This window comes from Mesobacillus sp. (genome assembly GCF_057785455.1).
Window position 1 is genome coordinate 1 of sequence record NZ_JBYNSB010000034.1, and the last position, 57,671, is coordinate 57,671.

Below are 57,671 nucleotides of genomic sequence, written 5' to 3' on the forward strand. Positions count from 1 at the left end.
AGAATCTAGCCAGATGATGGCTGAATATCTAACCAGGCAAAGAAGCTTAAATAGCTTCTCTTCTTAAAGGTGCCTAAAAACAAAACCAAACGGGTACTGTAGTGAGGAACTTGACCGTTTCGTTCATATCAGGAGGCTCACCGCACGCCCCGAGGAAAGCAAAGCGCCTGGAACGGAAATCAACTGCGTTTTATTGCAATGCCTTCTTTAAAAAAACATTTAGAAGGAGATTTCAAAAGCATAAAGAATAGCAACAAAGCATTAGAAAAGAGCCTAAATAAAAGAAGAATAAGTTAGTCATTATGGATGATGGAAAAAGAAAATATTCCTGTTATTTTAAAATAAAGTAAAAAAATTCAGAAAATACTGTTTCCTTTTTCGCGCTCGTTCGTCTAACTGTTTGCAAAAAGGGGGGAGAAATTTGAGCGATCAGTACAGTCTGCTTTTTCAACAGGTCTATGAGGAGTACAGTGACAAAGTGTATGGCTATCTCTTATTGCTGACAGGAAAAAAGGAAGTTGCCGAGGATCTGACCCAGGAAACCTTTTTAAAGGTGTACAAGCACTTTGACGAATTCAATGGGGATTCACAAATGTTTACATGGCTCGTAAAAATCGCAAGAAATGGAGCGATTGACTACCTGAGAAGAGTGAACAGGCTCCGCTTCTTTTCACTGGACAAGTATCCGATTCAGTCGAGTCAGCCATCACCTATTGAAATCATCGTAAAAGGAGAAAAAACTTCTCTTCTGTACAAGGCTATTAAATCATTGAAACTAAGCTATCAGGAAGTACTGATTCTAAGGAAAATCAAAGAGTTTTCAATAAGAGAAACAGCTGTCATCCTGGGCTGGAGTGAAAGCAAAGTAAAAATCACCACTTCAAGGGCAATGGCGGCGTTAAAAAAAGAGTTAAAGAGAAGAGGCGAATTAATTGAAGAGATCATTTGAGCTTGAAGACAGCTTCAGGAGTCTTAACCATATACCAAGGTCTCAGACACAGAAAAAGAAAACTTTTAATCTTATAATCCAGCAAAGCAAACCAAATCCTAGCTATCGAAACATCATCAGCAACTGGGCAGGACTAATATTGACGCTTGGAATGCTGATTGTCTGTTCAGGATTCCTATATATCCAAATTGCTTCGCCGCTTAAGAGCCATCACTCTTCGATTAAGCCTGCGGATCATTTTTCGGCGGGAGAAGTGGAAAGGACCTATCTAGGCAGGGCGAGTTCGAATTACTATTACAGCTTGAAAACTTCTAACCTGACAATGCCTGGTATTCTGAGCATGGATGATAAACGCTGGCTGAAAACGATTAATAAAGCATTGGTTAACATGGAACAGACTGATATTAAGCCGGCAGGCAATGCAGCGTATGATTTGTTGGTAATTTCAGATGGAAGAGAACCTGCTCAACTAAAACTTTGGGTTACTGAAGATAATATTTTTATTAAGCAGTTCAATAGCAAAGAAGTTTACAGACTGCCAGCATTGCAGGCTAAGGAAATAAAAGAGACATTAATAGGTATTCAACAGCAGGTTCAATTCTAGAACCTGTATTTTTTTTTGCCTGCGTTTGCTAAAGAATGATACCGAAGCGCCTGGAACGCAAATCAACAGCCTAGGTCTATAAAACTATTTTTTTAAGAAATGTTTAACGCTGAATTTTACAGGGTATTAGTTAGCTTGTATTAATTATTTCAACTTGAATATACAGGGGGAGAATCATGAAAAGGGGTCTGGCATTAATTCTTGTATCATTTTTACTAATCGGTCTTTTGGCTGGCTGTTCGGGTGAGAAAAAAGCAGAAGCCGAAAAGACGAAGGATGGAAAGGTAGTCGTCAATTTCTGGAGTTTCTGGGGTTCAGAAACTCGCAGGCCGATCATCGAAAAAATCATCGATGACTATAATAATTCCCAGGATAAGGTTTTCGTTAAGCATACATTCCTTCCTTGGGGAGACATTTGGACGAAGAACCTTGCTTCAGTAGCAGCAGGAAATCCTGCGGACGTCATCATCAATGATATCAATACTGTGGCACAGCGTGCAGAAAACAAGCAGGTAGAGGATTTAAGCAAGTATGTGGATGATTCTTACAAAGAGCAATTCTATCCGCATCTTTGGGAAACAGTCGAGTATAAAGGGAAGCCATATGCGGTTCCGTTCAATACGGATACACGCCTCCTTTTCTATAACAAAAAGGCCTTCAAGGAAGCAGGTCTTGATCCAAACAAGCCTCCGAAAACATGGGCAGAACTTGAAGAGTACGCAAAAAAATTGGATGTAAAAAAAGGCGATCGATATGAAAGAATCGGTTTTTATCCTTTATGGGGAAGTACAGGAGCATCCAGCTGGATGACAAATGCTGATAACGGCAAAGGTTTCATCGATGATGGAAAGCTGGCGATCAATACACCTAAAAAAGCAGAAGCGTTAGAGTGGATTCTTGGCTGGAAGGAACGCTTAGGTGAAAATACAGTACAGGCCTTCCAGGCTGAGTTTGGCAGTGAACAGGCAAACCCATTCATCGCAGAAAAGGTGGCAATGTGGGTAGATGTTGGTACGTTCTATACACAATTAAGAGATTATGGCCAGGATGTCGATTTTGGTGTCGCACCGATTCCTGCATATGAGGAAGGGGCAGGCAACTGGTCAGAAGGCGGCGGTTTCGTAGCTGAAATCCCTAAAGGTGCCAAGCATCCTAAGGAAGCAATGGACTTCATCAAATATCTGACAGGTGTCGATGCACAGAAGTACTGGGCAATTAAGAACTATGACAATGTCGCCAATAAAGAAGCGGCCGAAGCTACAGTTGATGAGCTTAAGGGCGAGGAAAAAACTGTTTATGAGGCTACTGTTAAAAACCTTGAACAAACAAAAATGTTCCCTGTACCAGTTGAATATCCAGATTATCACAGTCGGATCAATCCGCAGATCGACAATGCATTATTAGGGAAGATCTCACCTGAAAAAGCGTTGAAGAAGGCGGAAGCTGACGTAGAAAAAATGAAGAAATAGTGGCTTTTCAGGGTTGATATGAAAAAGAGAAGGGGCGCCCTTCTCTTTTTCATAGGGATTTTAGTTTTCGAAATACTCTGTTTTTAAATATACATTAAGGGGGTTTAGGAAGGTATGAAGTCTTCTGATACTACATTGTCACATCGAGAAGCTGGGACTAAAGTACTTTACGATACGAAGGGCAAAGCTGCTGCTTCCAAAAGGAAGGGGCTCAGCAGGAAGGCCAAGGATAATCTGGCAGGATATTTGTTTATCTCTCCATGGATCATCGGTTTTATCGGTTTGACATTAGGGCCTTTATTATTCAGCCTTGCTGCCAGCTTTACAGATTATAATATTACGTCAAAAATGAACTTTATCGGATTTGAAAACTTTAAACGCATGTTTACGATGGACGATTTATTCCGCACTTCTCTCTATAATACCCTTTACTATGTAATCTTTTCTGTTCCATTGACGACTGCGGGAGCCATTTTATTGGGTGTCCTTTTAAATCAAAAGGTAAAAGGGATGAAGATATTCCGCACAATCTATTATCTTCCTGCGATTTTATCGGGGGTGGCTGTCTATTTCCTTTGGATGCAGCTGTTAAGTCCGTCAACAGGACTTGTCAATACGATGCTCGGCTGGGTTGGCATCGAGGGACCTGCGTGGCTTTTCGATCCTGAATGGACGAAGCCGGCGCTGCTTTTAATGAAAATGTGGAGTGTAGGCGGAGGAATGCTCTTATACCTTGCAAGCCTGCAGGGAGTCTCCCCGCAAATGTATGAAGCGGCTGATATCGAGGGAGCAACATCATGGCAGAAATTTTTCCACATCACCCTGCCGATGATTTCACCGATTATCTTTTTTGATGTAATCACCAGTACGATTGGATCATTCCAGATTTTCCAGGAAGCCTATGTCATGACAGAGAATGGCAGCGGAGGACCTGGGAACTCTCTCTTATTCTATAACCTTCATATGTGGAACAATGCATTCGAAGTCTTTAATATGGGTTATGCATCTGCAATGGCATGGCTGTTATTCATTATCGTGATGATTTTGACTGTAGTAAATATGAAACTCGGCAAGCGCTGGGTACATTATGAAGGAGGCGATGGGAAATGAGTGCGGCAACAGCACCTAAGTTTTACGAAACAAAGAAATTCAAAGAAAAAGTAAAGCTTACATTCGTTACGCTTTTGCTTGTAGCAGGGAGCACGCTGATCCTGATGCCTTTATGGTGGATGATATCAACATCCCTGAAATCACCTGCAGAAATTGCTCAGTATCCGCCGACCTTCATACCGAAGGAATTCAATTTCAGCAATTATATTGAAGCATGGCAGACTGCACCATTTACAAGATGGGCATTAAACACCTTGTTCATTGCGGTCATTGGTACTGTTGGAAGTGTATTAGTAAACTCGCTTGTAGCTTATGCTTTTGCCAAGATCAGATTTAAAGGAAGGAATACGCTTTTCGTCATTGTCCTTTCAACAATGCTTATACCTGGATTTGTGACGATGGTACCACAGTACATTCTTTTTTCCAAGCTGGGATGGGTGAATACGTATTTGCCATTGATCGTTCCGGCGTTCCTGGGAAGTGCTTTCTTTATCTTCCTGCTGCGCCAGTTTATGATGGGGATCCCGAATGAATTGATTGAGGCTGCCGTACTTGATGGTGCGGGTCATTTACAGATTTGGTGGCATGTCATGCTTCCTTTGACCAAGCCTGCACTTATTACAGTAGCCATTTTTTCATTCAATGGTGCGTGGAATGACTTGCTTGGACCATTACTTTATATTAATGATGAAAGCATGTATACATTGCAAATCGGATTGCAGACCTTCAAAGGCACTGTTCAGACTCAGTGGCATTATTTGATGGCCATGTCGGTGACTGTTCTGCTGCCAGTTGTGCTTCTGTTTTTCTTTTTCCAGAGATATTTTATCGAAGGTTCGAACCTCGCATCTGGCACAAAAGGATAATGAAAAAAGGATGCGGACATATGGGATATCCATATTGTTCTGCATCCTTTTTTAGTTATTTGCTCTTTTAAACAGGGCTGTTGATTTTCGTTCCAGGCGCTTCGCTTTCCGCTGAAGAATTATGAAAAAGCCCAACTGCCGGCTATTTTCATGAGCGAATTCTTCTTGGGGCTGGCGCTGAGCCTCCTTGTCGCTTTGCTCCTGAGGGGTAAAATGAACCTTCTTTCGGTTCATTTCTACCTAGGTCTCACCTGTCCAGCTGCGCCCGCAGGACTTTGAATGGCCTTCCTCGAGTCTGCCCACGCACGATGGAAATGCGATAGCATTTTCGGAGGAGTCTACGCGCCTTCCACTACAATCAACAGGGTTCTAAAAATCAACTCTCAGCTATATCAGAGTCAATTAATTATAAACAGGGCAATTTGAAGACCAATAGCCTGAGACACAGACTCGGTAACCATCATAGTAAGCATAGCTCGTGCATCTCCAGCAAGTGTTTCCATCCGGATTGACAGTACCGCTTAATTGTGCGGCTTCAGTTTTGTCCGGTTTTGAGCTGACAGCTTGATGAGAAGCGGCTATTACTGATCCAGAAAACATTAGCAGCAGGATAAAGGTTATTGCCATTAGTCTTTTCATTTTCCTTCCCCCTTATTGTTTTCTTTCTGTGAAACTGCCTTCTTCCTTTCTAGCCATGTCAATGTTAATTGGTTATGTTATGCGATCAGCAGGAGAACACAGCCTCTGAAAAACCTTGTAAAAAATTTACTATTACTTTAACGTACTGAATAATACCAGGTTTTAGAATAGGACAAATTCTTCATTCCGTGCTTGATAGTTTTAGGACTTCAGAGTCGTCTAGTATTTTCCCAATGCTTTAAAAGTAAAAACCATTAAAAAAAACGCCCTTATTCCCCGGGCGCTTCTACTCTATCAGCTGTTCAGCTGCAGCATCATCATTCATTATGGCTTTTTCGGTGTCATTTGCTTCCTTCCATAGCTTGAATTTTTCCAAATCGGCAGTAACCTGCTTCAGAACGAAACCGATAACTGCGGCATCATCGATAATTCCAAGGCCAATAAGAAAATCAGGCATCAGATCGATTGGAGAAACAAAATAAATGATTGCGGCAATGATGGTTATGATTGAACCTGTCGGAATTTTCTTGTATTCACCTTTTCTCCAGGAGCCGACTAAATCAAACAGCAGGTGAAGATTATCCCAAACCTCCGAAAGGGATCCTTTCCGCTCATCCGCTTTTTTGGTTGCGTCCTTCAGAAGAGCATCCGTTTTTTCTGGGCGTTTTACATATTCTTTTGCTTTGCCTTCAAACTTTTTATAACCTTCTTCAATTTTCTTGGTTATTTGCATAGTAACACCCTTCCGTACTGTATGAAGCAGTTAGTTTATTCTATTATTTTTACCCTTAACTTGACTTTCTCAAAACATATCCTACAGGCTCAATAATTTCCATAACTGATTGGACGGTCGTGTCCTGGATTCCCATCGGAAAATAAGGGGAGATAAACTGTTTTAAAAAGCCAATTAAGGGAATTTTATATGATGATTTAAATATATTGACGAATCTTGTATATACAAGTAAAATGAAAACGTAAACAACATGTATATACAAGTGTTTGGTTTTTTTTATGATAGTATTTGAAAACGGTATCAGGAGGAGAAAGCTATGGATCGTAAAGCAGTTGAACAGATCGTAGAAGCTGTCGGCGGCAAGGAAAATATCGCAGCAGCTACACATTGCGTTACTAGGCTGCGCTTTGCTTTGAAGGATGAAGGTAAGGTGGATAAGGAGAAGCTGGAGAATAATGATTTAGTGAAAGGTTCATTCTCGGCAAATGGCCAATACCAGGTTGTAATCGGCCAGGGGCTTGTTGACAAAGTCTATAATGAGATGGTTGATATCACCGGGATTGGTACAGCAAGCAAACAAGAAATTAAAGATGCTGCAGCCCAGAACTTGAATCCGCTGCAACGCGCGATCAAAACACTTGCGGATATCTTCATTCCAATTTTGCCGGCAATCGTGACAGCTGGTTTGCTGATGGGAATCAATAACATCCTCACAGGGAAGGATATCTTTTTTGAGGGGAAAGCACTCATTGATGTCTATACGAACTGGGCTGACTTCGCAAGCATCATTAACTTGATTGCAAATACTGCGTTTGTATTCCTGCCTGGATTGATTGGCTGGAGTGCTGTTAATAAGTTTGGCGGTAATCCACTATTGGGTATTGTCCTTGGCTTAATGCTTGTACACCCTGATTTGCTGAATGCCTGGGGCTATGGTGCAGCACAGCAGGAAGGGAATATTCCTGCGTGGAATCTATTTGGTTTGACGATTGAAAAGGTTGGCTACCAGGGCCAGGTGCTGCCGGTATTGCTTGCGTCTTATGTATTGGCGAAAATAGAAGTTTTCCTGAAAAAACGTATTCCGGATTCTATTCAACTGCTTACAGTTGCTCCAATCGCATTATTAGTTACAGGATTCCTGGCTTTCATCGTAATCGGGCCAGTAACATTCATGATTGGTAATGCCATAACTGACGGCGTTGTTGGAATCTTCGATGCAGTCCCTGTGATTGGCGGTTTGCTATACGGAGGCTTATACGCTCCATTAGTTATTACAGGTATGCATCATACATTCCTGGCTGTTGATCTGCAGTTGATCGGAACAATCGGCGGCACATTCCTTTGGCCGATGCTTGCGCTATCGAATATTGCTCAAGGCTCTGCTGCATTTGCGATGATGTTTGCACATAAGGACAATGAAAAACTGAAGGGTCTATCATTAACATCGGCAATTTCAGCTTGGCTCGGTATCACTGAACCAGCAATGTTCGGGGTTAACCTTCGCTATAAATATCCGTTCATCGCTGCGATCATCGGTTCAGCGATCGGCGGTGTGATTCTTACTCTAAAAGGAGTCATGGCTACATCTATCGGAGTTGGCGGGCTGCCAGGGTTCTTATCGATTTATACTAAGTATTGGGGAACATTCTTCATTGGTATGGGGATTGCACTTGTCGTACCATTTGTTCTGACATTTATCTTCGCTAAAACTAGAAAGAATAAAGAAGCTTAATAACAGCATGAAAGAATCCTGATGGAGGTGATGGTCAGCATGACTGAGCCATGGTGGAAAAAATCCGTTGTATACCAAATCTACCCGAAGAGCTTTTATGACACGACTGGAAATGGAACGGGAGACCTTCCGGGAATAATTTCAAAACTTGATTATCTTAAGGAGCTCGGGGTAGATGTGATTTGGCTGACGCCTATCTATGATTCACCGCAGCGCGATAATGGATATGATATAAAAGACTATTACAAGATATATGAAGAATACGGAACGATGGAGGATTTTGAACGCCTTCTTAAAGAAGCGCATGATCGTGGAATCAAGCTGATTATGGATATCGTTGTGAACCACTCATCGACAGAGCATGAATGGTTCCAGGATGCGATGAAATCAAAAGACAGCCGTTATCGAGACTTTTACATCTGGAAGGATCCTAAAGACGATGGAAGCGAGCCAACCAACTGGGAATCCAAGTTCGGCGGCAATGCGTGGGAATATAATGAAGCTACTGCCCAGTATTACCTTCATTTATTTGATGTCACCCAGGCTGACTTGAACTGGGAGAACGAAGAAATGCGCAGCGAAGTGTATGAGATGATGCACTATTGGTTCAAAAAAGGAGTCGACGGATTCAGGCTAGATGTAATCAATTTAATCTCAAAGGATCAGGATTACCCGGATGATGACGGTTCGGTCCCTCCTGGTGATGGGCGCAAATTTTATACGGACGGTCCTAAAATCCATCAGTATCTGCAGGAGATGAATCGGGAGGTATTCTCGAAGTACGACAGTATGACAGTCGGTGAGATGTCCTCGACAACGATTGAAAACTGTATTAAATATTCAAATCCAGACAGCAATGAGTTGAGCATGACGTTCAACTTCCATCATTTAAAAGTAGACTACGAGAATGGTGATAAATGGAGTCTTGCTGATTTTGATTTCCTAGCCTTAAAACGAATATTGTCTCTTTGGCAGGTGGAAATGCATAAAGGAGGCGGCTGGAATGCGCTGTTCTGGTGCAACCATGACCAGCCTCGAATTGTTTCGAGGTATGGAAATGATGAGAAGTACCATCAAGAATCGGCGAAAATGCTGGCAACTGCCATCCATATGATGCAAGGGACACCATATATTTACCAGGGTGAGGAAATCGGTATGACGAATCCTTACTTTGAAAAGATCGAGGATTACCGTGATGTAGAGTCACTGAATATGTATAACATCAAATTAGCTGATGGGATGCCAAAAAGCGAAATCCTGAAAATCCTCCAAAGCAAATCACGTGATAACTCGCGGACACCTGTCCAGTGGAATGCTGATGAGCATGCAGGTTTCACAAAAGGAACTCCATGGATCGGAACGGCAGGGAACTATAAAACCATCAATGTCGAAAACGCACTTGCTGAGAAGAAATCGGTTTTTTACCACTATAAAAAATTGATTCAGCTTAGAAAGCAATATGACATTATAACTTATGGTGACTACCAGCTGATCCTAGAAGAACACCCGGAACTTTTTGCATATATCAGAAACGGCAAGAATGAAAAACTGCTTGTCGTTAATAACTTCTATGCTAAAGAATCTGTATTCGAGCTTCCAGCTGAAGTGAAGCTTGACGGTTATAAGGCGGAAATCCTGCTATCCAATTATGAGGATTCCAGCAGTGAAGTCTCAAGCATTCACTTGCGGCCATACGAGTCAATTGTTTACCATTTAATTAAATAGAAGTACAAAAGGACAGAGGGGATACCTTCTGTCCTTCTTGTTTTTAAAATTATTTGTGTGAGGTCAAAACTGGATTGGAGAAATGACGTGAAAACCAGTTTGTTTTCCGGAAAAAGCGCTGCAAACGGACAGGTTTGGGGAGGATGGAAGGGAAGCAGTCCATTAGAGAGGCCTAAACGGGCAGGCTGGGGGAAGTCGTATGTCAAGCAGTCTAAACGCCTCTGAAAAGGACTTCAGCAAGCTCAAAGGTCAGAAGAATGAGTATATCTGAATTAATTACTTATTACCAGTATGCTCATTTATGTTTGATGCCCTTTTGGGAGTGGAAAAAACAAATATACCATTCCAAAAAGAAAAGAGGTCTTACGATGCTCAAAATAAACTCTAATATAGAAGGCAAAGAAGTAACGGTAGGAGAGCTAAAGGAAAAGCTGGAGCCGATTGGCTTTACGGTCAATGGCAACTGGGAGTATGACCATGCTTATTTTGATTACAAGATGAATGATGACCATGGAGATCAGCAATATGTCAGGATTCCATTCGAGACTACCGGTGGCCCGCTGGATGATAACAGTACCCTTGTTCAGATTGGGACACCCTTTTTACTAGATCACCAGTTCCAGACTGATGTTGATGAGGAAGGGAATATTGGGGCGCTGTCAGGCTCTTTTAACCAGTTTAAAGAGCCTGCCGACAAGGATGCCCCTTTCCCGGAGGAATATGTGGAACGAGGTAAATCCCTGGTCAGCAGGGCAGAGCAGGCATTAAACGAATTATAAAAAGATATAAGGCTTGGGACAGCTTTCGTTAACAAAGGAGGCTGTCTTTTCTTTTGACTGTTAAAAAAATGCTATACTTAAGCAATAGAATCTAATCGGAGCGTGAACTTGCAAAATGGAACAGAAATTGTATTATCAGGATGCATACCAAAAAAACTTTACCGCAGCAGTTCTAAAAGAAGGACGAGACGAAGAAGGCCGCTTGTACGCTGTCTTAAACCAGACGGCGTTTTACCCGACAGGAGGTGGGCAGCCGTTTGATACAGGTACATTAAATGGCATAGAGGTCACTGCCGTTGAGGAAGCAGATGGAGAAATCCGCCATTATATCTCAGCCTCAATTGGTGAGCAGGAGCAAGTGTCAGGTGCAGTCGACTGGGAGCGGCGTTTTGATTATATGCAGCAGCACGCTGGCCAGCATATTTTATCAGCATCGTTTGAAGAGTTATTTCAGTACAAAACAGTCAGCTTCCATCTAGGGAAAGAAACATTGACAATCGATATTGAAACAGAAGATCTTACGGAAGAAGAAGCAAACGCAGCTGAGGAACTCGCCAACAGAATCATCCTTGAAAATCGGCCGGTTATCACCAAATGGGTGGATTCAGAGGAAGCAGGGCAGTACACCCTTAGGAAGGCGCTTTCGGTTACTGATGATATCCGCCTTGTCATTATTCCGGACTTCGATTATAACGGCTGCGGCGGAACGCACCCTGACAGCACTGGCCAGGTAACAGCCTTGAAAATTTTGGGCTGGGAGCGGCAAAAGAAAAAAATTCGCGTAGAATTTGTTTGCGGCAAACGGGTATTGAAGCAGCTTGGACAGAAGAACTCTGTCATTCAGCAGCTCACCTCTTTATTGAACGCGCCAGAAGAAGGAATGGAAGCTGCAGTTCAGCGCCTTTTAGACGGAAGAAAGGACCTTGAAAAGGCATTGGAAGACTTTAAACAGCAGCTGATTGAGTTTGAAGCAGCAGAGCTAATTTCTGGGAGCCGTCCTATTGTGAGCAAAATATATCAAAATAGAAGCATTCAGGATCTGCAGAAGCTGGCAAGAGTGCTGGTAACAAATAAAGATGACGGGATCTTTCTTCTTTTAGGGGAAAACGAGGACAAGCTGCAATTTGTTTTTGCACGTGGCAAGAGTGCGCCTGGAGATATGAAAGAGCTATCAAAAAAGGCATTGTCATTAATCAACGGTAAAGGCGGCGGCAACGATTCACTATCCCAGGGTGGCGGAGAACAGCTTATGCCGGCAGCAGATTTCATGGAAAAAATCATCGATTATATCATTAATGAACAAAATGTGAACATGAAAAAGTAGATTTGGTCTAGTTCATTGGAAGTGATTTTAAGGATAAAAGACAAAAAGACATCTATAAATGACTGAAAATGAAATAAAAAAGGACTTTCATCCTAATTTTTACAGTTTAGATGGCACTTAATGAAACTTTTACCATTTAAAAAAAGGTTTAACTCCCTCATAATGGAATTCAACCAGAGAAATAGGGGGAATCAGAATGTTTGAATTGGAAAAAGGATCTGTAGAAGAAGCCATTATGGTCCTGCAAAATCTCGGTTTGAAAATCAACGAATATGAGAAAACAAATGCCATGATTCCAGTAGATAAATATAAAGAGTTATTGGAGTTCACGATTGCTGTCGCAAGGAAGACTGCCGAAATTACGGATACCATTGATGAGATGATGGATGATATAGAGTCAAAAATGTAAATAGCAAGAGCAGCCCAGGCCCGGGCTGCTCTATTTTGTTCTGTGAATGATTGATGTTCCTGCGATAGTATTCCAGCTATTTTTGTGTCTTGTCAATGTATTCAAATAAAAAGGATTGTCCGTTCCGGTAAAACCTTGGGTCATAGATGCCAAGCTTTTCATTATCATCGACAATGACAACAAAGGGAGACCATTCATAAAGGGTGCGTGCCTCCGGCCTGTCATTGAACAGACTGTTCAGATTGGCGTCCTCAGCGGATGTCAGTTCATATTCAAGCTTTTTTTCTGTTAACAGGCTATCCTGGAAAATAGTAACATCACTTTCATTTTTTGTGATGACTGTAAATGTCCAAGGAATAAAGCCTGCTGACAGGGCAATCTGGTCATAATCTTTTTCATATTGATTATAGAGAAGCCAACCCTGCGTACTTTGGACAATCAGGTGCAGGGCAATGAAAGCCCATGCGAATTTATAAAAAACTGGAGCTTTATCTTTATTCTTTCTGGAGGCAATAAATGCAGTTCCAATGATGACCCAAAAAACAAAATCGATGATTGGGATGGTTCCGAATGAAATCCTGATGCTTGAAAAAGGTTCGAGATAGCCTGTTCCCCAAGCATTGAACAAATCACTTGTATTGTGGATCACTACCGCCAGCCATCCCAGGAAAAACAGTTTGACATCCTTGACTTTAAATAGAAGGAAGGATAATAAAATAAATAACCCAGCCCATATGGGCGTAAGGAAAACGGAATGTGTTATCCCGCGATGCCACATCTGATAAAGGCCTTCGTTGTCCCAAAACCTCGAAATGACGTCTATGTCCGGAATTTGGCTGGCGCCGACCGCTGTCAGCAAATAAGCGCGCTTCCGGGATTTTTCCATGTTTTTTTTATCCACTGAGCCATATAGGGCTAACCCGAATAATGTATGTGTAATGGAATCCATGCTTTCCCCCTTGTTATCCATTCTTCATCTAATATTTTGCTGGTCCCGTGCATGAATCTTTAATCAGTACAGGACCATAACGTTATTATAATAGTTAAAGGAAAATTTTAAAAAGAATCAATATGCAATTGCAGGATTGCAAACTTTCCCCCATAAAGATAAGATTAAATTTATGAGGAATTTTCCCTTTAAATAGAAAGGAAATATATTGTCATGAAAAAATTAAAAGATGAAGTATTATCGCGCAGAACCTTTGCGATTATTTCCCACCCGGATGCGGGTAAAACAACACTGACTGAAAAATTGCTGCTATTCGGCGGTGCGATTCGCGATGCCGGTACGGTCAAAGCGAAGAAAACAGGTAAATTTGCAACGAGCGACTGGATGGAAATCGAGAAGCAGCGCGGAATCTCAGTTACCTCCAGTGTCATGCAATTCGAATATGATGGTTTCAAGGTGAACATCCTGGATACACCAGGTCACCAGGACTTTTCTGAAGACACATACAGGACATTGACTGCAGTGGACAGCGCCGTTATGATCATCGACTCTGCAAAGGGTATCGAGGACCAGACCCTGAAGCTTTTCAAGGTTTGCCGCATGAGGGGGATTCCAATCTTCACCTTCATTAACAAGCTTGACCGCCAGGGGAAAATGCCGCTTGAGCTTCTTGCAGAATTGGAAGAAGTTCTGGGGATTGAATCATATCCGATGAACTGGCCGATCGGAATGGGCAAAGAGTTCCTGGGTATCTATGACCGTTTCAATAATAGAATAGAGCAATTCCGTGTGGATGAAGACAAGCGTTTTATCTCATTGAATGACGAAGGTGAAATTGAAGGAGACCATTCACTGAAGGATTCTTCTTTATACGATCAGACTCTTGAAGAAATCATGCTGCTTAATGAAGCAGGCAATGAATTTTCAAAAGAGCGCATCGCCGATGGTGAATTGACACCTGTATTCTTCGGCAGTGCCCTGACGAACTTTGGTGTGCAGACGTTCTTGGATTCTTATCTTCAATTCGCGCCGCAGCCGCAGCCAAGAAATTCTACTTCAGGTGAAATCGATCCTCTTTCTGAGGAGTTTTCCGGATTTATTTTCAAAATCCAGGCTAACATGAATCCTGCTCACAGGGACAGAATTGCCTTTCTGCGCATCTGCTCAGGAAAATTCGAGCGCGGCATGACCGTTCAGCTCAGCAGGACTGGAAAGCCGATGAAGCTGGCGCAATCAACGCAGTTCATGGCTGACGACAGAAGCACAGTTGAAGAAGCAGTAGCTGGTGACATTATCGGTTTGTACGATCCGGGCACATATCAGATTGGTGATACGATCGTCTCTGGCAAGGATGCATTCCAATACGAAAGGCTTCCTCAATTCACACCTGAACTTTTCGTGCGAGTGACAGCTAAGAATGTCATGAAGCAGAAGCATTTCCATAAAGGTATCCAGCAGCTGGTGCAAGAAGGAGCGATTCAGCTCTTTAAGACTGTCAAGACTGATGAGTATTTGCTTGGCGCAGTTGGCCAGCTTCAGTTTGAAGTATTTGAAGCAAGGATGCGCAACGAATACAACGTAGAAGTATTGATGGAAAGACAGGGGTCGAAAATTGCACGCTGGATCGATGGCGAGGTTAATGAAAATCTTTCCAGCTCACGCAGTCTGCTTGTAACAGACCGTTTTGACAAAAAAGCATTCCTGTTTGAAAATGACTTTGCATTACGATGGTTCCAGGAAAAGAATCCTGAAGTAAAGTTATATAATCCGATGGATTCCTAAAATCTTTGGCCGGCTTGAATAAAGCCGGCCTTTTTGTTTGTCCTCCACCCAACCTGCTAACCACAATGGGGATATTTTTTTATGTGTGGCGAACAGGTTAAATTTTCCTATATCGGCAGGGCAGTTGTATAATGAATTATTACTACTTTTAACTGCTGGAGGAACCTATGAAAAAAGAATGCGTTCAATGCGGTTTGCCATTTAAACTTTACCCTAATGGATATTTGTTTGTTCAAAGCGGCAGGAATCCCGATAAATTTATGAAATTCACTGAAAGCTGGTTAATGATAGAATATCACTCCTTAAATGAACTGGAATTGATTCTTAAGGAAGCAGAGAAGTATTTTCCGCTGAGAACATCGAAGCGGGCATATCGGTTTCTGCAGAAATTCCATTTATGACCGTCAGCATCCACATACTGGCTGCACGCGTCAAAGAACGAAAAACAGTAGAAATGATTACTAATGGATCACTTATAAGCTATTTACAGCCAATTGTAAGCTTAAAGGAAGCCGGCCAAATCTATGGCTATGAATCTTTGCTGCGGACGGAGAGTTCAAACCAGGTTACGCCAGGAAAGCTTTTTGGCACCGCACATGAAACTGGACTGCTCTCTTTATTGGATAAACGGGCGAGGGAGGCAGCTATCAAGGCAAAAAAGGAAAAAGTCCCTGAGGGGATAAAAAGTTTTATCAATTTCCTCCCGTCGACCATCTATAATCCGGCCTATTGCCTTCAGCATACGTTCAGTCTTGTAGAAAAATATGAAATCAATCCTGACGATCTTGTTTTTGAAGTAGTGGAATCTGAGAGGATTGAGGATATCCAGCATTTGAAAAATGTATTGAACACTTATAAGCAGCGTGGGATGAAAGTAGCTCTTGATGATGTGGGAACTGGCTTTTCTACACTTCAGGTCCTTGAGATGCTGAATCCCGATTATGTGAAAATTGATCGTCAGTATGTCCAGTATTGTGATCAAAACAGTTCGAGCCAGGAATTCCTCTTAAGAGTAATCGAAATAGCCAAAAGGCTGGAAATAACCGTCCTCGCAGAAGGTATTGAAAGAAGGGAAGAAGCAGAGTTTTGCCGTGAGATCGGCATCGATTTAGCCCAGGGTTATTATTTTGGCAAGCCTGGGCTGAATGCGGATTATCTAGTGCCAGCATTCGCAGCCAGCTTTGATGGCAAATAGTATTAATGGATCTCCCTATATTGGGGAGATTTTTTCTTGACATATAAAAGTAAAAATAATATATTAATATCACACATCAACGCTTTTATGCATAAAAGCGTTTAAGTGGAAAAGTGGATAAAGAGTGTGAACAGACAAAAGTAAAATGTCCATGGGCAGCAAAGAGAGACTGGGTGGTTGCTGGAAATCCAGGCAGTGGGCAATTGAAATACAGCTGTTACTTAATCACACTCATCTTAATGAAGAGGGCAGACATGTCTGTTTGCCAATTAGGGTGGTACCGCGGAGCTCCTTCGTCCCTAAGCGACAGGGGCTATTTGTATTTCATCTAATTGGGGGTTTTCAGCATGTTCAATCAACAGCCTGTTATCAAATTAAAAACATCAGAAGCTGCAGCAATCATCCTGCTTCTATTAACTGGAATCAGCTATGGAATGATTAAATTGGAACTGGTTCCGCATATTCCGGTCATACTTGCCATTGGAACACTGGTAGTATATGGCCTATTGAAAAAAATAAAAATCGCAGAACTTGAAGCAAGCATGATTGAAGGAGCAAAGGCGGGATTGGGGGCTGTCATGATTTTCTTTTTCATAGGCATGCTCGTAAGCAGCTGGATGGCTGCTGGCACAATCCCGACACTGATTTACCTGGCATTTGAGCTTGTCTCAGGAGATTGGTATTATGCGATTGTCTTCCTTGTCACGTCCATCGTAGGACTGAGTATCGGCAGTTCATTAACAACCTCAGCAGTAATTGGGGTCGCATTTATTGCTGTAAGTGAAACGCTCGGACTTTCGCTTGCTGTAACAGCAGGAGCAGTTGTTTCCGGTGCTTTCCTTGGTGATAAAATGTCTCCGCTTTCTGATACAACAGTGCTTGCTTCATCTACAGTGAAGGTAGATATTTTTGACCACATAAAAAACATGGCATGGACAACCATTCCTGCCTTCATCATCTCTCTGGCACTGTTTGCGGGTTTGTCACCTGAACTGGGTGCAGCAGACTTTTCGAAGCTGAATAAGCTTCAGGGTGCATTAACTGATCTTAATCTTGTACATTGGTATTCATTGATTCCATTGCTCATTATCGCAATTATGGCTTTGAAAAAAGTATCTTCATTATTGACGCTGGGAGCAGGCACTTTTTCAGCATTGGCAATAAGCCTGCTGATTGTGGAGAAATCCGAATGGAGCAAGCTTCCTGGCCTTTTATACTCTGGATATCTATCTAAAAGCGGCAATGAGCAATTGGATTCTCTGCTATCGCGCGGCGGGATAGAAAGCATGCTGTTCTCCATGTCCCTTGTCCTGCTTGCGTTAAGTATGGGGGGATTATTGTTCAGGATTGGAGTCCTGCCCGCCTTGCTACAGGGACTTGCTGACAGCCTGAGGAAAATACACGTTTTAATAGGTTCAGCAGCTATGTCCGCTATTGCCATCAACCTATTAATAGGAGAGCAATATCTATCTATCCTTTTGACTGGCAACACTTTTGCCGGTCACTTTGAAAAAGCAGGACTGCATCCTAAGAATCTATCACGGGTTCTTGAAGATGCAGGAACTGTAATCAATCCGCTTGTTCCATGGAGCGTTTGCGGAGTGTTCCTCAGCAGCGTCCTGGGAGTCAATACAATAGAATACCTCCCATTTGCCTTCTTTTGCCTGCTATCTCCGCTGTTGACATTGGCGGCGGGCTTTACCGGTATAACAGTAACAAGAATGGAAAGGAAAGCGGCAGCTTAGACTGCCGCTTTTTTGCTGTTAAAAAATTGAATTGTTCAAGTAAAGATGCATTAAAACAAAAATAGATAAATGTACAACATGTGAAAACAATGCAGTGCGCTTATCCCTAGTGCCTTGATCCTAGTAAAAAAGAGTCTAAGTCTCAAAGTTTCATTCAAGCTCTATTTGATTTAAAATGAAGTGTACGGCTTACCAGACTTGCACATTTATTGATAAGGTCTTTCCATGTAAGATTACATAATGGGCATTTGCATTCTCCCATAGGCTTCACTATATTTTAGGGAGGATAATCCGATACATAGCCAGACAGCCCCAGCCGCGGTGTTATTAACAACATGTATCATTAAATGTAATTTGGAAGTGTCTGTTTTAAAGATAAGTGCCTAACCGAAAGGAGTATATAAATGAAAGTTAGTGATTTTTCAATTAGAAGACCTGTTTTCACTCTGGTGACCATGTTCCTGGTGCTCATACTTGGAGTGGTTTCCCTGATGAGGATTCCGTTGAAGCTCATTCCTGACATCAATCCGCCGGTTGGTGTAGTCGTGACAAATTACCAGGGAGCGAGTCCGGACGAGGTAGCTGAGAAGGTAACAAAGCCGCTCGAAGCAAACCTGGCTACTTTACCCGGAATTAAAACGATGACTTCGACCTCCCAGGAAGGCGCTAATCTGATACTAATGCAATTTTCCTGGACAACGAATATAGATGATATTCAGGATGAGATCATTCAAAGGCTGGATATGGCCCAGCTCCCGGATGATGCTGAAAAACCGCGGTTCCTGAAGTTCGATCCGTCCCAATTCCCAATCATCCAGCTATCGCTTAGTTCCGAACAGGATGATGGACAGTCGCTAAGAGACCTTGCTGAGGAGCTCGAACTCGAACTTACGAAGGTAGATGGTGTAGCCAGCGTTAATCTTTCCGGGACATCTATTCAGGAAGTAAGGGTAGAATTGGACCAGGAGAAATTAAGAACCTATAAACTTAGCCAATCAGATATCGTTGACCTTATCAGGGCAAATGATGTTTCGCTGCCTGGAGATACGATATTGACAGACGGGAAGGAATTGACTACGAGGGTCATCAGTACAATCGATTCTGTCGATACATTGAAAAACCTGACTGTCTTCACCAATCCGTTAACGAAGCAAAAAATAAAGCTTCAAGATGTAGGGGTTGTTGAGCTTAAGGCTCAGGATGACCGTACGATCACGAGGACAAACCAGTCACCTTCTGTATTGCTAAGTGTGCTTCAGCAGTCTGATGCTAATACAGCTGAGGTTTCCAGGGCCTTCCTCGATGAACTGGATTCTTTGCTCGAAAGGGATAAATATGAGGGCATAAAATCCGAGGTTCTATTTGACCAGGGGGATTACATCCAACTGGCGATCGGCAATATATCCAATTCCCTGATTGTCGGGGGAATACTGGCAATGGCAGTACTGTTCTTTTTCCTGAGAAATATCAAGAGCCCGCTGATCATAGGAATTGCGATACCTTATTCAGTCATTTTTACGTTTGTACTGATGTTCTTTGCAGATTTCACTTTAAATATCATGACTCTTGGCGGACTTGCTCTTGGAATCGGGATGCTGGTCGATAACGCGATTGTAGTGATTGAGAATATCTATCGCCATTTGTCGATGGGGAAAGACCCGAAAACAGCGGCCAGAGATGGCGCGAAGGAAGTGGGAGCAGCGATTACTGCATCAACTCTTACGACAGTGGCGGTATTCTTGCCAGTTGTGTTTATTTCCGGGATTATCGGGGAGCTGTTTACTGAATTTGCTTTAACCATTTCCTTCAGTCTGCTAGCTTCTCTGATTGTGGCTTTGACTGTGGTTCCGATGTTAGCCAGCCGGATGCTGAAGGCACCGAAAAAGAACCTGGAAGCAAGAAGACAGCGCTCCGGCACAATGAGGAGGCTGGAGAAGTCGGTCAGATGGGCTCTCCGGCACCGTTATCTTGTGATATTGATTACCTTGCTGATGCTTGGTGGCGGAGCCTATGGAGTGACAACGGTCGGTACCCAGTTCATCCCGCCCACCGATGAAGGGTTCTTCAGCATCAGGGTTAAGCTTGAGAATGGTGCAGCGCTGACAGAAACGGAAAAGGTCATGACTTCACTTGAGGAGGTTCTGAAGGAAAAAGAAGATGTTGATGTATATGTGAGCCTGGCAGGTACAACTCAGGAAGCATCGTTCAGGGGCACGACAAACGCCAATGTTGGTGAAGTTTATGTGAAAATGGATGAACTGGAGCAGCGTGACATCAGTACCTTCAAGTTTGTCGATGACACAAAAAAAGAATTGGAGCAGGCTGCGAAGAAAGCGAACAGCACAGCTGAATTAGCCTTCAACATGCAATCTACTTCAGGATCGGCTCCGAATACGTTAACATTCAGCGTGCGTGATACAAGTGAAAAGCGGCTTAATGAGTCCGTGTCAAAAATCTATGAATCACTGAAGGATTTAGATGACGTCAATGAATTATCGACAAGTCAAAACGAGACGGTTGAAGAGGTCCAGGTTACGGTAGACAGGGAAAAAGCCCTTGCCCAGGGGCTGGCGCCAGCTCAGATTGCAATGGTCGTTAATGATGTGACAAGAGGAAACATGGCAACACAGATGACTGGGGAGGATGGCGGAATTCTCGGTGTTTTTGTGGAATATGACCGTGCTGTCACCCAAAACCTTGATAAGCTCAAGCAGCTGCTGATTAAAAAGCCTGATGGCGGCTATGTCACGCTTGGACAGGTCACCAGGATTGATACCGGCAGCGGGCCTGTCAAAATCCAAAGAATCAACCAGCAGGACGCAGTTGAATTCACGATGAAATATAAAGCTTCAACTAATCTTGGTGATATTTCCAAGGAAGTGGATAAGAAAATTGAAGCACTTGACCTGCCTGATGAAACAGAGGTCGTTTTCAGTGGAGACAGGGAACTTCTCGAATCTTCAATTGATGATTTAATCCTCGCTTTCGTTTTGGCAATCATCCTGATCTATCTGGTGATGGCAGCACAATTCGAATCGCTGAAATATCCTTTCGTCATCATGTTCACTGTACCGCTGATGGTGATAGGAGTAGCGATTGCCTTGACTGCAACCGGCACGCCTGTCAGCTTGACGGTCGTAATTGGGATAATTGTCCTTGCTGGTATTGTTGTTAACAATGCCATTGTAATTGTGGATTATATCAACCAGAAAAAGGACCGCGGCATGAATCCTCATGAAGCGATTGTGCTGTCTGTTAAGGATCGGGCACGTCCAATCCTGATGACAGCCCTGACAACTATTCTTGGGCTTGTACCGCTGGCTCTGGGGATTGGAGAGGGAGCAGAAATCAATCAGCCAATGGGGATTACCGTAATTGGCGGCCTGATAAGCAGCACCTTCCTGACTCTTTTTGTCATTCCTGTTGTATATAGCTTTTTTGACAGGGATTTCAGACGGATGAATAAAATGTATGCAACCCCGGATGGCCATTTGGTACCTGCATACCTTTTGAAGGAGCATCTGGAATGGGAAATTGAAAGAAGCTATGGTGAAAAGTCGACTGCCGTCCAAACAGGGAAATACTCTAAAGAGGAGATGGCAGGGATGCTTGAAGAGCTCCTGAAATTAGTGAAGGAGCAAGAAGATCCACTGGATCGTGAGATTAAAAGAAGAAGATAAAGAACCCAATGAGGGTGCCTGACCACTGTAAAAATTACTCAGATGGCCAGGCACCCTATATTTATCGGTATTTTTCAGAATAGTCAATAAAAACTTTGCCAAACAGAAATCGTTGCCGTTAAAATAAAGCTAAATACCAAGAAGGGGGACAATTATGGAATTCGGATATTTTTTTACTGGCTTTCCGGGTTTTATTAGTAATCAGCTGATACGTGAGGTGCTTCGTAAAAATAATCATCAGGGAAAAATCTATGTGCTGGTTTTGCCTTCAATGAAAGAAAAAGCGGCAGCTGAACGGCAGAATATCATGAAGGATTTTTCACTGAGACATGAACAGTTTGAGATCATTGAGGGAGATATTACTAAGCCGGGCCTGGCTATTGAAAAAGCAAAAAGCGCAGAACTTCAAGATGCTGTGACACATGTTTTCCATCTGGCAGCAATCTATGATTTAGCTGTACCTAAGGACATAGCTTTCCAGGTCAACGTTGAAGGCACCCGGAATGTAAATGAATGGGTACGGACATTAAGAAATATTAATCGCTATACGTATTTCAGTACAGCATATGTAGCAGGAAGAAGAGAAGGCATCCTTTACGAAAATGAGCTTATCAAACCCCATGCTTTCAAGAACTTCTATGAGGAAACAAAATATGAGGCAGAGGTTCTTGTTGACGCCCTCAAAAAAGATATACCAGTAACCATCATTCGTCCAGGCATTGTCAAGGGCCATTCCCGGACAGGAGAAACGATCAAGTTTGATGGACCGTATTTCATCATGAATTTCATCGACAGGCTGAGCTTCATGCCAATATTGCCCCAGCTTGGAAAGGGTGATACTGTTGTAAATCTTGTTCCGGTGGATTATATTATTGAAGCGACAACCCATCTTTCATTTGCAGACCAGGGGGCCGGGAAGACATATCATTTAACGGACCCGAAACCTTACAAGGTTTCCGAGCTTTATGAAATGATGATGCAGGAATTATTGCAAAGAAGGCCAAAAGGCTCTGTTCCGCTTGGCCTGGCAAAGGCTGGATTGAACTTAAGCATCCTAAGAAGATACCTTGGTGTAGAGAAGGAAGCAATCGATTATTTTACCTGGAAAGGGTATTTTGATTGTTCACAGGCCCAGGAGGATCTAAAAGATTCAGGTATCATTTGTCCCGATTTTAAAGATGGCATTACAGCAATGGCATCATTTTATCGGCAAAACAAGCACGAACCTAGTTATCAAATCAATATTGTATAGGCAGGTGAATGAACGTGCATTCAGTAGAACCGACACAAAAGTTGACTGTTTTTGCACCTGCGACCGGAAAGGCAATTGCAGAAATTGAGGAAACACCCATCCACGAAGCACCTTTGTTTTATGAGCGTGGAAAAGCGGCGTTCTCAAGCTGGAGCAATTTGACCGTCGCTGAGAGGATGGAGTATTTTAAAAAGCTGAAGCAGCTAATGGTTGATGATATGGACAAGGTGGCGAGGATCATATCGGACGATACTGGAAAGGTCCTGACAGAAGCAATTGTCGCGGATATTATGCCAACGCTTGATGCAATCGACCATATCATCAAACATGCTGATAAGATACTAAGCAGGCAAAAAGCTAGAACACCTTTTCTTTTGATTGGCAAAAAATCCTACATTGAATATATGCCAAGGGGAGTGGTGCTGGTGATTTCACCATGGAATTATCCTCTCCAGCTGGCGATGGTCCCAATGGTCAGTGCTCTGGCTGGCGGGAATTCGGTGATACTGAAGCCTTCCGAGGTAACCCCGCTTGTCGGTAAATGTATCGAGGATCTTTTTAAGCGTTCAGGCTTTCCGGAAGGGACGGTACAGGTTGCCCATGGAGGAAAAGATGTGGGAGCAGCTTTTACGGCTGGCAAACCAGATTACATCTTCTTCACTGGTTCAGTAAGGACAGGGAAAATCATTCAGCAGCAGGCTGCCAAAAATTTAATCCCCACTACCCTGGAGCTGGGCGGGAAAGATCCAATGATTGTGTTCAATGATGCCAATCTTGAAAGGGCTGCCAAAGCGGCGGTCTGGGGTGCTTTTACCAACAGCGGCCAGGTGTGCATGAGCGCAGAGAGACTGTATGTAGAAAGATCCGTTTACGAACCCTTCCTTGAAATGCTTAAAGAGGAAGTTGCTGCTCTTTCACAAGGGGCCGATGAGAATGCTGATGTCGGTTCAATGACCTTCCCTGCCCAGAAGGAAATTGTAAGGGAACAGCTTGATGAGGCTTTGGGACGTGGGGCCAGACTTGAAACTGGCCTTAAGCCTGAGCTCTGGCAGGAAGGAATGTTCATTCCGCCAACTGTTGTGACGAATGTCGAGCAGAATATGAAAATCATCCAGGAAGAAACCTTTGGACCTCTTTTGCCTGTTGTGCCTTTTGATTCGGAGGAGGAAGCCATCAGTTTTGCGAATGGCACTGTCTTTGGGCTTAATGCGAGTGTCTGGACAAAGGACAAAGATAAAGCGAGGCGAGTCGCTTCAAAGCTTGTTTCGGGAGCAGTCGTCATCAATGATGTCATCATCACTGTAGCAAATCACGGCCTGCCATTTGGCGGAACGAAGGAAAGCGGGATTGGCCGCTATCATGGTGAGGGAGGACTCCGGATTTTTTGCCATGAAAAAGCGGTAATGGAGGATCTTGGCTTGATGAATTCAGAAATACAATGGTATCCGTATAAAGGGAAATATCCATTGTTCCGGGAGTTATTCCAGAGCTACTTTGGCAAAAATAGAAATTGGCTTAGCTTCGTCAAGAACTATCTTGCTTTGCTGAGGATAAAATAAACACTTGCTGCCGTTCCTTAAAACAGGAGCGGCTTTTTTATGCAAACAGAGAAATAAATTTAAATTTAACAATTTACTGGGAAAAGGATAATTCAGAAGCCTAATTGGACACTCTAAAATCAATAGGAATGAACGAGGAAATTGAATCAAACCCTAAGCAGTCTCTTTATCTTTAGATGGGCGATTGTCAGTTTCAAATTGACAGCTTGGTCTGTGAATCTGTAGATGACATAACAAATGCTGGACCAAAAAATAAAAAGGGACGCTAAAATATTCAATGAGCCCCAAAAAAGATTAAAGGGTGAGTCGTGAAGTGGCGAACAAAAATAAACTTACAAAATTAGAAGCGGTAATGTGGAGTATCGCACTCCCGGGGTTTGCCCAGCTCCTTACAGGTAATCTTATAAAGGGAATTTTATTTGTCATTCTTGAATTCCTGGTCAACGTATACAGCCATTTCAATAAAGGCATTATGTACAGCTTCCTGGGTGAACCTGAAATGGCTATGAAGGTGCTCGATTTTCAATGGCTGATGTTTTATCCTTGTTTATATATGTTTGCGATGTGGGATGCTTATCGCAGTGTCATGCCCGAGGAAGAGAAACTAACGTTTTTGCCTTTCGTTTTTTCAGCCTACTTTGTTACAGTTGGATTGATGTACTCTCCAAAATTTAAGTTGTTCGGCATCTTTCCTGGTCCGGTTTTCACGCCGATGATGTTTGTCATCCCAGGAGTAATTTCCGGCTTTATAATCAGGAAGCTTTTATTAAAATATTATTACCATTAAAAATGGTAACAGCTGGTGCCCATAATGAATATAATATGTATCATATGCTATGGGATACAAGACATCCCTGATGTTAACCTGTGATTATTAAATTGAATAGAACTCCAAAGGGGAGTAGCTGTTAGGGAAACCTAAAGCAAAGTCGTCACTTCATGGGTACATCCCATCGGCTTTGTTGGCATTTACATATGCTTAGCAAGACCTTTGCCGCCTGGCAGGGGTCTTTTTGTGGTGTTGAATCCAGAAATTGTTCCTTTAACTGCCGGGGAGATTGTAAATAATAAGAACCGGAGGGTGACAAAGATGGATATGGCTATGCTGCTTGAATATGGTTGGGTTTTGCTTGTATTGATCGGGCTAGAGGGCATCCTGGCCGCTGATAATGCTGTGGTCATGGCAGTAATGGTTAAGCATCTGCCTAAGGATCAGCAAAGGAAAGCTTTATTTTACGGTCTGTTTGGGGCATTTATTTTTCGGTTCGTGACCCTATTCATGATTTCTCTACTGGCCGATGTTTGGCAGGTTCAGGCGATCGGGGCGTTATACCTCCTGTTCATTTCAGGTAACCACTTAATCAAAAACTATAAAGGAAAAAGTGAAATGGATAAAGAAGCGCCTGTAAAGGCCGGACGCTCATCTTTCTGGATGACCGTGTTAAAGGTGGAGCTGGCGGATATTGCTTTTGCCATCGATTCAATGCTCGCTGCAGTTGCTCTGGCAGTAACTTTGAATCCAACAGGCTGGTTCAAGATCGGCGGCATTGACGGCGGCCAATTCCTCGTGATGTTCCTGGGAGGCATTATCGGCCTTGTTATCATGAGGTTTGCGGCAAATTGGTTCGTTAAACTGCTGCAGGAACGGCCCACTCTTGAGACTGCTGCATTTCTGATTGTTGGCTGGGTTGGTGTAAAGCTTGCTGTTTTCACATTGGCCCATCCTGATATCGGAGTGCTCGACCGGCATTTTCCAGAATCCTTTATCTGGAAGCTCATATTCTGGTCTGTATTAATTGCGATTGCTGTAGGAGGATATATCTTTTCGGCAAGAAAGTATCACATACAGCACAATCCATAGTCCAATCTTGAAAATTCATAGGTCTGGTTGGCAAAATCAGTCGTAAAATCTACATTCATGAACCTTTATGAAAACTTCAGTCATAAATTGGCTGAAGTTTTTCAATTTATTTTTTAAAAACCCCCATAAACACCTCCTATGCAACCGTAACCATGTAGTGATTAATGCGGCCGCGAAAAATACATGAGGTGAAATGAGAATGAAGAAACTTTCCAACCAAGAGATGAAGAAAATTGCCAAAAGTACCTTAGCACTAGTGCTTGCGGGTACCTTTACTTTCTCACCTGTCGCAATGGCAGAGGAAAACACAACAGAGTATGAAACAGTCCAGCTGGATCAGGTAACTCCAGAAGATATCGAAGAAGCGAAAACACAGGTGGATGAATTAAAGGAGACAAACCCTTCATTGATCCCAGGAGATTTCTTCTACTTTGCAAAAATTGCTTTAGAGAAAATCAAGCTTGCATTCACATTTGATAATGCGAAAGAAGCGGAATTGCTTGCTGAGTATGCTTCAGAACGCTTGGCTGAAGCGAGTGAATTATTTGCAGCGGGCGAGGAAGAAAAAGCCCTTGAAGTAATTGAAGCAGCTGTCGACTATATGGAAAATTCCCAGGACATTGTAGATGATGAGACTTCCAGCGAGGAAGATTCCCCCAAGGAGGAAGTGACTGAGGAAGGTTCAGACACTGATGCTGATTCTGATGACTCTGCTGAAGAAACCGAAGCACCAGCTGATGATGTAACAGCAGAAGAGCCAGGTGATGATGCAGTCGATAAAGATACAGTACCAGCAGAAGAAGCAAAAGAGGAAAATCCATATGAAGAAATCGAAGGCTTGATGAGACAAAACATCATTGCACTGAAGGCAGCGATGGAGCATGTGGGTAATGATAACGCAAGAGCGGCACTTCAAAGGAATATTGATAAAACTTACGCTAAAATGGCGAAGAAGCTTGCCAAGTTAGAAGAAAAGTATGCTGAGCAAAAAGAGGAAGAACAGGTAGCAACTGAGCCAGTTGCGGCTGAGCCAGCAGAAACAGACCAGGCCGAATCTGATCTTCTGCCAGCAGATAAGAAACCTGCTGAAGAAACGATGCCGGCAGACGATGACACTGCAGCCGTGCCAGTAGCTGTTCCTGCCAAACCAGTAAAGGATCAGGCAAAAGAGCAGAAAAAGGTTGAGAGAAAGGCTGTCAAAGAAGAACGCAAAGCTGCCAAGCAAGCAGTGAAGCAGGAAAAGAAAGCGGCTAAAGCTCAAGCGAAACACGAAAAAATAGAGAAAAAGGAAGGCAAAAAACAGCACAAGAGCCATGAAGGAAAAGGGAATGGGAAAGGTAACGGCAACGGCAACGGCAACGGCAAGAACTAATTCCGCTTTAACAATAGACTCGGAAAAAGATAGCCCCAGAAAAGGCTATCTTTTCACTGCCTAACCACAATAGAGAATTGACATGTTATGATATAATGTGGGGAGAAAAAGAGGTGAGGCTATTGCTAAGTTTATTGTTCATGGCAAAGAAACGGCGCAGACCATTGGAAGAAACAGTCGAGAAAATCCACCAGGGCGATGCTGCATTAAGGGAAGAATTGATAGAATCCTACAAGCCATTCATTGCAAAGACCGTTTCGGCTGTCTGCAAGAGATACATACATGAATCAGACGATGAATTTAGCATTGGCCTCATCGCCTTTAATGAGGCAATTCAAAAGTATTCATCTGAAAAAGGGAATTCATTGTTAAGCTTTGCAGAAGTAATGATAAAGCGAAGGGTAATTGATTATATTCGCCAGCAAAGCAGGAACCAGAGCTTGAGCTTCACTGTTCCAGCTGACCAGTCTGAAGAAGAGCAGCAGCGTTCAACCATAGAAGATGAGCTATCCCTTGATGAATTCAGAAAAAAGACAGAACAAGAACTGCGAAGAGATGAAATCATCCAATTCCAGGCCATCCTTCAAGAATTTGACCTTTCATTCCAGGATCTCCTTGAACAGTCTCCTAAACATGCGGATGCACGCAAAAATGCCATGCTGGTTGCAAAAGCAATGGTAGAAAACGAGGAACTAAAGCAGCTGCTGCTGGATAAAAAGCGTTTGCCCATCAAGCAATTGGAAGACATGGTCAAGGTAAGCCGGAAAACAATAGAGAGAAACAGAAAGTATATCATTGCAATCGCACTTATATTAATTGGGGATTATATTTATTTAAAGGATTATATAAAAGGGGTGTTAGAGACATGAGAAAAGGAATCATCCTTGAAATCAATGATCTTTACCTAACATTGTTGACCCCCGAAGGTGAGTTTTTACGAACCCGAAAGCTTCAACAAGATTATCAGGTAGGAGAAGAAATTTCTTTTTTTCCGGAAATGGCGGAAATCAAAACAAAAAAATTAAATCTTACATTTTTTAATAGCTTAAAGCTGCGGACAATCTCACTTGCAGCTGCCTTCTTGCTGATCATGACAGCGTTTATTCCGGTTTATCAGAGCGGACAGGTATACGCGTACATGTCGATTGATGTTAATCCAAGTGTAGAACTGGCAGTAGACGATGAATTAAAGGTTCTGCGCCTTAAAGGCTATAATCCAGAAGGCAAAAAGGTGATTGAAGAAATATCCGGATGGAAAAAGAAGGACGCAGCAGCTGTAGCTGAAATGATCATTGATAAAATCGAAGAAGAAGGTTATTTCAATGATCAAAAGGATATTGTCATTGCTACTGTCCATAATGGAAAGATAAAAAAGGAAGCGGATCAGAAGCTTGAAAAGAAAATTTCAGAGATCAAAAAGGCTGCACAGGATGAAAACCTGAAGCTAAAGGTCATGGAAGCCACAAGCGACGACCGTGAAAAAGCAAAGAAACAAGGGCTTACAACAGGGGTTTTCAAAGAAAAACAGAAAGAGAATGCCAAACCTGTTTCTAAGCCTGTAAATTCTAAACCGGCAGAAAAGCCAGAACCGCTCAAGCAAAAACCGGCTGTTCCAGCAAACCCTGCCCAGCAGCCTGGTAAGAACGCACCTGGCCAGATCAAGAAGCAAGAACAAAATAATCAAAAGCTTCTTAAACCAGTTCAGCCATCAAAGCCTGCGGGGGATCAGAAGGGCAATGGCAATGGTAAAAAAGAAAGCAATGGGAATGGCAAAAACAGCTCTAGCAGCAATAGCAGCTCTGTTGCCAGTAAAGGCAAAAAACAGGAAAACAACCGAGGAAACAGTTCTGGCAAGGGAAAAACAGAAAAAAAAAGCAACCATCAGAAAGACCACAAATCTAATAAGAGTAACCGCAACCATATAGGACCTGAAAAGGAAAACAGAGGGCAGGGCGGTAAAAACAATAAGAAACAATCATAAAAAGCTAAAGTCCGGAAAACAAATTTCCGGACTTTTTCCATGTTGTATGAAATTGTCTTGCAGTCTAATTTAACATCTTATTATCGGCCTGAAAGTTGCTTATTGGTGGTTTTGGCCGGAAAGCTGTGCCTGTGCTTGCTGCACAAGACGCTTAGTAATTTCGCCGCCTACAGAACCATTAGCTCTTGATACAGTATCTGAACCAAGGCTTACACCAAATTCCTGTGCTATTTCATATTTTACCTGATCCATGAATTGTTCAACACCAGGGACCAGCAATTTATTAGAATTTCTCGCCATGATTGTCATCTCCTTATGAGGTTTACAGAGGTTGACTCTGTATGTATATTGTTATCAATTAAGTAAAGTTCATGAATGGTAATGTTTTTTTAAATTGGATAATGTTCCTCCATCTGTCTTAAAACTGGAGGGTAAAAGCGCACTCAAACGAAGAACGTGAATGTTTCTTGATCAGCAGCACAGGATAATGTAGAGAAGATGCAGGAAAATACTTTATTAATCAGGTTATATTCTTTATCATAGGTATGTAAATGAATTAGGGCTTGAAAGGAATATATTATGTGGAATTTAGTTCGGAAAAAATTAGATAAATTAACACCCGCGCAGATTATTGTTGCCTATTATCTTTTGGCAGTAGTGGTGGCAATGAGTTTGCTTAGTCTTCCTATTGCCATTCAAGACGGAGCAAGATGGACATTTTTAGATGCTTTGTTCACTGCTGCAAGTGCTGTGAGCGTAACGGGACTAACAACGATAAACATACGTGATACCTTCACTGTGCCAGGGGTATTTATTTTAATGTTTGTCCTTCAGTTTGGTGGAATTGGCGTAATGACATTGGGAACGTTCTTCTGGTTGATTGTTAGAAAAAAAATAGGACTTAGAGAACGAAGATTAATTATGACTGATCAAAACCAAACTACTATGGCTGGGCTTGTAAAATTGCTAAAAGAAATACTTGTACTGATTATTTTAATTGAAATCGCAGGAGCAATAATACTGGGGTTTTATTTTCTGAAATTCTTTTCTACTTGGGAGGAAGCATTTCTCCATGGTTTATTTGCGTCCATCAGTGCAACCACTAATGCTGGATTCGATATTACAGGAGCTTCATTGATTCCATTTGCAAATGATTACTTTGTCCAAATAATAAATATTGTTTTACTTACATTTGGAGCTATTGGGTTCCCAGTCTTAATAGAGGTCAAGGGGTTTTTGTTTAGGAAAAATAAAAAGAAACCATACTCTTTTTCACTGTTTACTAAAATTACAACAATTACCTTTTTTAGTCTGCTAGTGTTTGGAACAGCTGCCATTTTCTTTTTAGAGTATAATCACTTTTTTTCAAATAAGACATGGCACGAAGCCTTTTTCTATTCTTTTTTTCAGTCAGCGACGACAAGGAATGGGGGACTGGCTACAATGGATGTAAGTGATTTTTCTGAACCTACATTGCTGGTTTTAAGCGCGCTTATGTTCATAGGAGCCTCTCCAAGCTCTGTTGGTGGTGGTATCCGCACAACAACTTTTGCTCTTAACCTTCTGTTCCTTTTACATTTTGCCCGAGGAAGGCGCTCAGTAAAAATTTTTAACAGAGAATTGCATCAAGATGATATTATTAAATCTCTTGTTGTATCGATAATGGCTTTGCTAATTTGCTTTTTCGCTGTTATTATCCTGATGATGACAGAAAATCATCCATTATTGGCTATTATCTTTGAAGTTGCTTCCGCATTTGGAACTACAGGGTTATCTATGGGCATAACCCAGGAGCTGACACCGATAGGGAAAATGGTAATCATTATATTGATGTTCATAGGCAGGGTAGGAGTTATTTCATTCTTGCTTTTAATCGCAAAAAAGGCCGAAAAAGAAAGCATCCACTATCCTAAAGAACGCATAATTATTGGATAAAGTTAATCCGGGGTTTAAATGACCCCGGATTTTTTTTGCCTATTAATCAATCCTGCCCTTTTCCAACATCGATTGTCGGGTGCATGAAAGGCGATGCTTGAGGCTTTCGCTTTTCTTCCAGCAGCTCTCTGTTTTCCGAAGTGTTCCAGCCAATATCATTAGTTGGATGGACCCATTCATCTCCGGCCATGATCGCAGGGTCTGTTTCCTCACTCCAATTTTCCAACGGGGAATTTGAAGATGCATACATGCTGTCTCCAATAATCACTCCATGTTTATTTTTGAACGGTGCCTGCATTTCTATCCCTGTATCCTTGAAGCTTGGAGCATTCACCTGGTGGGGCAGGGTATCGTCAATATCCAGCGATTTGAGGTCCTCATCCTTTTTTCCCATATTAGCTCCTCCTTTTCTAACTATTTTTTGGTTAACAGTTGCTTTTTATAATAGATCTCCCTATGTAAAATTAGGCAATGATAACTGTACATAGGTCCTGGGTAATTGAAAAAAATAGAGATATGGAGGTGGATAAAATGGCTAAACGGAAAGCAGAGAAAAATGCTTTGGCTAAATATACAAATACACCTAAGAAAAATTTGCAGGAATCTGAATTTAGCGCTGAGTTTTCAGCAGGAGAGGATCCCGGCAAATTCGCCAACCGGAATTCCAAGCAAGGCAGGAAGGGAAGGGCATAATGAAAAAGCAAAACGAGAGGCATCAGCAGCCTTATAATGTAGAGTTTGGCATGGAGTTTGGAGATATCAACGCGAGCAAAATGTATGATTTCCCGATTGCCGGCAAACAGAAGAAAAAGAAGGCTGAAAAAGAGAAGTCTTAAAATAAGACTCAGTTAAAGCTGAATGTTGATTTTTAAACGCTGTTGATTGTAGTGGAAGGCGCGTAGGCTCCTTCGGGATTTAGCGGGCATGTGAGACCTCGCAGGAGCGAAGCGACTAGGAGGCTCACCGCACGCCCCAAGAAAAATTTGCGCTTGAAAAAGCCGGCAATTGGGCTTTTTCATAATTTTCCAGAGGAAAGCGAAGCGCATGGAACGAAAATCAACAGCCTTGTTTAACAAAGCCTAAAATAAAAAGCCGGCTTTCTAAGCCGGCTTGACACTTCCTTCACTAAATGAAAAAAACTGTGGTTTTTCTGTTTTTGGATCAAAATAGACCAGCATATATCCAGGGGATGGAATTAACTCCCCCGTAGAGAGGTAATGCGCCAAATCAATTGAAATATTCTCAATCAGGGTATGCTTGTACAAGTCTTTTTCATTGATATTCAGCTGCACATACTTGCTTCCCAGTTCTTCGGGCTTCTGGATGATCCCTCGATATAATTCTGAGCGCAGTTGTTTTTCAGCTTTTAATTCCCACCATGGCTTACGAGGCTTATACTTCATGCCGGCAAGATAATCATATTTCATCAAGCTTTCAACTGTTTCCAAGTTCTCTATGCCCCGGTCCTCGAGGAACTGGTAAAGCCTCCGGAAAAGGTCCTCAAGCTGATGGCCAATTCTTGACCAGCCCTTCTGTTCCCAGTAGGAACCGAATTCCTGGAAAAAGTCGAACGGGGAAGAAAAGACCTTAGTAACTAGATGCTCAACAGTCAGATCCATTCGATGATCATTCCAGTACTTCTCCAGGACATCCTCTACCTGTTTGATTTTTATGATTTCATTGAAATCAAGGACGTTATTTCCGAGGATTTCATAAGGTGAATGATCCATATAAATATAATCATGCTGAGCAGCCCTCAGCCTTAAGCCTGTTCCGCGAAGCATCTTCAGGAAGCCTAGCTGCAGCTCCTCAGGCCGCATTGCGAATACATCATTAAAGGTCTTTTTAAAGGAATGATAATCTTCCTCAGGCAAACCGGCGATCAAATCAAGGTGCTGGTCGATCTTGCCGCCTTCCTTAACCATCGTTACTGTTCGCTTCAATTTTTCAAAGTTCTGTTTCCGCATCACAAGTTCATTTGTGTAGTCATTCGTTGATTGTACACCGATTTCAAAACGGAACAGTCCGGCAGGTGCTTCCTGATTCAAGAATGCAATCACCTCAGGCCTCATGATATCAGCCGTGATTTCGAATTGGAACACGGTACCAGGCAAATGCTCATCGATAAGGAACCTGAACATTTCCATTGCATAACTTCTGCTGATATTAAAGGTCCTGTCGACGAACTTAATTGTTTTTGCGCCGTTAGCCATTAAATAACGGATATCGTCCTTGATTTTCTCCCGGTCAAAATAACGAACTCCCACTTCAATTGAAGAAAGGCAAAATTGGCAGCTGAACGGGCAGCCACGGCTTGTTTCAATATAAGCCACCCTTTTTGAAAGATGGGGTACATCTTCCTCAAAACGGTAAGGTGAAGGCAACTCCTTTAAATCAAGCTTATTGCGCTGTGGATTCATTTTAACTGTTTCATTCTGTCTGTAGGCAATGCCAGGCACCTTTGAAAAATCCTGTTCTCCCTCGATTTCAGCCAGGAGCTGCTTGAAGGTTTGCTCACCTTCGCCAATAACAAGAAAATCAAATTCTTTTACCTCATTCATCCAATCGAGGACATCATAGGTTACTTCAGGCCCGCCGGCGACGATCTTAATTGCAGGGTCAATTTTTTTGATCATCTTGATGACCTTGATGGTTTCTTCGATATTCCAGATATAACAGCTGAAGCCTATCACCTGGGGTTTTTTCTGAATCAAGTCCGTTACAATATTGATAATCGGATCTTTAATGGTGTATTCAGTAATCACGACATCATAATCAGGAGCCGCATAAGCCTTTAAATATCTGATCGCAATGTTAGTGTGTATATATTTCGCATTTAGCGTCGTTAAAACGGTTTTCATTATATAATCTCCTTTTTAAAAATCCAGAAGCAAATCAACTTTAAATTATATCTCAGTTTGGACAAAAAAAACAGATGAAATCCTTGGTGCTATTTGTTTTCCATGAATATTGGCGGCTGTAAGCACTAAAATGACAGATCACACTGGGATAAATTTTCGATAATACCAGTTGGAACAAAGATAATACCAGTTGACGAGAATTTAATACCAGTTAAAGCAAAGATAATTCCAGTTGGGGCAAATTTAATACCAGTTGAAGAATTTTCGCTGATTTGGCCCAAAAACAAAACAAGAGCCATCGAAACCGATGGCTCTTGTTTTTCCTTCTCTGGTTAACTGCTTAAAAGCTTCTTCCGGTAAAACCTGACGATAGCCGATAGACGCGACTTCAGGCGATTGAAACCTGTTGTTTTAAATTCGATGATAGGCTGGGCCAATGCGGCAGCATATTTGCTGGATAGGGCAAGTGTCAACAGCAAGGCAATGGCCGCCAGCAGCAGGAAGCGCTCAGGACTGTGAAAAAAGTTCTGGACTTCACTTTCACGGAATGTGCGGACAAAGAAACCATGCAGCAGATAGACATAAAGTGTGTTTCTTCCCAGGTTTGTAAAGAAGTACTGTTTTTTTGGGACGATGGTCAGAAAACTTAAGACCATGATCAAGCTTAAAACATAAAACCCTAAACGAGTGAACATGCTCATGATTGAAGCGGCTTCCATTTGTGAGTAAGGTTTTGAACCGAGAAGCCATTTATAATCAATGTCAGGGTTGAAGTAAAAACCAAGGAAAACAATCGTGAATGCCAGCAAAGCCCCTATTTTAAATTGTGGCCTTGTCAGCGCCCGGATATGGTCTTTGGTCATATGATAGCCAAGCAGGAACAGCGGAAAGAAAACAAATGTCCTCGAAAGACTTAAATAATTGGATATCCAGTCCGCATAACCGACACCCAGTCCCAATGTAAATGCCACTAGAAGTCCCGCTGGTGCGCTGAGTTTGGAAAAGCCGATCAGCATGATATTCCAGCAGAAGAGACTGATCAAGAACCATAAGGACCAATGTGGATTCAATGGATCGATGGTGAATGTCGATTTGTCGTAGAGAAAATAATAAAACACTGAATAAATCAGCTGGAAAATGATATATGGAAGTATCAATTTTCTTGCAATCTTCCATACATAACCTTTTTTATTGAAGCCGCGGGCAAAAAATCCTGAAACAAGGATGAATGCCGGCATATGAAATGTGTAAATGACTTTATATATATTGTAGATCATTTCATTGTCTTCAATAAAAGAGCGAAGAAGATGGCCGAATACGACGAAAAAAATCAAGATGAATTTGGCATTGTCAAAGTAGTAATCTCGTTGTTTCATAAATCCTCCCTTAATGAGAGACCCCCAAAATACACTATAACCCTTTTACCCTTTTACCCCCATATAAAAACTATGTAAATAGCTGAAATTAAAGGGATTAATTCCGTATACAGGAAAAAGAGACTTCTGTACTAGTATAAAAGCAATGCTGTTATACAAAAGAAACCGTAATAAAATTCGAAGATTTTTTGTTATTTTTGACGGTGTTTCAATGAAAAATTGAAAATGTTTGATTTATGTCACAGCTTTGATTTCAGAAAATCCTTAAAATAAAAGATGGGAGATGTTGAAAACAAATGAAATATTATTGGGGAGGGAGATTATGTCTATCTTACCGCAGAAAAATGAATTGGGATTTTATGAGATCAGACTTGAATCGATTGGAGGGCTTGGCGCTAACCTTGCCGGCAAAATGCTGGCTGAGGCAGGTGTGCTCGGCCTTGGATTGAATGGCTCTAATTTTTCTTCATATGGCTCGGAGAAAAAGGGGTCGCCAGTTAAAAGCTTTATACGATTTTGTGAGCCTGAAACCGAAATAAGAGTTCATAGTCCGATAGAAGAGCCACATGTTGTTGGTGTATTCCATGAGGCACTTTATAAAATGGTGGATGTTGTGAGCGGGCTTCGCCCAGATGGAATCCTGCTTGTGAATTCAACAAGGGACTTTGATGATATTAAAAACGACCTTCACCTGGAATATGGAACTTTAGCGATCGTCGATGCTCTCTCGATCGCAGTTGACGAGAAAACAAAGGTCAACACTGCGATGTTAGGGGCTTTGTATCGGATCATTGATTTCCTTGATCCTGAGGCGATGAAAAGTGTAATCAGAAAGACCTTTGAAAAGAAGTATCCCCATTTTGTCGAACCAAATATAAGGACCTTTGAAAGAGGATACAATGATGTGCAGTTCAAAACTTATGCAATGGAGGCAGGAGCTCAGGGTAAGGAGTTCAAACGTCCATTGCCAGTGCTGGGATACGAGACTCAGTCAATTGGAGGAGTGCTTACAGCGCAGGCAAACAGCATCCTTAAGGATCTGAGCGGTTCAAGGCAAGGATTCCTGCCGAAATTCGTTCAGGAGGAGTGCATCAATTGTGCTGCTTGTGATACGGCATGTCCGGATTATTGCTTCGTATGGGAGGAAGGCGAGGACAAGAGGGGCCGAAAACAGATGTTCCTCAAAGGAATCGACTACCAATACTGCAAAGGCTGCCTGAAATGTGTTGAAGCATGTCCAACTTCTGCTTTATCTGATTTGAGAGAAATGATTGGATATGCAGATGAAAATAGAGTGAAGCATAATCATCCTTATGTGACTGGAGGGGTCTATTAATGTCCATTTTAGAGGAAAACTTGAAAACTATGTCTTCAGCAGAACAAATAACTACGTTTGAATCCGGTAACGAAATGGCCGCAATGGCTGCTGCACAAATCAATTACCATCTCATGGGCTATTTTCCAATCACCCCTTCGACGGAAATTGCGCAATTCCTCGATCTGATGAAAGCAAGGGGAGAACATGACATCAAGCTGATCCCCGCTGATGGAGAACACGGTTCTGCGGGGATCTGTTACGGAGCTGCTGCGACTGGTGCACGCGTTTTCAATGCGACGAGTGCAAATGGCCTCATGTATATGCTGGAACAGCTGCCGGTTCAATCAGGTACTCGCTATCCAATGGTCATGAACCTGGTTACAAGATCGATCAGCGGTCCTCTTGATATTCGCGGTGACCACTCTGATTTGTATTTTGCGTTAAATTCAGGATGGGTCATCCTTACAGCAAGAACGCCTCAGGCTGTATATGATATGAATATCATGGCATTGAAGATTGCCGAGCATTCCGATGTCCGCCTTCCGGTCATGGTGGCTTACGATGGTTTCTTCACATCACACCAAAAGAGGAAGGTGAATTATTTCAAGGATCGCGCCGTCGTCCAGAAATTTGTCGGTGAGGCTCCAACAGAATATAATTTCGCCAGGGATCCAAAACAACCGGTAACGATCGGTGCCCATATGAATGGCGATGATTTAATCAATAACCATTACCAGCAGTCGGAAGCGATGTATAAAGCAAACGATGTATATAAAGAAGTTGCAGCCGAGTACGCAAGATTGTCAGGCAGAAATTACGATATACTCGAACTTTACAAGATGGAGGATGCAGATGTGGCATTATTCCTCCTGAATTCAGCAGCCGAATCAGCCAAGGATGTGGTGGATAAGCTTCGTGTTCAGGGAATTAAAGCAGGAGTGATCAGCCCAAATATCATCCGCCCATTCCCTGCCCGGGAAATCAGGGAAGCGCTTAAGAATGTAAAGTCATTGCTAGTAGGCGAAAGAGCAGATTCATACGGCGGTCACGGCCCTAACCTCACGCATGAAATCAAATCTGCACTCCAGGAGGACAAAGACAATGAAACAATAGTCTTGAGCAGGGTGTTCGGCCTTGGAGGCAAGGATTTCTATGCCGAGGATGCGGAGGCATTCTTTGCGATGGCAATAGAGGCCAAAGAAAAAGGCTATGCCGAGAAGCCATTTGATTACTTCGGCCATGTCCCTGGAGATCCTGAAAAGAACTTGAAGCAGGTCATAGAGCCACAGCATGGTGATGTCTACAAATCAGGCTTGATTCAGGTAAGCCATGATGAGGAAAAGAACAAGCTGAATGTTAAAATTCCTCCGCTCCGTGCATTGACCACGAAACCTAAGCGAATTGCATCAGGGCATGGTGCTTGCCCGGGCTGCGGCATATTTGGAGGGCTGGAACTATTTTTCAAAGGAATCGAAGGGGATCTTGTCGTCCTGTTCCAGACGGGATGCGCGTATGTTGTAACCACGGCATATCCACATACATCGCATAAACAAACGACAATCCATAACCTTTTCCAGAATGGTGCAGCAACTTTATCAGGAACGCTGGAGGCGTTCCTTGAACTAAAGCGCCGCGGGGAAATTGAAGTGTCTGCTGATGCGACGTTCGTCATGGTCACAGGCGACGGCGGCATGGATATAGGAATGGGCTCGGCAATTGGAACCGCACTGCGCAACCATAAGCTGATCATGCTGGAATACGATAACGAAGGGTATATGAACACAGGATCTCAGCTATCGTATTCCACGCCATTTGGCCATATGACAAGTACATCGAATGTGGGCAGGGCTCAAAAGGGTAAGGCGTTCCACCATAAGGATACAGCCCAGATTATGGCTTCTACGAATATACCTTATGTATTTACAGGAACAGAAGCCTTCCCGCAGGATCTAGTAAAGAAAGCGGCCAAAGCACAATGGTATGCACAAAATGTCGGCACAGTATACGGCAAACTTCTTATCACCTGTCCGCTTAACTGGAAATCAGAGGACCGCTATGGACAGACAATAGTAGAAGCAGCTGTGAATTCAAACTTTTTCCCGCTTTATGAAGTTGAGCAGGGAATCACGAATATCACTTACGATCCAGAGGCAAAGAACAAAAAAATCCCTTTAGCAGAATGGCTTAAATACATGGGCAAAACAAAGCATCTTTTGAAGGAAGAAAACAAGGATATGCTTGTCGAATTCGAAGATGAAGTCGATAGAAGATGGCAGCGCCTTAAAGCAAAGCATGAAAGTGAATACCTATAATACCATGAGGAAGCAGGGTATCAGCCCCGCTTCCTTTGTAGCTTAAAGGGGTTTGGATTAACATTCCAACCCCCTTTCTGTCAGTTTTAAATACCTCTGGAATAGGTAACCCTTTTTTAAAAAAACAGGCTTCAGGAAATCCGTCAATAAAACCCTTTCTGTATCGAAGATTATGTATGAGGGATTAGATAGCCCTTTCTATATTCAAAAACAATCATCCAATGATTAATCGTTTGAAATATCTGATAATTTACAGCGAATTCGACTATTAAAAAGGATTTTTAGGTACTCGTGTAGAAACTACTAGAAAAAAGGGATTCTGAATAGGGGGCTTTCTGGTGAGCAGTGCTAACAGCATAGACGAAATTAAGGCGCTTAAAGAGAGAATAGCAGCCTTGGAACAGGAAAATTCCTCATTAAAAATGTTAATACATAAAGAGCAAATAAAGGCAGCAGACTGCTCATCAGGTCCGGTGACAGTACAGGGGCATGGCAAGAGTTTCAAAAGCAAATTTATTGAAGATGACGGCCTATTCAGGAATTTGTTTTTTGAGACACTTGATGGAATCGTTTTTTGGGAAAAGAGCGGAAAAATCATTGCTGCAAACGAAGCAATATGCAAGGTTTTGGGGCTATCGATTGAGGAATTATTAAAGTATAAGATTAATGATTTTATTTATCAGAAAGATGAAAAATATAGTGAAATGAAGAAAGCCATTTTCGAAAAAGGGGCATTGCGGGAAGAGGCATTCTTTTTGCTGCCAAATGGGCGGAAAAAGCTCCTCGAGTTCACTGTGAAGCTGAACGCAGGTAACGGTTATCATATGACAATAGTCCGTGATGTGAGCGAACGGTATCGCATGGAACAGCAGCTAAGGAGAAGCGAGGAGCGATTCCGTAAAATTTTTGAGGGGTCACTCGAGGGGATGATCCTTTGGAATGACAACTGTCTAAGCTATGAAATAAACCCTTCTGGAATGGAAAAGCTGGAGTTGAAGTCTGAGGACCAAAGCAGCCTGAATTGCAGGGAGCTATTCGTAAAGCTGGGAATCAGCGAAGAAATTATTCAGGAGAAAACGGATGCTCTTCTTAGAAAAGGAAGATTGGATGACAGGATAACCTTACAATTTGGAGAAGGCAGGATGAAGCATTTTGAATACACAGTCAAACACCATCTTGTAGACAGCCTGAATCTTATCGTGTTCCGGGATATTACCGAAAAAGTAGAGATGGAAGCGCAGCTGAGGAAATCGGATACATTGAATATGCTTGGTGAATTGGCTGCGGGAATTGCACATGAAATCCGCAACCCCATGACAGCGCTGAAGGGATTTATCCAGCTTCTTGAAAGCAGTACAGGAGATGCCTATTCCTTGTACTTCCAGGTAATCACAACAGAGCTTCAAAGGATTGACTCGATCATTAATGAGTTCCTTATATTGGCCAAACCTCAGGCAATCAAGTATATAGAAACTGATATAGCGAAGATCATGAGAGAAACGGTAGATCTTTTAAATGCCCAGGCTGTCCTCCACGATGTCCAGTTCAGAACCAGGTATGAAGATGGACTGGGAGAATTGCTGTGCGAACCGAACCAATTAAAAAAAGTTTTCATCAATATCATCAAAAATGCCATTGAGGTCATGCCGAAGGGCGGCTTTGTGACTGTCGAGATCACCAAGGAGCAGGGGGAAAGGATCCATATCTCCATCAGGGATGAAGGAGAAGGCATACCTGCCGATAAGGTAAAGAAGCTAGGAGAGCCATTTTACACTACGAAGGAACGAGGAACCGGGCTTGGGCTGATGGTCAGCTTTAAAATCATTGAAGAGCATGGCGGAACGATAGAAGTAGAAAGTGAAATCGGCCGTGGCACCACCTTCCATATTTTTTTGCCAATTAAAGCAAAGCAGTCTGACTGATTATGAGCCGGACTGTTTTTTCTTGCTTCTTTTGATAAATAGGCTTTTAATTCTTGAGGATATGTTGTATATTTGATATATACCTAATTAGATGATTATTTAATTTGATGGAGTGATTTTATGCAGCTCGACAGGATTGTGGCCTTTCATAAAACAATGGGTGACCCGACAAGAATCAGGATTGTGGCCCTGCTTTCAAATGGTCCGCTACATGGGCAGGCAATAGCCGGAAAGCTTGGGCTTACTCCTCCTACCATTACGCACCATATAAAAAAAATGCGGGATATAAATGTCATATATGAGCGCAGGGATAAAAACACAATTTACTTCCACTTGAACAAATCTGTAATCAAGCAGCAGGCGCAAACACTGACAAGACTATTTGAGAAAAAAGAAGGGGAGGTGGAAGCAATGATTGAATTGAATACAGAGAGGCAAAAGGTCATTGAAAACTTCTTTACGAAGGAAGGAAAGCTGAAGAATATTCCTGCCCAAAGAAAGAAAAAGCTGATGGTATTTGAATATATCGTCAGAGGATTAAAATCAGGGAAAAAGTATCCTGAAAAAGAATTGAATGAATACATCATGAAATTCCATGAAGACTATGCAACCATCAGAAGAGAATTCATTATTAACCATTACATGTATCGGGAGAATGGCATTTACGAATTGAACCCGGAGGAAATGTGGGCAAAGCCGGAATAATAGCGAAAAACCGCACCAGAAAGAAAACTGGGCGGTTTTTCATATTTTATAGGAATTTTAAAAAAAATATTTTTATGTGGTTACCTATTCGAGGTGTCTAAATCCAGCTCCAGCGCCTAGCCCCTCGAGACACTTGTCTAGCTGCGGGCTTCTAACTCCTCGAGACACTTGTCTAGCTGCGGGCTTCTAACTCCTCGAGACACTTGTCTAGCTGCGGGCTTCTAACTCCTCGAGACGCTTCGGGGCTGAACGAACAATGCGCGTGCGCTTTTTGTTCTTGCATTAATAGAATTCAGGTCTGCGGTCAGCAAAAATAGGGATTCTGCCCCTAGCCTCTTTAACCTGGTCTAAATTGATTTCCGCAACCAGGAGCTCCTCGCCTTCCCCTGCCTCAGCAATGACATCTCCCCAAGGCCCGATAACCATCGAATGGCCCGCAAACGTATTGTTTGGGTCAGATCCTGAACGATTGCAGGCGATAACATAGCACTGGTTTTCAATTGCTCTGGCAATCAGCAGCGCCCGCCAATGCTCAAGTCTTTGGATCGGCCATTCAGCAACGACAAATATCGCCTCTGTCTGCTCAAGGGCATGGGCCCGTACCCATTCTGGGAAGCGGATATCATAGCAAATCAGCCCTGCGAATTTTTTGTCTTCGAGAGTGAAAATACCTTTGCTGCTTCCCGGGGCAAGATACAAATGTTCATCCATCAGCTGAAAAAGATGCAATTTGCTGTACTTGCCGGCTTGCGCTCCTTTTCTGTCGAACACGAGCATGGTATTTTCGATGCCTTGGGCCGTCTTATTCGCCACGGAACCGCCGATAATGTTGGCACCGTGCTTAACGGCCAGCTCTTTCAAAAAAGCGGAAGCTTCGCGTGCTTCTTCATCCGATTTTTCCTGAAGATTAGCCAAATCATAACCCGTCGTCCAAAGCTCAGGGAGAACTATGATATCAGGGTTTTGGGAGCTGGCACGATCAATCAGCCCAGCAGCAGCTTTATAGTTTTCTGCAGCATTTCCAAAAGCAATGTCCATTTGCAGACAGGCTATTTTAAATTTCATCACGTATCACCGCCATAGATATCTGAAAATTATTTCTTTACAAGTTACTATTTACGTTATATCATTTGTGACTAGAATTTCAAATTAAAATTTTCAAATATTTATAACTTAATACCAAGCAGGTGAGAAAATATGGAGTTTCAACAGTCAGAATTACTGAAAAGCCTGCCCAAGCAATTCTTTGCTTCTCTCGTACAAAAAGTAGGGAGATACACAGAACAGGGGGCAGACGTGATTAACCTTGGCCAGGGTAACCCTGACCAGCCCACTCCCGGACATATCGTGAATAAACTGAAGGAAGCTGCTGAGAATCCATTGAACCATAAGTATTCGCCGTTCAGGGGAATGCAATCCTTGAAGGTAGCGGCAGCTGAGTTTTATAAAAGAGAATATGATGTCGAACTGGATCCTGAAGAAGAGATTGCTATTCTATTTGGCGGGAAGGCTGGCCTTGTTGAAATTCCCCAATGCCTGCTGAATCCAGGGGAGACGATACTCGTTCCTGATCCTGGCTATCCTGATTATTGGTCAGGTGTAGAGCTGGCAAAGGCAAAAATGGTTACCATGCCGTTAAGAGAAGAGAACAGCTTCCTGCCGGATTACTCTGAGCTTGCACAAGAAGATATTCACAATGCAAAGCTGATGTTCCTAAACTATCCTAATAATCCTACAGGAGCAGTTGCAGACGAGGCCTTTTTCCTGGAAACAATCAAGCTTGCAAAGGCGAATGAAATCTGTGTTGTTCACGACTTTGCATACGGCGGTATCGGGTTCGACGGGAAACGCCCATATAGCTTCTTGCAGGCAGAAGGTGCGAAGGATATCGGCATTGAAATCTATACTTTATCTAAAACTTACAATATGGCAGGCTGGCGCGTAGGGTTTGCTGCAGGAAATAAGAGTGTGATATCCGCTATCAACCTGCTTCAGGACCACATGTATGTAAGCCTGTTTGGTGCTGTACAGGAGGCTGCCGCAACGGCACTGCTCGGTCCTCAGGACTGTGTCGCCGAATTGAATGAACGATACGAATCGCGAAGGAATGTCTTAATTGACGGTTTGAACAAGATCGGCTGGGAGGTCACGGCTCCAAAAGGATCTTTTTTTGCATGGCTGAAGGTCCCAGAGCCGTTTACTTCTGTTGAGTTTGCTGACTTTTTGCTGGAGAAGGCTCACATTGCCGTAGCACCAGGGATCGGGTTTGGCGAATTTGGAGAAGGCTTTGTAAGGGTAGGATTGCTCACGTCAGAAGAACGGCTTTCAGAAGCTGTCAGCAGAATTGAAAGCTTGGAAATTTTCAAAAAAAATATTGACAATGATTTATGAACCTGACATAATACTAATTAGTAAAATTACTTTAACCAATTAAACCAATTAAATAACTCAATTAAATTATTTTCTTATCAAGAGCAGGCGGAGGGACGAGCCCGATGAAGCCCGGCAACCGATCCAGCATATTTGCTGGGCACGGTGCTAATTCTTGCAGCGGAAGCTGATAGATAAGGAGATGTTAGTTTGTTTATCTAACCTCTTCTTTTCGAAGAGGTTTTTTTTATTCAAATTTTGACCAGTGAATGAATGCTATGGAAGGAGATTGAACTTCATGAGTGAAATTACTGCAACTTATATCGTCCATGATGCAAAGCATAATCCAGAAAAAAAAGCAGAGGGAATCGCCCTGGGATTGACGGTAGGGTCATGGACCGATTTACCTGAGCTGGACCAGAAACAGCTGAAAAAACATAAGGGAAGAGTCGTATCTGTCGAAGGAACCGGAGTTGATCATAATTCAGAAACGGTAGCGACGATTAAGATCGCATATCCAGCGCTTAATTTTTCACCCGATCTGCCTGCCATTTTAACAACAGTTTTCGGCAAGCTCTCACTGGACGGAAAGGTGAAGCTCGTGGACCTGAATTTTGGCGATGAACTGAAAACTTCATTTCCAGGTCCTAAATTCGGAGTTGATGGTATTCGCAACAAACTGGATGTGCATGACCGGCCCCTGTTGATGAGCATTTTCAAAGGTGTCATCGGCCGTGATTTTGACTTCCTGCTAAAACAGCTTAAAGAACAAAGTTTGGGCGGAGTGGATCTGATTAAGGACGATGAGATTCTATTCGAAAACGAACTTACGCCTTTCGAAAAGAGAATCGTGCTTGGAAAGCAGGCTTTAAATGAAGTCTATGAAACTACTGGCCATAGGACATTATACGCGGCCAACTTGACTGGCCGGACATCACAGCTTAGAGACAAGGCGAGGAAGGCTGCTGAACTTGGCGCCGATGCATTGCTGTTCAATGTGTTTGCCTACGGCTTGGATGTACTTCAGGAACTGGCTGAGGATGAGGAGATTCCGCTGCCAATCATGGCACATCCTGCAGTAAGTGGTGCATCCACTTCATCAGCGGATTACGGGTTTTCCCATTCGCTGCTGCTTGGCAAGCTCGTTCGCTATGCAGGAGCAGATTTCTCCTTATTCCCTTCGCCATATGGCAGTGTAGCACTGGAAAAACAGCAGGCTATTTCAATTGCACAAGCTTTAACTGCAGAAGATAGCTTTAAAAAGACATTCCCAGTACCATCAGCTGGCATACATCCTGGGATGGTCCCGCTTTTAGTAAAAGATTTTGGAATTGAATCAATCATCAATGCCGGCGGCGGTGTCCATGGACATCCAGGCGGTGCCCAGGGTGGAGGAAGGGCCTTCAGACAGGCAATTGATACGGTGCTGCAGGGCAGGACACTTGAAGAAGGAGCACTTGAGCACGAAGAATTGCGTACAGCGATCAAGCTGTGGGGTACTGCCGAGGCGGTCGCGAAATGAGCAAACCAGTGATATTTTGCGATTTTGACGGAACAGTTACCGAGAAGGATAACATTATAGCGATAATGGATCAATTTGCTCCTCGGGGATGGGAGGAACTGAAGGATAGGGTGCTCGATCGAAGCATCTCCATCAGAGAAGGCGTTGGCAGGATGTTTGCACTCCTGCCTGTGAGCCTTAAGGAAGATATCATCCGGTTTGCAGTCGAGAAAGCAAGAATCCGCCCGGGATTTCAGGAATTCCTTGGTTTCGCTAAGAATGAAGGGATTCCGGTTTACATCGTCAGCGGCGGCATAGATTTTTTTCTTGAACCAATCATAAGCCAGTTCGGGCCTATTGCTGGCGTATACTGCAACAGTTCTGATTTTACACGCGATACAATCAAAATTGAATGGCCAAACAGCTGTGATGAACACTGCTCGAATGATTGCGGCTGCTGTAAGCCATCAATCATCAGACAGCTTGCCGACGATGAAACATACAAGATTGTCATTGGTGATTCAGTTACCGATTTGGAAGCAGCAAAGCAGGCGGATCATGTTTTTGCAAGAGATTACTTGAAGGACAAATGCGAGGAATGGGCGATTCCATATACTCCTTTTGAAACCTTTTATGATTGCATTGAGGCTCTTAATAAAAAGACAGGGGTGAGAGGATGAGCATCTTAGAAACGAAATGGGAAGAATTGGCGGATGTGAAATCAGAATTGGCAGAACGTGACTGGTTCATGGGAACAAGCGGAAACCTGGCAATCAAAGTGAACAGTGATCCGGTACAATTCCTTGTAACGGCAAGCGGAAAGGATAAACGGAAGCGGACTGATGAAGACTTTTTGCTGGTCGACCAGTTCGGCCGGCCTGTGGGAGAAACCCACCTGAAGCCTTCTGCCGAGACTTTACTCCATGTAGAGGTTTACAGGAAGACAAATGCAGGCTGCAGCCTGCATGTCCATACGATAGACAATAATGTCATTTCCGAGGTATACGGAGACAGAGGCGAGGTTCAATTTCAAGGTCAGGAATTAATCAAGGCATTTGATAAATGGGAGGAAGATGCTGTCCTCAAAATTCCCATTATTCCGAATTATGCCCATATTCCAACGCTGGCCAAGGCATTTTCCGAGCATGTAAAAGAAGATTCAGGAGCAGTCCTGATCAGGAATCATGGAATTACCGTCTGGGGCCGCAATGCATTCGAAGCAAAGAAAATCCTCGAAGCAACCGAGTTTTTGTTCCGCTATCAGCTAAGGCTTCTGGAGCACAAACCATTTCAATTGTTTAAAGTAGTTTAATTAAAAATCAGGCTGTTTTCACAAAGATTGTTTCCTTCATCAATGTTGAATTTAGAGCTTGTTGCTCTTCGTTCCAGGCGCGCAGACTCCTTTGGGATGCAGCGGGACAGGTGAGACCCCGCAGGAGCGCAGCGACGAGGAGGCTCACCGCACGCCCCGAGGAAAGCGAAGGGCCTGGAACGGAAATCAACAGACTTTTATTACAAAGCCTTTAAAAAAAACATATGTTCACCTTTTTTGAAAATGGGTGTTTTCTTTCAAAAGTTTATAAAACAGCAACAAAGTATTAGAAAAGAGCCGAAAATAAAGAATCCAGTAAATAAAAGGAGAGAATGAACATGGCATACATCGTTAAACAAAATTCACAAGAACGGATCATTGAGGAACAGGAAGTAGCAGCTTTTTTAAACGCGCAGGAAGTTATTTATGAAAAATGGGATATCGCAAAGCTTCCAGCAAGCCTTCAGGAAAAATTCCTGTTGACGGACGAAGAGAAGCAAGAGATTCTTGAAGCTTTTAAGGAAGAAATCGAGGATATTTCTGCCCGCAGGGGATATAAAGCGCAGGATGTAATATCCTTGTCTGACAACACTCCTAATCTAGACCAGCTGCTGGCAAACTTCAAACAGGAGCACCACCATACAGATGATGAAGTTAGATTCATTGTCAGCGGCCATGGGGTTTTTGTCATCCAGGGGAAAGACGGCGAATTCTTTGAAGTTTTCCTCGATCCAGGAGATTTGATTTCTGTTCCGGAAAATGTACGCCACTATTTCACACTGCAGGAGGACCGTCAAGTGGTTGCGGTTCGTATCTTTGTAACCACTGAAGGCTGGGTGCCGATTTACGAGAGCGATAAAGTAAGCCAGCAATCTTAATTAAACTATAGAAGAGATTTGTCGAAGAAAAAAATTATCGCCAAGAAATTTGTCTTATTTTGCGAATTTATTTACATTGATACAAGCATTTGCAATAATTTTTCAAGTAATCTTTTATTTATTAAGTAATTAAAGCAATAGAGGATTTATAGGAGGAATTATGAGGTGTATCAATCCCAATTAGCTTTATTGAAGGAAATAGATCGCAAAAGAGAAGAAATGGTGTCTGTTGCCCAGCAAACTGGTTTTACGAGCGAAGAAACAGTCCGCTGCAGCCAGGAATTAGACAAATTAATATATGAATATCAAACGTTATGCAGGGAGACAGAAATCCAAAGGCAAAGAGGCAAGCTTCTTTTCAGGCAGATGATCCTTTTGACAAAGAAACAATATGTTTTAGCCTATGCATAGTCAGCTAACCCGAGCCCCAATAATATAGCCACTGCCCTTAGGGCGGTGGCTAAAACATTTCTATGAGGAGTATCATGAATAAAAGTCCTGTGATAAACGAATAGGTCGAGGACCTTTCATTTCCATCACCGTGGCTTTCAGGTATAAGTTCCTTATAAATGATGAAAAGCATAGCCCCTGCTGCAAAAGCAAGTCCATAGGGAACGAGGAAGTTGACATAGGATGTAGAAAAATAACCTAGCATCGACGTCACAATTTCAATTGCCCCGGTCAGAGTTGCGATGATAAAAGCTTTGAACTTGTTAATATGCTGGTTGATCAGGAATAAGGCTACCAAAAAACCTTCCGGTGCATTCTGAAGGCCGATAGCAAAAGCAATAAGATTGCCTGTATCATTGCCCTCTGGTGATGCATAGCTGACACCGACAGACAATCCTTCAGGAATGTTGTGGAGGGTGATTGCTGCAATGATCAGCAGCGCCTTTTCATCAAATTGAATCTGTTTGTTCGAATGCTGCAGATCAATGTGGGGAATATTTTTTTCCATGAAAGTCAGAGTCAATACCCCAAGGAAAACCCCTATTGCCAGTTCAAGGAATCCCCCCTTATTCAATGCTTCGGGAATCAGCCCCATTGTCGAAGCTGCCATCATGATCCCTGCAGTAAACGCCAGCAACGAGTCTCTCCAGCGATGTGTAACAGCCCGGTGCATAAAAAGAATGAGTAAAGCCCCGAGGCCTGTGGACATCGCCGAAAGCAAGCTTCCAATCACTACTGTACCCAACTCAATTTCCCCTCCTTTTTGAAGAGAGCATTAAAATTTAACAATTTGCTCAAAAATTCACGATAAATTAACTGGCTGTGATAATTGTCATAGTTTTTAATTAAACATTTTAGATATTTTTAACATAGAAAGGTTTTTATCACCAAATTGCTCCCGCACCTCATCAAGCTCTCAGCAGCGTAATACCATTTTATACAATGGGCTTCATTATGTTCATGAAATTTCCGGAATTCCAGCTTACTTTCAAAAATAAACCTCACTGTATTTGTCACTTTTTCAATTGTTGGTACTATGCTTGTAAAGCGATTCATATATCGTACTACATAGCATTTATTTTTTTGCCAAACATAAAACGCTTACATTTTGCCTTTAGAACTTTAAGGAGGAGAAAAAGGATATGCACATTGTTGTTTGTGTCAAGCAGGTGCCCGATACAAAGATCATCAAAATCAATCCGAAGACGAACACTCTGGACCGGCGCAGCGCACCGGCTATCTTGAATCCTTATGATGCCCATGCAGTCCAGGAAGCAGTAAAAATCAGGAATAAAACCGGAGGGACGATTTCTGTACTTTCGATGGGGCCGCCACAAGCAGTCGCCGTCATTAAGAAGAGTGTGGAAATAGGAGCTGACCGCGGCTATTTAATTTCGGACAGGGCCTTCGCAGGAGCCGATACACTTGCGACCAGCTATGCGTTATCAAAGGCACTTGAGAAGATTTCAAACGAAATGCCAATTGATCTGGTCATTTGCGGCAAGCATGCCATTGATGGTGATACAGGGCAGGTTGGGCCAGGAATTGCAAGACGCCTTGATATCCCGCCTGTGACGAATGTAATCGAAGTTTCCGAGGTTAATAAGGAAGAAAAGTATGTTCATATCAAGCGAAAACAGATCAATGGCTATGAAGTGATCCAGTCGCAATTGCCTTGCCTGTTGACAGTAGAAAAGGAAATCAATGATATCGAGTATGCCCCGCTGCCGAACATGATCAATGCAGCGCGTTATGAGCCTGTCATCTGGTCTGTGAATGATCTTGGCGAGGTCGACAGGACCCAGCTGGGACTGAAGGGATCGCCGACGATCGTTGGCAAGATGTTTACCCCTCCCAAGCTGGAAGGCGGGAAGAGAATTGAAGGAAACGCAGATTCCCAGGTGGAACAGCTTATGGGGATCTTAATGGAAAGAAAAGACCTTCTTAAGTTAACAGCGGCCAACTCTTGATTCTGATTTTAAAGGGGGAACAATAGCATGGAAGGAAACCAGGGAGTCTGGGTATTCATAGAAGTAAACGAAGGGAAAATCGAAGGTGTTTCACTTGAATTGCTTGGTGCTGGCAGGAAGCTCGCAGACAAGCTTGAGGTTCCGCTGTCGGGAGTGATGTTAGGTGAAAATGTCCTTCCCTTGGCAAATGAAGTAATTTACGCAGGAGCAGACCAGGTGTATGTTATTGACCATCCCGTTTTGAAGGATTACCGGACGGAGTCTTTCATGAAGGGTGTCTGCGCCCTTGCTGAAAAATACAAGCCAGAAATCTTCCTGTATGGTGCAACCCCTAATGGAAAAGACCTTGCAAGTGCGGTTGCGACTGATTTGAGTACTGGCCTTACTGCAGATACAACGATGCTCGATGTGGATGTTGATAAGAGGCTGCTGGAGGCCAGCCGTCCAGCTTTTGGCGGTAATATCATGGCAACCATCCTATGCAAGAAGCACAGGCCGCAAATGGCCACGGTCCGTCCTAAAGTCATGAAGGCGCTGGAAGCGGATGCCTCAAGGAAAGGGATCATCATCGAGGAAAAATTGGATCTTCACGAGGAAGATATGCGCACAAAAGTGATCAAAATTGTGAAGGACGTAACAAAAAAGGCGAGCCTTGCCGAAGCTCATGTCATTGTGGCAGGAGGTAAAGGGCTTGGCGATATACAGGGCTTCCAGCTGATTCATGAATTGGCAGAAGTAATTGGTGCAAGCGTAGGCGGAACGAGGGATGTAGTAGAGGCTGGCTGGCTAAAACATGAGCAGCAGGTTGGCCAGACTGGTGAAACCGTTACGCCGAAAATCTATTTTGCAATTGGGATTTCCGGGGCGATCCAGCATGTTGAGGGAATGAAGAACTCAGAACTGATCATTGCCATCAATAAAGATCCGAATGCTCCGATTTTCGATGTAGCGACATACGGAATTGTTGGTGATGCACTGGAAATTGTACCAAAGCTAATCCACCAATTCAAAGAGCTCAGCAAAGAGAAGGGCGGGGAAATGAGCTATGCCTGAAAAATTTGATGTAATCGTCGTAGGAGCAGGTCCTGCAGGCACTTCTTGTGCTTATAACTGTGCCAAGAAAGGCTTGAAGGTATTATTGATTGAGCGCGGGGAATACCCGGGAAGTAAAAATGTAATGGGAGGAGTTCTTTATCGAAAACAGATGGAGGATATTATCCCTGAATTCTGGAAGGAGGCACCGCTTGAGAGACCAGTTGTTGAACAGCGCTTCTGGATGATGGACAAAGAGTCGGTGGTCCAGTTCGGATATAAGGGTCTCGAATGGGCCGTTGAACCATATAATAATTTTACAGTCCTGCGTGCGCAATTTGACCAGTGGTTCGCCCAGAAAGCTGTGGAGGCTGGAGCTCTATTAATCAATGAAACTGTTGTAACGGAATGTATTGTCGAGAATGGAAAGGTGATAGGAGTTCGCACTGATCGCCCTGATGGTGAGGTCCATGCTGATGTAGTCGTCCTTGCTGATGGTGTGAATTCCTTGCTATCCAAGCAGCTTGGTTTCCACAGGGAATTCCGCCCAGATGAAGTCGCTCTTACTGTCATGGAGGTTATCAATCTTCCTAAGGATAAAATCAATGAGCGCTTTAATCTTGAAGGAAACCATGGTACAACGATTGAAATCTTTGGGGATTCTACAAAAGGCAACCTTGGTACTGCATTCTTGTACACAAACAAGGAGAGCTTGAACATCGGGGTTGGAACAACATTATCAAGTATGATCAAAGCGAAGCTCAAGCCGTATGAGCTATTGGATTATTTGAAAAAGCATCCGATGGTGCGACCATATCTTGAAGGCGGTGAATCAGCTGAGTACCTTGCCCATTTAATACCTGAAGGCGGATACCATTCCGTTCCCCGGGTTGTTGGCAGCGGAGTCCTTGTAGTAGGAGATGCAGCCCAGCTAGTAAATGCCATCCATCGTGAAGGCTCCAATATGGCAATGGCATCAGGACAGATGGCTGCAGAAGCGATCGTGGAGGCAAAGAAGGATGGCGACTTCAGTGAAAGAAGCCTTAACCGCTACAAAGAAGCGTTATTCGGAAGCTTCATTATCAAGGACCTTGAAAAGTATAAGGATGCAGCCCATACCTTTGAGAAATATCCGCAGTACTTCAAAGAATATCTTCCAATGATGAACCAGGCAATGAGTAAGTTCTTTACTGTAGATGGTACTCCTAAGAAAGAAAAACAAAAGCAGATCATACGCAGCATGACATCAGAAAAGGGAACGCTTAAGGTAATGCAAGATATCTATCGTGCCTGGAAGGCGGTGAAATAATGTCAACGACAAACATCGAGGAAAAGCAATATCTGATCAGGTTTAAGTGTGACACAAAATCGCATCTGACTGTACTGGATCACGACATCTGCATGACTCAATGTCCTGACAAGCTTTGTACGGTTTTCTGCCCGGCAGAGGTATACAAATGGGAAGGAAAGCGAATGCAGGTAGGCTATGAAGGCTGCCACGAATGCGGGAGCTGCCGTATTGGCTGTCCATACCAGAATATCAAGTGGGAATATCCCAAGGGCGGTCACGGTATTGTATTCAGGCTTGCCTAGTTATCAGCATGGCTAAAAGCAGCTGGCGGACAATTCAAGTCCCGCCAGCTGCTTTCATTTTGTACACCGTTGGAAAAACGATATAGATTGAATTGAGAAAGGAGTATCAATGATTGGATCAAAGGTGGTTGAGCCGTGGAGGTTTCAGGCGCATGCAAAAGATATAAAACAAAATATAGCAAAAACTGCTCAGCTATAGCCAATTTTTTTTTGATTATTGTCATAAGAAAAGCGAATCAATTCATTTTTTATGGGATTTTTCCATTGGCATCATATGTAAGTTTTTTCACATAAGGGATCAAAAAGAGAAAAGCTAAATGGAGGAGGATGAGGAGAGTTTTAGGTTCAGCTGATTTTTTCCTGCAGGCGTACCGCGTGAAGCTGATCATGCCGGATTTTCATTTCTATGTTCCCGGCTGCATCGACAGCATCATCAAAGCGGTCGAAGAGGGATGATGAATAGACAGGTGTGCACCCATCGTAGAACCCAAAGGCATCAGATTTATAAATAGTGACGTTCCAGTGGTAATATTCGCTGCCTTCAGCGGGGGTGCCCTGGAGACCGATCAATAAATGGGTATGGAGCAAATCTGGATGTTCATCCAGAAAAGCCTTTTTATCACTCTGGCCAGCCTGGATCAGAGCTTTTTGATAAAAGTCTCGATAATATTCATTTTGCAAGGTAACTCACTCCCTTTGCTATAAGCTATAACTTCATTATATGTAAGGTTTCTAGAAATTTGAAGGCGAATTGTTAAAATTTTTTGAAATTTTCACAAAGTGTCATATTTTATTCAAATTTCCCCGGTTATATGCAATTTGTGATGGCAATCACAACCCAGTCAGGCAAAGAATTCTATACTAAGAGTATCTTAACGGTATGGGAGGAAATAAAAATGACTGGCTGCATGAGTGGAATGGATTTCAATTCTAAATTTAATTTATCCGAAGGGCTTCAGCAATTGAAGGATGAGCATCCGCCTTTATTGGTAATGCTGGACGAGCTGCTCAAGCTCTGCGAGAAGATAGAAGCAGGAGAACAAATGGAAGAGAACTTTGGATTGCTAAGACCTGCAGTAATTGACTTCCTGGCAGAGCTGGAGCCGCACTCAGAAAGGGAAGAAGGCGTCCTCTTTGAGATGATGGCTGCGTACATCGGCCGTGAGATGGGCCCAATTGCTGTGATGGAATATGAACATGATCAGGCCAAGAGATTCATCGGCACCTTCCTCCATCAAACAAAGGACGAAACAGCAGAATTTACTAAAGAACAGATGATTGAAAATGCAACTCTGATAAAAAATGCAAACTATACACTTGTCAGCCACTTCTCTAAGGAAGAGGGCATCCTTTTCCCAATGGCTGAGAATATGCTGACTGCTGAAGAAAAACATGAGCTTGCTGAACGCATCAGATTGATTTAAAAAAATGAAAAAGGTGAAGCGGAGGGGCAAAAATTCCCGTACGCTTCACCTTTTTATCGTTAAGCTTCCTCCGTAATTGTCACAAGCTTAATGTCCTTTGTATCGAATCTGTAGAAGGTATGGTCCTCGCTGGTGAATTCAATGATTCCTTCCTGGTCTTTCGCGTCCTGGATGGCATCTGAAATGTCCTCTCCTTCAATCGGGCGCGAAACTGAAAAATCCTTTTCAAAAAAATAATTGATTTTAAACTTAGACATGGTGATCTCCCTTCATTACTATACTCATTACATTTTTCCTTACAGGGAGACTGTCTAAACATTTTTCTGCAAATGGAAAATTTTAATTGTTCCATTTTGCCAGCGTTTCATCTGAAGGAAGGAATAGCGTCAGAATTCCTAGAATCGGAAGGAAGCCTACTCCAATTATCATAGTTGTTAATCCGAACATGTCTGCAATCGTTCCAAGGCCGACTGAACCGATTGCACCCATTCCAAAAGCAAGACCTACTGTCAGGCCAGCCATCGTGCCGATTTTTCCCGGAACCAGCTCCTGGGCATAAACGACAGTGACTGAAAAGCTCGACATTAGGATAAAGCCGCTAACCAATAGCAGGATAAAAGCGGCAGCTGTTGGGACAAACGGGATGATGACGGATAATGGAGCAGTCGCTATCATAGAAAGGAAAATAACATTCTTCTTCCCGAAACGGTCTGCCAGAGGCCCTCCAAAGAATGTGCCAAAAGCACCTGCAACGAGGAAGGCGAAAAGGAACATTTGAGATTCCCTGATTGATAGGCCATATTTGTCGATGGCATAAAACGCATAGAAATTAGTCATTCCCGATATATACCAAGAGCGCGCAAAAATCAGGAAAAGTATCAGTAGCAGTGCAATCTTGACATTTTTTGTAATACCCTTGTTTACTTGCTTCCCCGTTTGCTTCGCTTTTGCGGCTATCTTTTCCAAATTCAGTTTGCGAGAATACCAGACTGCAATGTAAATCAGCAGAGCGACAGCAATTGCTGCCACCAGGGTGAACCAGGCAGCACCTATTTGGCCAAGGGGAACAAGGATTAGTGCTGTTATAAGCGGAGCAAGTGCCTGTCCGGAATTCCCTCCAACCTGATAAATCGATTGGGCAAGTCCCCTGCGAGGTCCAGCGGCCATATAGGCTACCCTTGATCCTTCAGGATGGAAAACAGCTGATCCCAGCCCGATGAACAGGACGGACAGGATAACGAATTCAAAGCTTGAGGCGAAGGCCAGCCCCAGTACGCCAAACATCGTCGAGGTCAATCCGATTGGCAATGCGAATGGCATTGGTTTTTTATCCGTTGCCATGCCGATCATTGGCTGAAGCAATGAAGACACGATATTCAGCGAAAAACCTATGATTCCAAGCTGTGTAAACGTAAGTCCCATTGATTTTTCGAGGATTGGAAACATGGCTGGTATCACGGATTGGATTGAGTCGTTCAGCAAATGGACGAGCCCAATGATAAAAAGGATTTTATATGCTGTTTCGTTTTGTTTCTGCGGTTTGATTTTGACAGCTGCAGCAGATTGAGTCATAGTTGTCTCCTTTGGGAATTATTTCGGTTTCCTACATTTTATTTTACAAAAAAAGTCTCCAGATAAAAATAGCTTTTATAATTAAAAATGTGATGTAATATAATTTGAGTATTGCGAAAAGTAAAATAAACGAGGGGAAAAGGGATATGGAAAAGTCGGTTGATCAATTAATGACAGAAAGGATTCTGAATGAATTCCTGGAATCGTATGGACTTGAAAAAGAAGTGAAAAAGCTTGGCGATTTCGAAAACTATGTTTATGAGACCTGCCAAGGTGAAAAAGCTTATATTTTAAGGATTACACACAGCTCACACCGAAGAGGGACTGACATTCTTTCTGAACTTGACTGGATGCAGCACCTGCATCGATCAGGTATTTCTGTTCCTGAGGTTTATGAGTCCAGAAAGGGTCTTCTGGTCGAAACCATCCCTGCAGGTGATGGCAGTGAATTTTATGGCTGCCTTTACTCCAAGGCTGCCGGGAAACCGGTGAGTGTCCGTTCTGAAAAATTTGATGCTCAGCTGTTCAAGGCATGGGGTGAGACAACTGCGTTGATGCACCAAGCAACAAAAGGATATGAACCTGCAGATGGGATTAAAACCAGGAACAGCTGGGAAGAGGATGAAATACTGGAAGTTGAGAAGTATTTTCCAACAGGCGAATTCCAGCTTGTAGAGAATGCAAGGGAGCTGTTAGATCGCATAAAAAAGCTGCCAAAAAATACAGATACATATGGATTGATTCACACAGATATCCATTCAGGCAATTTTTTTTATGATGGGGAAAAGATTCATGTATTTGATTTTGATGATGCTTGCTATCACTGGTTTGCATCTGACATTGCCATCCCGTTATTTTATTCAATTTTTTATCAGATCCCGCCAGAGAAACAAGCCGAGAGACAGCGTTTTGGAGATTCTTTCCTGGCAGCCTTCATGGATGGGTACAAAAATAATAACAATTTACCAGAAGGTTGGAAGGCACAGCTTCCATTATTCCTGATGCTGCGTGATGTTGTTTTATACGCAGTCCTCCACAAAAAAATAGCCCCTGAGGACAGGGGTGAGCGTTTGCTGCGCATGATGGAAGAACTGAGGGAGAGGATTAAAAACAAACGACCAATCGTTAACGTTAACTAACGCTGTCGATTGTTTTTCTTCACTAAGGTATAGAAGAAAAATGTTCCTCCCAGAAGAAGAACGGCCAACAGCGAAAAGAACAATATCCCTATTTGATCAATCATGGTACTTAAAAAAATGAGAAGGACCAGATCTGTAACGATTCCTGCAATTAATAGAATATTTGGGTTCATGAAATCACCTGCCTTCTATCATAGTTATTGTATAGAGTTTAAACAGATGTTATGCAAAAAAACACCAGATCCATTAGTGATCTGGTGTTTTTCCAGTTTGTTACCATCCGCGG

General features: G+C 42.8%; 54 protein-coding genes and 1 riboswitch (1 of these 55 running past the window's edge). Of the genes, 41 read left to right on the forward strand and 13 right to left on the reverse strand.

What is annotated here, in order from left to right; translation table 11 throughout:
* Positions 1-421: 421 nt before the first annotated feature.
* The 5 genes from AC3EBE_RS13250 (at position 422) to AC3EBE_RS13270 (ending at position 4,998) form a co-directional block, all read left to right on the forward strand.
* Positions 422-949 carry an RNA polymerase sigma factor gene (locus AC3EBE_RS13250; protein WP_488595513.1) on the forward strand — a complete coding sequence of 176 codons (528 nt, stop codon included), beginning with the start codon at positions 422-424 and terminating at the stop codon, positions 947-949.
* Positions 933-1,553: a hypothetical protein gene (locus tag AC3EBE_RS13255; protein WP_488595514.1), complete on the forward strand. Its 621-nt coding sequence runs from the start codon at positions 933-935 to the stop codon at positions 1,551-1,553. Before AC3EBE_RS13250 ends, AC3EBE_RS13255 begins: the two co-directional genes overlap by 17 nt.
* A 176-nt stretch (positions 1,554-1,729) precedes the next feature.
* A complete protein-coding gene (locus AC3EBE_RS13260; protein WP_488595515.1) occupies positions 1,730-3,022 on the forward strand; it encodes an ABC transporter substrate-binding protein in 1,293 nt (430 codons plus the stop codon).
* Between the two features lie 114 nt (positions 3,023-3,136).
* Complete coding sequence (locus tag AC3EBE_RS13265; RefSeq protein WP_488595516.1) at positions 3,137-4,132, forward strand: carbohydrate ABC transporter permease; 996 nt, start codon at positions 3,137-3,139, stop codon at positions 4,130-4,132.
* Entirely contained in the window at positions 4,129-4,998 is an 870-nt protein-coding gene (locus tag AC3EBE_RS13270) for a carbohydrate ABC transporter permease (RefSeq protein ID WP_488595517.1), read from the forward strand. The genes AC3EBE_RS13265 and AC3EBE_RS13270 overlap by 4 nt, the downstream gene beginning before the upstream one ends.
* 402 nt (positions 4,999-5,400) lie before the next feature.
* Here the strand turns inward: AC3EBE_RS13270 and AC3EBE_RS13275 are convergent, their stop codons facing one another.
* Positions 5,401-5,637: a hypothetical protein gene (locus AC3EBE_RS13275; RefSeq protein ID WP_488595518.1), complete on the reverse strand. Its 237-nt coding sequence runs from the start codon at positions 5,635-5,637 to the stop codon at positions 5,401-5,403.
* Between the two features lie 286 nt (positions 5,638-5,923).
* The gene (locus AC3EBE_RS13280; RefSeq protein ID WP_488595519.1) at positions 5,924-6,370 is read right to left on the reverse strand and encodes a YkvA family protein; all 447 of its coding nucleotides are present in this window, start codon (positions 6,368-6,370) and stop codon (positions 5,924-5,926) included.
* Positions 6,371-6,686: 316 nt separating this feature from the next.
* Between AC3EBE_RS13280 and treP the strand changes: the two genes are divergently transcribed.
* The 5 genes from treP to AC3EBE_RS13305 all read left to right on the forward strand — a co-directional run bounded on the left by treP (position 6,687) and on the right by AC3EBE_RS13305 (position 12,339).
* Positions 6,687-8,102, forward strand: a complete 1,416-nt coding sequence (gene treP, locus AC3EBE_RS13285; protein ID WP_488595520.1) for a PTS system trehalose-specific EIIBC component — start codon at positions 6,687-6,689, stop codon at positions 8,100-8,102.
* Positions 8,103-8,141: 39 nt separating this feature from the next.
* Complete coding sequence (gene treC / locus AC3EBE_RS13290; protein WP_488595521.1) at positions 8,142-9,827, forward strand: alpha,alpha-phosphotrehalase; 1,686 nt, start codon at positions 8,142-8,144, stop codon at positions 9,825-9,827.
* 368 nt (positions 9,828-10,195) lie between these two features.
* Entirely contained in the window at positions 10,196-10,606 is a 411-nt protein-coding gene (locus tag AC3EBE_RS13295; RefSeq protein WP_488595522.1) for a YugN family protein, read from the forward strand.
* A 115-nt stretch (positions 10,607-10,721) separates the two neighbouring features.
* Entirely contained in the window at positions 10,722-11,930 is a 1,209-nt protein-coding gene (locus tag AC3EBE_RS13300; RefSeq protein ID WP_488595523.1) for an alanyl-tRNA editing protein, read from the forward strand.
* A 196-nt stretch (positions 11,931-12,126) separates the two neighbouring features.
* A complete protein-coding gene (locus AC3EBE_RS13305) occupies positions 12,127-12,339 on the forward strand; it encodes a hypothetical protein (protein WP_488595524.1) in 213 nt (70 codons plus the stop codon).
* Positions 12,340-12,415: 76 nt separating this feature from the next.
* Here the strand turns inward: AC3EBE_RS13305 and AC3EBE_RS13310 are convergent, their stop codons facing one another.
* Positions 12,416-13,288 carry a metal-dependent hydrolase gene (locus tag AC3EBE_RS13310; RefSeq protein ID WP_488595525.1) on the reverse strand — a complete coding sequence of 291 codons (873 nt, stop codon included), beginning with the start codon at positions 13,286-13,288 and terminating at the stop codon, positions 12,416-12,418.
* A gap of 213 nt (positions 13,289-13,501) precedes the next feature.
* Between AC3EBE_RS13310 and AC3EBE_RS13315 the strand changes: the two genes are divergently transcribed.
* From AC3EBE_RS13315 to AC3EBE_RS13370, 12 genes are all read left to right on the forward strand, one after another.
* Positions 13,502-15,070 (forward strand): peptide chain release factor 3, encoded by a 1,569-nt coding sequence (locus AC3EBE_RS13315; protein WP_488595526.1) that lies wholly within the window; start codon positions 13,502-13,504, stop codon positions 15,068-15,070.
* A 167-nt stretch (positions 15,071-15,237) separates the two neighbouring features.
* The gene (locus tag AC3EBE_RS13320; RefSeq protein WP_488595527.1) at positions 15,238-15,471 is read left to right on the forward strand and encodes a hypothetical protein; all 234 of its coding nucleotides are present in this window, start codon (positions 15,238-15,240) and stop codon (positions 15,469-15,471) included.
* Positions 15,468-16,265: an EAL domain-containing protein gene (locus AC3EBE_RS13325; protein ID WP_488595528.1), complete on the forward strand. Its 798-nt coding sequence runs from the start codon at positions 15,468-15,470 to the stop codon at positions 16,263-16,265. The genes AC3EBE_RS13320 and AC3EBE_RS13325 overlap by 4 nt, the downstream gene beginning before the upstream one ends.
* 347 nt (positions 16,266-16,612) lie before the next feature.
* Positions 16,613-18,010, forward strand: coding sequence for a Na+/H+ antiporter NhaC (gene nhaC, locus AC3EBE_RS13330; protein WP_488595529.1), 1,398 nt, complete (start codon positions 16,613-16,615; stop codon positions 18,008-18,010).
* Positions 18,011-18,414: 404 nt separating this feature from the next.
* Entirely contained in the window at positions 18,415-21,690 is a 3,276-nt protein-coding gene (locus AC3EBE_RS13335; protein ID WP_488595530.1) for an efflux RND transporter permease subunit, read from the forward strand.
* Between the two features lie 154 nt (positions 21,691-21,844).
* Positions 21,845-22,942 carry an SDR family oxidoreductase gene (locus tag AC3EBE_RS13340; RefSeq protein WP_488595531.1) on the forward strand — a complete coding sequence of 366 codons (1,098 nt, stop codon included), beginning with the start codon at positions 21,845-21,847 and terminating at the stop codon, positions 22,940-22,942.
* Positions 22,943-22,956: 14 nt separating this feature from the next.
* Complete coding sequence (locus AC3EBE_RS13345; protein ID WP_488595532.1) at positions 22,957-24,501, forward strand: aldehyde dehydrogenase family protein; 1,545 nt, start codon at positions 22,957-22,959, stop codon at positions 24,499-24,501.
* A 352-nt stretch (positions 24,502-24,853) separates the two neighbouring features.
* Positions 24,854-25,288: a hypothetical protein gene (locus tag AC3EBE_RS13350; RefSeq protein ID WP_488595624.1), complete on the forward strand. Its 435-nt coding sequence runs from the start codon at positions 24,854-24,856 to the stop codon at positions 25,286-25,288.
* A 303-nt stretch (positions 25,289-25,591) separates the two neighbouring features.
* Positions 25,592-26,362, forward strand: a complete 771-nt coding sequence (locus tag AC3EBE_RS13355; RefSeq protein ID WP_488595625.1) for a TerC family protein — start codon at positions 25,592-25,594, stop codon at positions 26,360-26,362.
* Between the two features lie 199 nt (positions 26,363-26,561).
* Positions 26,562-27,734 carry a DUF5667 domain-containing protein gene (locus AC3EBE_RS13360; protein WP_488595533.1) on the forward strand — a complete coding sequence of 391 codons (1,173 nt, stop codon included), beginning with the start codon at positions 26,562-26,564 and terminating at the stop codon, positions 27,732-27,734.
* Between the two features lie 122 nt (positions 27,735-27,856).
* Entirely contained in the window at positions 27,857-28,603 is a 747-nt protein-coding gene (sigI, locus tag AC3EBE_RS13365) for an RNA polymerase sigma factor SigI (protein ID WP_488595626.1), read from the forward strand.
* Entirely contained in the window at positions 28,600-29,715 is a 1,116-nt protein-coding gene (locus AC3EBE_RS13370; RefSeq protein WP_488595534.1) for an anti-sigma factor domain-containing protein, read from the forward strand. The genes sigI and AC3EBE_RS13370 overlap by 4 nt, the downstream gene beginning before the upstream one ends.
* A gap of 99 nt (positions 29,716-29,814) precedes the next feature.
* Here the strand turns inward: AC3EBE_RS13370 and AC3EBE_RS13375 are convergent, their stop codons facing one another.
* On the reverse strand, positions 29,815-30,015 hold the full coding sequence (locus AC3EBE_RS13375; RefSeq protein ID WP_488595535.1) for an alpha/beta-type small acid-soluble spore protein: 201 nt from the start codon (positions 30,013-30,015) through the stop codon (positions 29,815-29,817).
* Positions 30,016-30,294: 279 nt separating this feature from the next.
* Between AC3EBE_RS13375 and AC3EBE_RS13380 the strand changes: the two genes are divergently transcribed.
* Positions 30,295-31,650, forward strand: a complete 1,356-nt coding sequence (locus tag AC3EBE_RS13380) for a TrkH family potassium uptake protein (protein ID WP_488595536.1) — start codon at positions 30,295-30,297, stop codon at positions 31,648-31,650.
* Positions 31,651-31,696: 46 nt separating this feature from the next.
* Here the strand turns inward: AC3EBE_RS13380 and AC3EBE_RS13385 are convergent, their stop codons facing one another.
* Entirely contained in the window at positions 31,697-32,044 is a 348-nt protein-coding gene (locus AC3EBE_RS13385) for a DUF3905 domain-containing protein (RefSeq protein WP_488595537.1), read from the reverse strand.
* Positions 32,045-32,181: 137 nt separating this feature from the next.
* On the opposite strand from AC3EBE_RS13385, the gene AC3EBE_RS13390 reads away from it, so the two are divergent.
* Positions 32,182-32,343 (forward strand): hypothetical protein, encoded by a 162-nt coding sequence (locus AC3EBE_RS13390; RefSeq protein WP_488595538.1) that lies wholly within the window; start codon positions 32,182-32,184, stop codon positions 32,341-32,343.
* Positions 32,343-32,486 carry a hypothetical protein gene (locus AC3EBE_RS13395; RefSeq protein ID WP_488595539.1) on the forward strand — a complete coding sequence of 48 codons (144 nt, stop codon included), beginning with the start codon at positions 32,343-32,345 and terminating at the stop codon, positions 32,484-32,486. Before AC3EBE_RS13390 ends, AC3EBE_RS13395 begins: the two co-directional genes overlap by 1 nt.
* Positions 32,487-32,750: 264 nt before the next feature.
* On the opposite strand, the gene AC3EBE_RS13400 is transcribed toward AC3EBE_RS13395, so the two are convergent.
* A complete protein-coding gene (locus AC3EBE_RS13400) occupies positions 32,751-34,511 on the reverse strand; it encodes a B12-binding domain-containing radical SAM protein (RefSeq protein WP_488595540.1) in 1,761 nt (586 codons plus the stop codon).
* Between the two features lie 332 nt (positions 34,512-34,843).
* A complete protein-coding gene (locus AC3EBE_RS13405) occupies positions 34,844-35,887 on the reverse strand; it encodes an acyltransferase family protein (RefSeq protein WP_488595541.1) in 1,044 nt (347 codons plus the stop codon).
* A gap of 322 nt (positions 35,888-36,209) precedes the next feature.
* Between AC3EBE_RS13405 and AC3EBE_RS13410 the strand changes: the two genes are divergently transcribed.
* The 4 genes from AC3EBE_RS13410 to AC3EBE_RS13425 all read left to right on the forward strand — a co-directional run bounded on the left by AC3EBE_RS13410 (position 36,210) and on the right by AC3EBE_RS13425 (position 42,144).
* On the forward strand, positions 36,210-37,223 hold the full coding sequence (locus AC3EBE_RS13410; protein WP_488595542.1) for a 2-oxoacid:acceptor oxidoreductase family protein: 1,014 nt from the start codon (positions 36,210-36,212) through the stop codon (positions 37,221-37,223).
* Positions 37,223-39,517 (forward strand): thiamine pyrophosphate-dependent enzyme, encoded by a 2,295-nt coding sequence (locus AC3EBE_RS13415; RefSeq protein WP_488595543.1) that lies wholly within the window; start codon positions 37,223-37,225, stop codon positions 39,515-39,517. The genes AC3EBE_RS13410 and AC3EBE_RS13415 overlap by 1 nt, the downstream gene beginning before the upstream one ends.
* A 338-nt stretch (positions 39,518-39,855) precedes the next feature.
* Complete coding sequence (locus AC3EBE_RS13420; protein ID WP_488595544.1) at positions 39,856-41,439, forward strand: PAS domain-containing sensor histidine kinase; 1,584 nt, start codon at positions 39,856-39,858, stop codon at positions 41,437-41,439.
* Positions 41,440-41,559: 120 nt separating this feature from the next.
* Positions 41,560-42,144: a DUF2087 domain-containing protein gene (locus tag AC3EBE_RS13425; protein ID WP_488595545.1), complete on the forward strand. Its 585-nt coding sequence runs from the start codon at positions 41,560-41,562 to the stop codon at positions 42,142-42,144.
* 282 nt (positions 42,145-42,426) lie between these two features.
* On the opposite strand, the gene AC3EBE_RS13430 is transcribed toward AC3EBE_RS13425, so the two are convergent.
* On the reverse strand, positions 42,427-43,209 hold the full coding sequence (locus tag AC3EBE_RS13430) for a carbon-nitrogen family hydrolase (RefSeq protein WP_488595546.1): 783 nt from the start codon (positions 43,207-43,209) through the stop codon (positions 42,427-42,429).
* Positions 43,210-43,341: 132 nt separating this feature from the next.
* Here AC3EBE_RS13430 and AC3EBE_RS13435 point away from each other — a divergent pair, with 132 nt between their 5' ends.
* The 6 genes from AC3EBE_RS13435 (at position 43,342) to AC3EBE_RS13460 (ending at position 48,616) form a co-directional block, all read left to right on the forward strand.
* Complete coding sequence (locus tag AC3EBE_RS13435; RefSeq protein ID WP_488595547.1) at positions 43,342-44,535, forward strand: aminotransferase class I/II-fold pyridoxal phosphate-dependent enzyme; 1,194 nt, start codon at positions 43,342-43,344, stop codon at positions 44,533-44,535.
* Between the two features lie 71 nt (positions 44,536-44,606).
* Positions 44,607-44,715: riboswitch (SAM riboswitch) on the forward strand.
* Between the two features lie 97 nt (positions 44,716-44,812).
* Positions 44,813-46,036 carry a 2,3-diketo-5-methylthiopentyl-1-phosphate enolase gene (mtnW, locus tag AC3EBE_RS13440; RefSeq protein WP_488595548.1) on the forward strand — a complete coding sequence of 408 codons (1,224 nt, stop codon included), beginning with the start codon at positions 44,813-44,815 and terminating at the stop codon, positions 46,034-46,036.
* Entirely contained in the window at positions 46,033-46,695 is a 663-nt protein-coding gene (locus AC3EBE_RS13445) for a 2-hydroxy-3-keto-5-methylthiopentenyl-1-phosphate phosphatase (protein WP_488595549.1), read from the forward strand. Before mtnW ends, AC3EBE_RS13445 begins: the two co-directional genes overlap by 4 nt.
* The gene (locus AC3EBE_RS13450) at positions 46,692-47,327 is read left to right on the forward strand and encodes a methylthioribulose 1-phosphate dehydratase (protein WP_488595550.1); all 636 of its coding nucleotides are present in this window, start codon (positions 46,692-46,694) and stop codon (positions 47,325-47,327) included. The genes AC3EBE_RS13445 and AC3EBE_RS13450 overlap by 4 nt, the downstream gene beginning before the upstream one ends.
* Positions 47,328-47,665: 338 nt before the next feature.
* Positions 47,666-48,205, forward strand: a complete 540-nt coding sequence (locus tag AC3EBE_RS13455) for a 1,2-dihydroxy-3-keto-5-methylthiopentene dioxygenase (RefSeq protein ID WP_488595551.1) — start codon at positions 47,666-47,668, stop codon at positions 48,203-48,205.
* A gap of 165 nt (positions 48,206-48,370) precedes the next feature.
* Positions 48,371-48,616, forward strand: coding sequence for an aspartyl-phosphate phosphatase Spo0E family protein (locus AC3EBE_RS13460; protein ID WP_488595552.1), 246 nt, complete (start codon positions 48,371-48,373; stop codon positions 48,614-48,616).
* A 49-nt stretch (positions 48,617-48,665) separates the two neighbouring features.
* Here the strand turns inward: AC3EBE_RS13460 and AC3EBE_RS13465 are convergent, their stop codons facing one another.
* The gene (locus tag AC3EBE_RS13465) at positions 48,666-49,400 is read right to left on the reverse strand and encodes a ZIP family metal transporter (RefSeq protein WP_488595553.1); all 735 of its coding nucleotides are present in this window, start codon (positions 49,398-49,400) and stop codon (positions 48,666-48,668) included.
* Between the two features lie 397 nt (positions 49,401-49,797).
* On the opposite strand from AC3EBE_RS13465, the gene AC3EBE_RS13470 reads away from it, so the two are divergent.
* The 4 genes from AC3EBE_RS13470 to AC3EBE_RS13485 are packed head-to-tail and all read left to right on the forward strand — an operon-like array spanning position 49,798 to position 53,250.
* On the forward strand, positions 49,798-50,625 hold the full coding sequence (locus AC3EBE_RS13470) for an electron transfer flavoprotein subunit beta/FixA family protein (RefSeq protein ID WP_488595554.1): 828 nt from the start codon (positions 49,798-49,800) through the stop codon (positions 50,623-50,625).
* A 27-nt stretch (positions 50,626-50,652) separates the two neighbouring features.
* Positions 50,653-51,678 carry an electron transfer flavoprotein subunit alpha/FixB family protein gene (locus tag AC3EBE_RS13475; protein WP_488595555.1) on the forward strand — a complete coding sequence of 342 codons (1,026 nt, stop codon included), beginning with the start codon at positions 50,653-50,655 and terminating at the stop codon, positions 51,676-51,678.
* On the forward strand, positions 51,671-52,966 hold the full coding sequence (locus tag AC3EBE_RS13480) for an FAD-dependent oxidoreductase (RefSeq protein WP_488595556.1): 1,296 nt from the start codon (positions 51,671-51,673) through the stop codon (positions 52,964-52,966). Before AC3EBE_RS13475 ends, AC3EBE_RS13480 begins: the two co-directional genes overlap by 8 nt.
* Entirely contained in the window at positions 52,966-53,250 is a 285-nt protein-coding gene (locus AC3EBE_RS13485; RefSeq protein WP_488595557.1) for a ferredoxin family protein, read from the forward strand. The genes AC3EBE_RS13480 and AC3EBE_RS13485 overlap by 1 nt, the downstream gene beginning before the upstream one ends.
* Positions 53,251-53,595: 345 nt before the next feature.
* Here the strand turns inward: AC3EBE_RS13485 and AC3EBE_RS13490 are convergent, their stop codons facing one another.
* Positions 53,596-53,931, reverse strand: coding sequence for a hypothetical protein (locus tag AC3EBE_RS13490; protein WP_488595558.1), 336 nt, complete (start codon positions 53,929-53,931; stop codon positions 53,596-53,598).
* Between the two features lie 215 nt (positions 53,932-54,146).
* Here AC3EBE_RS13490 and AC3EBE_RS13495 point away from each other — a divergent pair, with 215 nt between their 5' ends.
* Positions 54,147-54,674: a hemerythrin domain-containing protein gene (locus AC3EBE_RS13495; protein WP_488595559.1), complete on the forward strand. Its 528-nt coding sequence runs from the start codon at positions 54,147-54,149 to the stop codon at positions 54,672-54,674.
* A gap of 59 nt (positions 54,675-54,733) precedes the next feature.
* Here the strand turns inward: AC3EBE_RS13495 and AC3EBE_RS13500 are convergent, their stop codons facing one another.
* Together AC3EBE_RS13500 and AC3EBE_RS13505 are read right to left on the reverse strand one after the other, a co-directional pair.
* The gene (locus AC3EBE_RS13500; protein ID WP_488595560.1) at positions 54,734-54,931 is read right to left on the reverse strand and encodes a hypothetical protein; all 198 of its coding nucleotides are present in this window, start codon (positions 54,929-54,931) and stop codon (positions 54,734-54,736) included.
* A gap of 82 nt (positions 54,932-55,013) precedes the next feature.
* Positions 55,014-56,246 carry an MFS transporter gene (locus AC3EBE_RS13505; RefSeq protein ID WP_488595561.1) on the reverse strand — a complete coding sequence of 411 codons (1,233 nt, stop codon included), beginning with the start codon at positions 56,244-56,246 and terminating at the stop codon, positions 55,014-55,016.
* Between the two features lie 146 nt (positions 56,247-56,392).
* Here AC3EBE_RS13505 and AC3EBE_RS13510 point away from each other — a divergent pair, with 146 nt between their 5' ends.
* Positions 56,393-57,385: a phosphotransferase enzyme family protein gene (locus AC3EBE_RS13510; protein WP_488595562.1), complete on the forward strand. Its 993-nt coding sequence runs from the start codon at positions 56,393-56,395 to the stop codon at positions 57,383-57,385.
* Between the two features lie 273 nt (positions 57,386-57,658).
* Here AC3EBE_RS13510 and AC3EBE_RS13515 read toward each other — a convergent pair whose 3' ends face one another.
* Positions 57,659-57,671: the 3' end of a TPM domain-containing protein gene (locus AC3EBE_RS13515; RefSeq protein WP_488595563.1), read on the reverse strand. The gene runs 731 nt beyond the window's last position; 13 of the gene's 744 nt are visible here — the last part of the coding sequence; its start codon lies beyond the right edge, outside the window — the gene reads right to left on this strand; its stop codon occupies positions 57,659-57,661.

Coding starts and splice junctions, on each gene's coding strand:
- AC3EBE_RS13260 (WP_488595515.1), top strand. CDS start 1,730: ATGAAAAGGGGTCTGGCATTAATTCTTGTATCATTTTTACTAATCGGT.
- AC3EBE_RS13265 (WP_488595516.1), top strand. CDS start 3,137: ATGAAGTCTTCTGATACTACATTGTCACATCGAGAAGCTGGGACTAAA.
- AC3EBE_RS13270 (WP_488595517.1), top strand. CDS start 4,129: ATGAGTGCGGCAACAGCACCTAAGTTTTACGAAACAAAGAAATTCAAA.
- AC3EBE_RS13275 (WP_488595518.1), bottom strand. CDS start 5,637: ATGAAAAGACTAATGGCAATAACCTTTATCCTGCTGCTAATGTTTTCT.
- AC3EBE_RS13280 (WP_488595519.1), bottom strand. CDS start 6,370: ATGCAAATAACCAAGAAAATTGAAGAAGGTTATAAAAAGTTTGAAGGC.
- treP (WP_488595520.1), top strand. CDS start 6,687: ATGGATCGTAAAGCAGTTGAACAGATCGTAGAAGCTGTCGGCGGCAAG.
- treC (WP_488595521.1), top strand. CDS start 8,142: ATGACTGAGCCATGGTGGAAAAAATCCGTTGTATACCAAATCTACCCG.
- AC3EBE_RS13295 (WP_488595522.1), top strand. CDS start 10,196: ATGCTCAAAATAAACTCTAATATAGAAGGCAAAGAAGTAACGGTAGGA.
- AC3EBE_RS13300 (WP_488595523.1), top strand. CDS start 10,722: ATGGAACAGAAATTGTATTATCAGGATGCATACCAAAAAAACTTTACC.
- AC3EBE_RS13305 (WP_488595524.1), top strand. CDS start 12,127: ATGTTTGAATTGGAAAAAGGATCTGTAGAAGAAGCCATTATGGTCCTG.
- AC3EBE_RS13310 (WP_488595525.1), bottom strand. CDS start 13,288: ATGGATTCCATTACACATACATTATTCGGGTTAGCCCTATATGGCTCA.
- AC3EBE_RS13315 (WP_488595526.1), top strand. CDS start 13,502: ATGAAAAAATTAAAAGATGAAGTATTATCGCGCAGAACCTTTGCGATT.
- AC3EBE_RS13320 (WP_488595527.1), top strand. CDS start 15,238: ATGAAAAAAGAATGCGTTCAATGCGGTTTGCCATTTAAACTTTACCCT.
- AC3EBE_RS13325 (WP_488595528.1), top strand. CDS start 15,468: ATGACCGTCAGCATCCACATACTGGCTGCACGCGTCAAAGAACGAAAA.
- nhaC (WP_488595529.1), top strand. CDS start 16,613: ATGTTCAATCAACAGCCTGTTATCAAATTAAAAACATCAGAAGCTGCA.
- AC3EBE_RS13335 (WP_488595530.1), top strand. CDS start 18,415: ATGAAAGTTAGTGATTTTTCAATTAGAAGACCTGTTTTCACTCTGGTG.
- AC3EBE_RS13340 (WP_488595531.1), top strand. CDS start 21,845: ATGGAATTCGGATATTTTTTTACTGGCTTTCCGGGTTTTATTAGTAAT.
- AC3EBE_RS13350 (WP_488595624.1), top strand. CDS start 24,854: ATGTGGAGTATCGCACTCCCGGGGTTTGCCCAGCTCCTTACAGGTAAT.
- AC3EBE_RS13355 (WP_488595625.1), top strand. CDS start 25,592: ATGGATATGGCTATGCTGCTTGAATATGGTTGGGTTTTGCTTGTATTG.
- AC3EBE_RS13360 (WP_488595533.1), top strand. CDS start 26,562: ATGAAGAAACTTTCCAACCAAGAGATGAAGAAAATTGCCAAAAGTACC.
- AC3EBE_RS13370 (WP_488595534.1), top strand. CDS start 28,600: ATGAGAAAAGGAATCATCCTTGAAATCAATGATCTTTACCTAACATTG.
- AC3EBE_RS13375 (WP_488595535.1), bottom strand. CDS start 30,015: ATGGCGAGAAATTCTAATAAATTGCTGGTCCCTGGTGTTGAACAATTC.
- AC3EBE_RS13380 (WP_488595536.1), top strand. CDS start 30,295: ATGTGGAATTTAGTTCGGAAAAAATTAGATAAATTAACACCCGCGCAG.
- AC3EBE_RS13385 (WP_488595537.1), bottom strand. CDS start 32,044: ATGGGAAAAAAGGATGAGGACCTCAAATCGCTGGATATTGACGATACC.
- AC3EBE_RS13390 (WP_488595538.1), top strand. CDS start 32,182: ATGGCTAAACGGAAAGCAGAGAAAAATGCTTTGGCTAAATATACAAAT.
- AC3EBE_RS13395 (WP_488595539.1), top strand. CDS start 32,343: ATGAAAAAGCAAAACGAGAGGCATCAGCAGCCTTATAATGTAGAGTTT.
- AC3EBE_RS13400 (WP_488595540.1), bottom strand. CDS start 34,511: ATGAAAACCGTTTTAACGACGCTAAATGCGAAATATATACACACTAAC.
- AC3EBE_RS13405 (WP_488595541.1), bottom strand. CDS start 35,887: ATGAAACAACGAGATTACTACTTTGACAATGCCAAATTCATCTTGATT.
- AC3EBE_RS13410 (WP_488595542.1), top strand. CDS start 36,210: ATGTCTATCTTACCGCAGAAAAATGAATTGGGATTTTATGAGATCAGA.
- AC3EBE_RS13415 (WP_488595543.1), top strand. CDS start 37,223: ATGTCCATTTTAGAGGAAAACTTGAAAACTATGTCTTCAGCAGAACAA.
- AC3EBE_RS13425 (WP_488595545.1), top strand. CDS start 41,560: ATGCAGCTCGACAGGATTGTGGCCTTTCATAAAACAATGGGTGACCCG.
- AC3EBE_RS13430 (WP_488595546.1), bottom strand. CDS start 43,209: ATGAAATTTAAAATAGCCTGTCTGCAAATGGACATTGCTTTTGGAAAT.
- AC3EBE_RS13435 (WP_488595547.1), top strand. CDS start 43,342: ATGGAGTTTCAACAGTCAGAATTACTGAAAAGCCTGCCCAAGCAATTC.
- mtnW (WP_488595548.1), top strand. CDS start 44,813: ATGAGTGAAATTACTGCAACTTATATCGTCCATGATGCAAAGCATAAT.
- AC3EBE_RS13445 (WP_488595549.1), top strand. CDS start 46,033: ATGAGCAAACCAGTGATATTTTGCGATTTTGACGGAACAGTTACCGAG.
- AC3EBE_RS13450 (WP_488595550.1), top strand. CDS start 46,692: ATGAGCATCTTAGAAACGAAATGGGAAGAATTGGCGGATGTGAAATCA.
- AC3EBE_RS13455 (WP_488595551.1), top strand. CDS start 47,666: ATGGCATACATCGTTAAACAAAATTCACAAGAACGGATCATTGAGGAA.
- AC3EBE_RS13470 (WP_488595554.1), top strand. CDS start 49,798: ATGCACATTGTTGTTTGTGTCAAGCAGGTGCCCGATACAAAGATCATC.
- AC3EBE_RS13475 (WP_488595555.1), top strand. CDS start 50,653: ATGGAAGGAAACCAGGGAGTCTGGGTATTCATAGAAGTAAACGAAGGG.
- AC3EBE_RS13480 (WP_488595556.1), top strand. CDS start 51,671: ATGCCTGAAAAATTTGATGTAATCGTCGTAGGAGCAGGTCCTGCAGGC.
- AC3EBE_RS13485 (WP_488595557.1), top strand. CDS start 52,966: ATGTCAACGACAAACATCGAGGAAAAGCAATATCTGATCAGGTTTAAG.
- AC3EBE_RS13495 (WP_488595559.1), top strand. CDS start 54,147: ATGACTGGCTGCATGAGTGGAATGGATTTCAATTCTAAATTTAATTTA.
- AC3EBE_RS13500 (WP_488595560.1), bottom strand. CDS start 54,931: ATGTCTAAGTTTAAAATCAATTATTTTTTTGAAAAGGATTTTTCAGTT.
- AC3EBE_RS13505 (WP_488595561.1), bottom strand. CDS start 56,246: ATGACTCAATCTGCTGCAGCTGTCAAAATCAAACCGCAGAAACAAAAC.
- AC3EBE_RS13510 (WP_488595562.1), top strand. CDS start 56,393: ATGGAAAAGTCGGTTGATCAATTAATGACAGAAAGGATTCTGAATGAA.